The following is a 45,000-nucleotide window of genomic DNA, read 5'->3' on the forward strand; positions in this document are numbered from 1 at the left end:
CCGGCCGGATTGTCAGTCCCGGCCGGATTGTCAGTCCCGGCCGGATAGCCAGTCCCGGCCGGATAGCCAGGCCCCTGGGCAGAGGCTCATGCCGAAGGTGTAACCTCTGCTAATCGAGGGACAGGGCCTTGATGTACGCCTGCCAGGTTGTGGCTACCAATTCTTCTACGGAGCTGTGCTTGGCCTCCCATCCCAGGAGGGATTTCGCCCGGGCGCTGGTGGCGTAGAGCTTGGCTGGGTCGCCGGGTCGCCGGGGGACGGTCTTGGCGGGAATCTGCCGCTGGGTAATGCGGCGGGCGGTTTCCAGCATTTCGGTAACTGAAATGCCGGTTTCGCTTCCCAGGTTAACCAGCAGGCTTTCCTGGTGGTTGGTGATGTATTCCAGGGCCTTAACGTGCCCGGATGCCAGGTCGGTGACGTGGACATAGTCCCGGACGCCGGTTCCGTCGGGGGTGTCGTAATCGTTACCGAAGATCTGCAGTTCCTTTCGTAGGCCGGCGGCAACCTCCATAATGACAGGCAGCAGGTTTGCAGGGTTTCGTTCTAGTCCGCTGATACGGCCCTGGCTGTCGTATCCCGCGGCGTTAAAGTAGCGCAGGGCTGCGAACTTGATTCCCTTGAGTTTATCGTACCAGGCCAGAAAGCGCTCGATTTCCAGTTTCGTGAAGCCGTAGTAATTTTCCGGGTTGGCGGGATGGTCTTCATCCAGGGGAAGGTACTGGGGTTCGCCGAAGGTGGCTGCGCTGGAGCTGAAGACTATCCGGGAGATGCCGGTTTCGCACATGGCGTTCAGGATGTTCAGGGTGCCGGTGATGTTTGCTACCGAGTATTTCTCAGGCTTAATCATGCTCTCGCCGGCTGCCTTTAGGGCTGCAAGATGGATGACTGCATCAAAGGGTCCCTGCTCCCTCATGGTTTGAACCAGGTTCTGGTAATGGAGGATGTCTCCGTGGGTAAATCCTGTGTCCGGGGTAAGGTTTTCCCGTAGACCCGAGGAGAGGTTGTCAAAAATGTGAACCTGATGCCCTGCCTCGGTCATGGCCAGCCGGACGTGGCTTCCGATGTACCCTGCTCCTCCGATGATAAGTACCTTCATGGTGTTACTCCTTAGGCTGTTGTCTTGTGTTCCCTGGATGTATTAACTACAATGAGTGAGCTATTTTACCGGGAGAACCTATAGATGTCTTTGCAAAAATTTGATTTTACCGTTTCTAACCTCGGCGCGGCCAAGCTTAAGAGTCCGGTATTGTTGTCCCATGTGTACGGTGACACCATTGCGAACTACGTGGCCGACGATGATCATGTCCTGTATCATATCACACTCGGTGCCGGGGACAAAGATACCAAGCTTCAGGAGTACGGAACCCTTGAAAAGGCGGGCCCCCGGGAAAAGATCTACTTTAATCCTGATCATGTGAGGGCGGCGGTCCTGACCTGCGGCGGGTTGTGTCCCGGACTCAATGATGTGATCCGGTCGATTGTCCGTACACTCTGGCACCGCTACGGGGTGCGTACTATCTACGGGATCCGCTTCGGGTACAACGGATTTTTGGGAGAAATAAAGAATTCTATCATGGAGCTTGATCCGGATGTGGTGGATGACATCCACCGGATCGGCGGTTCGGTGCTGGGCTCTAGCCGGGGCGGCGGAGAACGGACCAGCGATATTGTTGATGCCATTGAGCGGTTGAATCTGAACCAGGTGTACATCATCGGTGGAGACGGAACCCAGAAGGGGGCGTTGAAGATAGCCCGGGAGATTGCCCAGCGGGGGTTGAAGATTTCCGTCATCGGTATTCCCAAAACCATTGATAACGACCTCAGTTTCATTGAGAAGAGCTTCGGGTTTGAAACCGCAGTAGTACGGGCGACCGAGGCGGTATATGCAGCTCACCAGGAAGCTCATTCGGCCATCAACGGGGTGGGTTTGGTTAAGGTCATGGGCCGGGAGAGCGGTTTTATTGCAGCCCATACAGCAATCGCCAGTCATGATGTGAATTTTGTATTGATTCCCGAGGTGCCCTTCGAGTTGGAGGGGCCGAACGGCTTTTTTGAGCACCTGCGCCGCAGACTGGAGAAACGAAACCATGCGGTGGTTCTGGTTTCCGAGGGGGCTGGGCAGAAGCTCATGGATCAGGCGTCCCAGGGCCACGGGACCGATGCCTCGGGGAATAAACGTCTGGGAGACATCGGAATCTACCTGAAAGAACGAATAAGCGAATATTTTAGAAGTATTAATATGCCCATGAACCTTAAATACATTGACCCCTCCTATATAATCCGGAGTTCCGAAGCCATCCCTACGGATTCAATGTACTGTTCACGCCTGGGGTCGAATGCGGTTCATGCGGGTATGACAGGGAAGACAGAGGTTCTGGTGAGTCTGGTGAATAATAACTTCGTCCACCTGCCGATTGAGGTGGCGGTGCGGACCAGGAACACCGTTGATCCCGAGAGCAGCCTGTGGCGGGATGTGATTGATGCCACGGGAATGCCGGTGAAGATGACCAACGAGTAAGGCTTTGGTAGTGCGCAAAAGATTGTAAACTACGCCAGATATAGTGGCACAGCCAGGGAACCAACCCAGGTATGGTGTCGCCAGGGTGAATAGTTACAACCTTTTGCGCACTACATAAGACTTGGGGTCGCCGGCGAACACCGGAGTGAGGTATGAAGGTATTTTTTAATGCCGCGGATCGTTTGGATCTGCGGGAGTTTGGGATAGATATTCCTGCCGGACGGGATAACGCCCTGCGGACCCTGGAGCTGTTGAAGCAGCGCTGGGAAGCCAAGGGTGGTGCCATGCCGCCTGAGTGGTTGTCGGGGAATACCGCAGAACCGCCCTCCATGGATGATATCCTGCGGGTGCATGATCCGGTATACGTGCAGTCCCTGTTCCGGGGCGGTGAGTCCCTGGAGGGAGAGATTATGCGGGCCTTCGAACTGGTCCGCCCCGACGGCAGCTACCACCGGTACCACCCCGGTCCGGAATCCAGGCCGTTAACCGAGCTTTTTTCCATCCTCCTGAGCAGGGGAGGGGGTACCAAGGCGGCGGGTCAATGGGCCTTGGGAATCCATCCTGACCAGAAGGAAGACCGAAAGAGCAACCAGGATCATTTCGGCCCAGAGACGGCGGAAGGTGAACCCCTTCCGACGGAGACTTCGGCCGAGATTAGGGGTGGGCAGACCCCGCCGAACGAGGCGTTCTACTGCGGGGGCGGGTTTCACCATGCCATGTATAGTTTTGGTGAGGGATTTTGTTTGTACAACGATGTCCTGACGGCCATCCGGTCCTTTCAGGACCAGGGTATTATTCGGAATGCCTGGATCATCGATGTGGATGCCCACAAGGGGGATGGAACCGCGGCCCTGACCCAGGACGATCCCACCCTGGCCACCTTGAGCGTCCATATGGCTCATGGCTGGCCCCTGGATATCACAGCCCAGGAGGCTGCGACCCGGCCTGATCGGAGCCCCCTATCGTTTCTACCCAGTACCGTGGACATTGGAATCACTCAAAACGAGGATTGCGACTACTGCATCCGTCTGGCCCAGGGGCTGGATCTGCTGTGGAACAGCCGGGGCGGGACGGTTACCGATGATGCGGGCAGGGCCCGGCCGGTGCCCCATCCGGACCTGGTGTACGTCCTCCTGGGTGCGGATCCCTTCGAGGAGGATGAGTTGCCATCGGCGAAGCTTTTGGCCTTGAGCCGGGACCAGATGTGTAACCGGGACCGGTTGATTCGGGAGTTTTTTGTGAAGCGGGGGGTGCCTGCGGCGTACCTGATGGCTGGAAACTACGGGGAATCGTCCTGGAAGGTGTACAGTGATTTTCTGTCCTGGAGTCTCGGGATGGAGGATGAGTCCGGGACTACCTAGGCATGCCCGGGGGCGATGCTGCACCTGCCCTATCCCTCCAGCCTTGCGAACCATGGCACTTGCAAGTACATGCACATGCACATGCACATGCACAATGAACGGATAAAAATTATAGTGCGCAAAAGGTTGTAACTTTTGGCCTCCGCGACACCATCCCTGAGTTAGCCTTCGGAACGCGCCGCTATATCTGGTGTAGTTTACAACCTTTTGCGCACTATGCAAAAAAAAGAGCCGGCTCTCTAAGCCGGCTTTAGGCACCCGGCCCGCACAGCGGATCATCGGGTGTCACTTGTAACGTACTATCCCGCTCTCTGGGAGCGGTGATAAAACCTTGTCTGCATTCGCCGGATCATCTCCGGCTATTCCTCTTAGGTGGTGCCATATGCGCCCTCCCATTCTACGCAGTTTCAAGGATGCTTCCATGGGAGCTTACGGGCTCCAGGAACCTCGGAATCAATTCTACCTAAATTCTAATACCGGTCTCTGGGGGAGTCAAGGGAAAGATGAAAGGTTTTTGCGCCCTGCCTGAGGTCTTCAATCCGGACTGCAGGGTGATTTGCATGCCCCTGGAAGCCTTCCAACTTCCGACAGGGCACACAAAAAAAGCGGGCCGTTTCGGACCCGCTTTTTTTCTATCTGACTTCCGGTTCATGGCTGGAGGCGGCCCCGGGGTAAAGACTAACCGCCCCCGGGTACCGATGCCTTCTTACCTTAGCCGTGTTTTTTAGCGAAGTCTGCCATGTATTGGGCCAGAGCCTTGGCGCCTTCCAGGGGCATGGCGTTGTACAGAGATGCTCTGAACCCGCCCACGGAACGGTGACCCTTGAGACCTAGCATACCGAGCTCGGCTGTTCCCGCCAGGAATTCCTTATCCAGCTGGGAGTCTGCCAGGGTAAAGACGATGTTCATGTCCGATCGGACAGCGGAATCTACGGGTGATTTGTAAAATCCCCCGGCAGCTTCAATCGCATTGTAAACGACTTGGGCCTTCTCCCGGTTCTTCTTCTCAATCCCGGCCAGGCCGCCCTGGGATTCTATCCAGGTTAGTACCTTGCCCAGGGCGTAGATACTGAACACCGGTGGGGTATTATAGAGACTGTCGCTGTCCGCGTGGGTAGCGTATTTGAGGTAAGCACCCAGGTTTTGGTTGGCTTTGGCAATCAAATCATCCCGCATGATAACCAGGGTTACCCCCGAGGGGCCCAGGTTTTTTTGGGCGCCGGCATAGATCATGCCGAAGTCTTCCACCGGAAGGGGGCGGCTCATGATGTCGGATGACATATCCGCAATGAGGGGTGCCTCGGTTTTCGGGAAGCTTTTCCACTGGATACCCCCGATGGTCTCGTTGGAGGTTATGTGCAGGTATTCAGCTGACGGGGTTGTTTTTACGCTGCTCGGATCGGGCAGGGTGGTGTAGTTGGTATCCTTGCCGTCATACAGCACCTCTACGTCTCCGTAGATCTTTGCATCTGCTATGGCCTTTTTTGCCCAGGCACCGCTGTTGATGAAGTTGCTAGTCTTCCCGGGTCCCAGCAGATTCATGGGGATCATAGAAAACTGCATGGTCGCTCCGCCCTGAATGAACATGACCTTGTAGTTGTCCGGAAGACCCAGCAGGCTCTTAACCTTGCTGATGGCTCCGTTATGAACCTCATCGTATTCTTTGCTTCGGTGACTGGTTTCCACCAGAGACAGCCCCATCCCTTTGTAGTCTACCAGTTCGGCCTGAAGTTCTTCCAATACAGGCAGGGGTAGGGTGGACGGGCCGGCGTAAAAATTAAATTTTCTAGCCACAGGTTCCTCCTATAGAACGTGTTCAAGGTACACGGCAAATATGCTCGTGAGTTCAAAGCTAATGGCAACCACGAAGGCCAGGAGGCCCCTGGTCAGCCACTTGTTTTTGCGTTTATTTATTCTGGCAATGGCGGTTACCTGCTGGGCGAACAGTAGGTAGGTGCCGTTGTCATCGGCCGTAACCTCCAGAAGATACCCGGCGTATTCCTGGGCTGTACTAAATTGGGTGATCCCTCCGAAGAAGGTGGGATTGGGCCCTTTGGGGTGCCGGGGACCGGGAGCTTCCTCCTCCAGAGTATGAAGTTCCAGGCTCTGATTCACAATTTTGGGTCGGATGACCATAAGTAGGCAGAGAATGCTTATCAGAGCAGCTCCGAAGTACAGAAACACGAGTATTACCGATGCCGGATTATACAGGATCTTATCAAAATGAACGATGAAAAACACCATAAAAACCCCCAGGGTGGAGAGCAGGGCGGTAGCCTTGCTGTCGTTACGTTGGAGGATCTGTTGTTCGGTATCTAAGATCCGAAGCAGTACATCAAGCTTTTCTCGAATGGTCTTCATACTCAGGCAACCTAATCAATAATTGTTTACCGATTTGACTCTACCGGGTTAACCGAGGGATTACAAGGGTGCGTCTGCCTTCCCGGTCAAAAAGTTTCAGATACTGCGCAAAAGCCTGTACCTTTTTCAGGCTCCCAGCACCCCCTCCTGCATACCACCCGCAGACCATAACGTTCTTCGGCACCTAGGACCGGAGGTTCATCCCGGCGGTAGGCTTTGATGCGGTAGGGCTCCAGAACTTTATGCTAGGCCCGGTAGATGGTCAGCCGGGTGATCATGGCCTTGGGGGGGATGAGGGGGACTTCGTCCCCCCGGTGGAGCGGTGCCCGGGATTACCGGGCGCCGAGCTTTTCTGCCAGGGCTTGGAGGGCCGGGTGGATTTCTCCGGCGCCGAGCACGGCTTTGGTCAGGACCTTGCCGAGCTGGACTCCTTCTTGGTCGAAGCTGTTGAGGTTCCAGAGAAAGCCCTGGAACATGATCTTATTTTCGAAATGAGCAAGGAGCGCGCCGAGAACCCGGGGGGTTAGTTTGTCTGCGTACAGCAGACTGGAGGGCCGTTCGCCGGGGAAGTGCTTATTGGCGTTATCATCGTCCTTGCCGAGGGCGAAGGCTGCTATTTGGGCCACGAGGTTGGCATTCAGTTTCTGCTGGCTGGTGGAACCTTCGAAGGTTGTATCCATGCCGGTTTGGTTTTTCAGAAAACCGATAAATTGCAGGGGTATAATGTCTGTACCCTGGTGGAGCAGCTGGTAAAAGCTATGCTGACCGTTTGTTCCCGGTTCTCCGAAAATGACCGGTCCTGTGACATAGCTAACAGGCTTGCCGAACCGGTTAACCTGTTTACCGTTGCTTTCCATATCAGCCTGCTGGAGGTGGGCGGGGAACCGGCTTAATGCTTGGCTGTACGGTAGGATGGCGGTACTAGGCAGGTTCATGAAGTTTCGCTCGAATACGCCGATGAGGGCGTCCAGCATGGCGGGGTTATTCTGAAGCGATGGATCCAGGGCTGCGAGATCGGCGCTATGTGCTCCGTCAAGAAGGTCGCGAAAAACCTCCGGTCCATAGGCAAGGCTGAGCACCGCTCCGCCTACCGCGCTGGTGCTGGAGAACCGGCCGCCGATGTAGTCGTCAATGAAGAAGCTGTCCAGGTATTCACTGTTTTTGGCCAGTGGGCTTGTCTCGCTGGTTACGCAGATCATCTGCTTTCTTGGTTGTTGGATTCCAGCTTTTTCGAGAACACCCAGAACCAGGGCCTCGTTGGTCAGGGTTTCCTGGGTGGTTCCGCTTTTAGAAACAAGGATAAAGAGGCTGCTTTGGGGATTGATATTCTGGAGAACCACAGCAGCATCGTCGGGATCGACATTGGAAATGAATCGTGCCTTCATTTTAGGGGTGGCATACCCCTCCAGGGCAAGGTAGAGAGCTCGGGGGCCGAGGTCCGAGCCGCCGATACCGATCTGGACAACGGTGTCAAACCGCGTACCCTCCGGGGTGGTGATGGTGCCGTCGTGCACCTTCTGGGTGAAGGTGGCAATCCGCTGTTGCTGGTTCCGGTAGAATGCTCCCAGATCTTTACCGTCTTCAGTTACCGGACCGGAAACCTCACCCCGGCTGAGGTGGTGCAGAACCTTCCGGTTCTCCCCGGTGTTCATCACCTCCCCTTGGGTAAGGGTCCGGTATTTTTCTGCCAGTTGGGCTTCATCTGCGAGACTCTGCAGTAGTTCCAGGACGTTTTCGTCCACCTTCTTGGCTGCGTAATTGTATGCCAGGTATTCTGTGCCAAGATCCGTTTTTACCTCGTAGCGTTCTACCCGTTTTGCGTCCAACATCGTCTCCAGGCTCCGGGGCTGTTTGCCCGCAGCAGCGAGATCGCGGTAGGATGAAAGGGTATCAAAATTCTTATACTCTAGGGACATTGTTTTCCTCCTTGGTGTAGGTGCGGCATAAGAGTACGGGATATCGGTATTTTTTTCTACGCTTCCCCTGAGAAAAAACCTGGGCTATACTGGCAGGCATGTCTAAAAATATTCGATTTAGAACCATTTTAATGGCTGCCTTTCTGGCATCGGTAATCATTCCGGTGCTGTTTTTTGGGTTGGTGGTCAGAATTCCGGTGAATGAGGGTATTACCCGTATTCTGGATAGCGAACTAGAGCAGATTGCCCGGCTCGCCAAGGGGATGGTTGAAACCTCCTTCGAGATTGGCCAGGGAAGGGTGAATGCCGACCTGAGGCTTGCGAAAGAGCTCTATACCCGGGATGCTGTATTCAATCTTGACCAGGGCAGCCGTAGAACGGCGGCAATTACTAATCAGTCAGGCAATAATATTACCACCCTGCAGATTCCTGCTCTTACCCGGAACGGTCAGGATGTGTACCGGGACACGGTTATTCCCGACCGCTTCAAGGTGCTCTCCGGTTCGGATATGACTGTTTTTACCCTGGTTGATCAGGGGCTGGTTCGAACCTCAACGACGGTAACCCGGGGTAACGGCGAGTTGGCCCTGAATACCTATATTGATTCCAACCAGGAGGTGTACCAGCGCGTGGCCGCCGGCCAAGCGTATTATGGTATCGGCAAGGTGCTGGATACCGAATACCTAACGGTTTACGATCCCCTGACCGGCCCGGGGGGGCAGGTGATTGGTGCGCTCTTTGTCGGTGTACCCCTATCAGCGGTAACAGACCGGTTGGTTCCTAAGCTTCAGGGCATCCGTATCGGCGAGAACGGATACATCTTTGTCCTGAACCGGGATGGCCGGATGGTGGCCTCCCAAAACGGCCGGGAGGACGGTCAGCTGGTGCTGGGGGAAAATGATCTGGACGGAAACCTGGTATATCAAAATCTGGTAGACACGGCCACCACAGAGAATGCCGGGACCCTGATACCCCTGGATTTTCGAAAGAATGATTCCGAGGGTGTGCCCCGGCGGTATGTGGGGCGGGCTGTCTATGATCCTATTCGGCAGTGGGTCATTGCCGCGGTGGCGGAGCAGGCTGAGTTTGCCCAACAGATGGATCAGATCCAACGGGTAACCCTGTTGGTACTCCTGGGATTCGCTGCCGTCGGCGGTGTGCTGGCCTTCGTGATCTCCCGGTTTCTTGCTAAGCCGATTCAACATATCGTTCTTTCCCTCCAGGGCTTGGCTCAGGGGGATTTTTCCCACGATATACCCGATACATCCCGGATTACCGAGATGAAACAGCTAATCCAATCCCTGAACGAGGGGCTCATTCCAAATTTACGGAGTGTTATGGGAGAGGTTCGGGAATCCTCTAAACAGGGCAGAACCTTGGGCAGCAAGGTGGATGATGTGGTGGATACCTCCAGCGCTACCATGGAGGAGCTTCAGGAATTTTTTGCTACCCTTCAGCGGGATATGGAACGGTTAACCGGCGAGGTGAGCACGGTTCAGGCGTCAGCCCGGGCCATTGCCCAGGCTGCGGATGCCCAGGATCACTCTATTACCGAACAGACCACAGCCATCAATCAAACCTCTGCAGCCGTGGAGGAGATGTCAGCTTCCATCTCGAATGTCAACCGGATTGCCAAGGAAAAGGGCAGTGCCAGCCGATCCCTCTCGGAGGCTACCGTCCAGGGAGAACGGACCGTTACCGAAATGAACGGGGTGGTGCAGAACATCAGCCAGGGAATCGGGCAGATTAGCAATGTTATTACCGTGATTAACGATATAGCCGAGCGGACTAATCTCCTGGCCATGAATGCAGCCATCGAGGCAGCCCATGCCGGGGACGCAGGACGGGGATTTGCCGTAGTGGCCCAGGAAATCCGTAAACTGGCGGCCAGTTCTTCGGAGAATGCCCGGATTATCTCGGATTTCCTGCGCAAGACCCTGGATCAGATTCTGGCCATGCAGGAAGCCGGAGATTCAACGACGAAGAGTTTTGGTGAGGTGAGCCAGCAGGTCCAGGTGTTCGTTCAAGCCTTTTCGGAAATTACCTCCAGCACCGATGAGCTCGCGGCCGGTACCCATGAGATTGTATCGAGCATGAACCTGCTGCAAAATCAGGGCCAGTCCATCAAGGATAAGAGCCGGGACGTAGCCGGTCGTTCGGAAAAGATCGTGAGTGCGGTGCAGGATGTCCAGGGTTTCCTTTCTAAGAATGTGGGTCAGCTGGAATATGCGGGTACCAGGGTTGGTCAGGTGGCCCAGGGCCAGCAGACGATTCAGGGGTTGAGTAAGGAAAACATGCGTACCATGGCTCAGCTGGAGAAGAAGGTCGATCTGTTTATCCTTGACCGGGCTGAAAAAAAGAGGTCCTGATGGCTGGCCCTTCCAATCCTTTCCGGTTTGCTCAGCGCCTGGGTGAGGGAAAAAGCGCGGTTACCTACCGGTTTGATCGGACGGGTACGACGGGTAAGACCGGCAAGACAGACACGACGGGTAAGACAGACACGACGGGCACGAGCAATAGCGCCCAGGGAGCTGATCAGGATGTCCCGGATGTTGCCGCTAATATTGGTCGGGTAATGGATGATCTCTTTCCTGAAGCAGGGATGCCGGATTCGGTGTCCGTGAAGGTCTTCAAGGATGATCCGGGGAACTATATAGATTTTGATCGGGCCCTGGCTACGGAGCTGGAGCACTACCGGGTGCTCCGGGAGCTGGGCGTTAGAATCCCCCTGCTGTATGGCTACGACGAAGATGCCTACTTGCTTGTGAAGGAGTATGTGGCGGGGGATTCTGTTGGAGATCTTGTAGCCCAGGACCGGGTGGACGAGGATCTTTGGCTGAAGATTATTGCCTTGGCTGGGCGGCTGCGTCGTGGGGGAAAGAATATTGATTATTTTCCTTCAAATTTCCTGGTGTCCGGCAGTGACCTGGTGTATGTGGATTATGAGATCCATGACTACCAGGAGGAGTGGAGTTTTCATGAATGGGGAATATTCTACTGGCTGAATGCTCGGGGCTTCGGTGAATTTTTACGAACCGGGGACGGGAATGCCATTAATAAGCCGGGAACCTATAAGCCCTACGACGGCCCTGAGCTGCGGGCGCGGCGGGATGCCCTGTTGCGCCGGGGTTACTGAGACCGAATCCCGTCGGCAGTGCCAACCTGGGTCCGGTTAGTATCGGTTTGATAGTGCGCAAAAGAATGTAAAAACCACCGGATATAGCGGCTCAATTCAAAGGACACACTAGGGGTAGGGTCGTCAGGGTCGAAAGTTACAACCTTTTGCGCACTAACGGAGGGCTCCCTTGGTTCGCCCTCGAAGAAAGCCTTCTAATGCCCCGCGGATGCTGGGGAAGGCAATCCGGTCCAGATCCAGTCGGCCGGGTTCTTCAAGAATCCAGCCGGATATCTCGCTTTCCTGGATTGCCCTGGGAGGATGGGGTAGTTCTCCGGTAAAAATGAGATCACAGGTGGGGTAGCGGACGCCCCGGTACTCGTAGAGGTTCGGGGCGGAGGAGAAGTACCGAAGGTTCCTGGCTTCTAATCCGATTTCTTCCATGATTTCCCGTTGCAGGGCTTCCTCGGCGCTTTCTCCCGGATCGATGAATCCTCCGGGCAGGTCGAGTTTTCCCAAGGCTGGCTGCTTTCCCCGTACCAACAGGAGGATGTTTCCGTGGTGGGTGAGTATGGCCCCGCAGGCTGCGGCGTTGTTCTGGTAAAAAACAAAGGTGCAGCTGGGGCAGTTGTAGCGGTTGGGTGCTTGGTAGGATAGCTCCGGTGCGCCGCAGTTTGGGCAGCAGCGGAAATTCTGGTGTGTGGTGAAATCCGGGGTGTTCATTGCCTTTCATCATGGGGGATTCTGGGAAAAAGGTCGAGTGCTTGGCCAGGGCCTTGGGGTTGTACCGGGGGTACCGGTCGATGCTCCAGAGGCCCCGGCACCAGGTGTGCCCCACCGCGTCTGTCCCGGGAACTCAGCCCCGGCCCATACCAAGGCCAGGTGAATGTGAACCAGACCACATCCACCTCGGGAGCTTAGTCCTGGTGCCAGCGCCGGAGTCTGGGCAAGGACGCCTTGACGGGTTCCTAAAACTACCATAGCGGTTTCGGCCCTTTATCGTATATACTCCTAGGTATGGCTCAGGGAAATTCCGCTCGTGATAAACTTCTGCAGCAAAATAAAAAACGATACATCAGGTTGAAGGTCGACAGGTTTTTAAGGGCTGCAGTTTTTATTGGTGCTAGCGTATTAGCGCTGAACGGCTGTACTCCCCGGCCAGAGGACCTGAGGGTCGGTTTTGTCTCCACCCTCTCGGGCAGGGATAGCCGTATGGGGATTGATGAGCGCCGGGGAATTACCCTGGCAGTGGAGGAGATGAATTCCCAGGGCGGGATGCAACTGGCCCCGGGATTGCGGCGGCCTGTGAACCTTCGGATACTCGATGACGGAGGGACTCCCGAGGGTGCACGTTCTGCAGTCAGCCGGCTCATTCAGGGGGGCGTGGATGTTGTTATCGGGTTGCAGACCAGCGGGTTAACTGCCGCAGGGTTGGAGGTCGCCCAGGAAAACCGGACGGTTATGATCTCTCCCTCAGCTACCTCTAAGCAGTTTAGTGCCCGGGATGATTACTTTTTCCGGGTTGTGAACAGCACCCAAGATGAGGCGCGCTCCCTGGCCCGGTATCTGGAGGCCAATGATCTGATTCCACGTCGGCGGATTGCTATGGTGGTGGATATTTCCAATGCGGTATACACCCTGGCATGGTCAGAGGATTTAGAGTACTTTCTCCGGGAACTTGCAGACACCGACACGGGGGACTCGGTCATCTTTGAACAAACCTTCTATAATGCCTTGGAAGGTTCGGGGGATGGCGCCGATGATGTTGATTACCCTGGGGTGCTTGCAGAGCTGGGAGATTTAGGGGACTACGATGCCCTGGTTATTGCTACCGGGGCAATAGATGCGGGCTTTTTCGCCCAGATAATCCGTCAGCAGGGTTTTACGGGAACCTTGGTGGGGTCTCGGTGGGCGAAAAGCATGGATCTTATTTATACCGGAGGGCCGGCGGTGGAGGGTATGATTTTCTCTGAGATGTACGATCCGTCCCTGGAAACCCCGGAATTTCTGGATTTTATTCAGCGCTTTCAAAGCCGATTCGGGGAAGACCCTAATTTTTCTTCCATGCATAGCTATGAGACCATGCTGTATCTCCAGGCGGGCCTGTCCACCATGGATTCTCGGGAACTTCGCGGGCACATTGAAGGCCCCGCCCTACGGCAGGCCTTGTCCGGGGTGCGCAGGTTCCCCGGGGTTACCGGGCCTGTGGAGGTGGATGAATTCGGCGATGCCCGGCGGCCTCAGGTGGTTCTCCGGATTGAGAACCGGGCATACCGGAGGATTGACTGATGAAGGGCCAATCACGAAAACCGGGTTTCAAAATCCGAATCTCCACCATGCTTATTCTCAGTTTTGTGTGCCTGTCCCTGCTTCCGATCCTGATTACCGGGACCATTCTGGCCCGGGATTTTACCACATCCCTCAGCAGCCTGATTCTGGAGAAGAATCAGGCTATCATCACCAGCTTGGTTCAGGATGTAGAATCATTCCAAGGGCAGCAGGTTTCTATGCTGACCCTGCTGCGTAATCTTGGGGAAGACAGCCCAGCGGATCGGCTGCGGATTATGGAGACCATCCTGAGCCAGAATCCCCAGATCAACCGTATTTACCATCTTTCGTGGGACGGCCGAGTACAACAAACCGTTCCGTCCCAGCAGGATCTCATTGGCCTAGACCTATCCTACCAACCGTACATCCGCCATGCCATGGCTGATCAGAGTAATTGGACCAGGGGCGGGGTGCAGTGGTCGAATACCTTTCTGTCTCCCGATGAGGGCACGCCGGCAGTGGCTGCGACCATCGGGGCTCCCAGTGGACTGTATTCCTTCACCTTGGATCTCTCGATTCTCAACAATTTTCTGTACTCCCAGTCCGATACATCCCGGGAATTCGCCTTTATCCTGGATGAACGGGGCACCTTCATAGCCCATCCTCAGCTGACACCGGTTTTGCAGAGGGAGGATTTCCGGGGAAATCCCGGGGTGCGGGAGCTGCTCCAGGATTCGGAATTGCGGATTGCACGTCACCAGGACGAGGGGTACACTGTTTTGCTGGAGCGGTTACCGGATATTGGCTGGATAGCGGGCTATAACCAGCCCCTGGATGTGGCCCGGGGATCGGCAGCGGATTTTCAACAGACAACCCTGCTGTTCGCCGCCCTTTTCCTGCTCATTACCCTGGCGTCAAACCTTATTCTGGTCAGTTCTTCCTTGAAGCCTATCAGCAATCTCGCCTATCTGAGCCAGCGGATCCGCCAGGGTGATTATGGGGTTGCGGTGCCGTCTTCCCGGTTGCGGGAGGTTTCGGTGGTGAGTGATAACTTTCGAATTATGGTGGATGCTATCAGGGAGCGGGAGCGGGATTTACGGGATTTCAATGCCACCTTGGAAGATCGGGTCGCCCTGCGTACCCGGGAATTGAATCAATCCCTGGAAGATCTTCGCCATGCCCAGAACCAGCTCATCGTGTCTGAAAAAATGGCTGCCCTGGGACAGCTCGTGGCCGGGGTTGCCCACGAGATGAATACCCCCCTGGGGGTAAGTGTGACCGCCCTCAGCTCCCTGATTCAGGAACTACACACCCTGCGTCAGGACTTTGACCAGGGCAGTATTCGGCGGAGCCAGATGGAGGAGTTCCTTGCTGTAGGCGGGGAGACGGCGGCGATTTTGGAATCCAATATTAACCGGGCTGTAGAGATTGTCACCAGTCTCAAGCTTCTGGCGGTGGATCAAAACCTGGATGAATGGCGGGAATTCAACCTTCGGGAATACCTGGACCGGATTGTCTTCAGCCTGAGTCCGGAGCTGAAAAAACAAGGTGCGGTCTGTGAGCTTCAGTGTCCCCAGGATGTGAAGATGCGAAGTTTTCCAGGAGCGCTCTCCCAGGTGGTGACCAACCTGGTAATGAACAGTCTTGTTCATGCCTTCGGCGATCGTATATCCGTGCCCCGGATCTGGATCATGTGCACTAGTGAGAATGGCAGGATCAATATTGAGTACCGGGATAACGGACTTGGCTTGGGGGCTGCGGATCCCGGCCGGATTTTTGACCCCTTCTATACCACCAAACGCGGAGGTGGCGGTACGGGTCTGGGACTGAACATTGTCTATAACCTGGTTACAAACCGACTTCGGGGGCAAGTACGCTACCTAGGACCGAATAATCCCGGCTTGACGACCCCCGAGGAAGAAGCGGGCCAGGTACCCGAAGGCCCCGGGGTGGTCTTTCTGGTATCCATAGAACGGGATGTTACCACCGGCCGCGAATAGACGGCATTACCGGCTAGGTGGGAGGGTGTTCAACGTCCCGGATGATCTCTTCGGGGGTAATAACACCCAGGGATAGGGCAGCCCGGATTATTCCACGCTGGTCGTAGATTCCAAGTTTCTGTTGGATGTGGAAGCGATGGACGGACGCAGTTTTCGCACTGATACCCAGCTGATAGGCGATCTCTTTATAGTTCATACCCCGGGTAAGCAGGGCAAATACGTCCTGCTCCCGGGAGGTAAGGGTGGCGAAGGCGGACATGAGTGGATCGCTCGGATCCACTTCTGCTACTTCTCGGGGCATTAGGGCGGGATGGGTAACAAAGCGGTCAATACTCGGCAGGCTTTGAAATATTTCTTCCAAGAGCTCCATGGGGGCGTCCTTAAGGATGTACCCCTTGGCCCCGCGTTGGTATGCTTGGCGGACGAATTGTTTTTCTTCGTGCATGCTGAGCACAATAGGGAGGGTGTCTGGAAAATCCTGGTGGATGAGGCTTACCAATTCAAGACCGTTTTCTGTTTTCAGGCTTATATCGATGAATGCCAGATCAATAGTGGTTTCTTTCAGGAGTTTCTCCGCTTGGGATAGTTCTGCTGCCTGATGAATTCGGGCTCCCGGTTCGGTTTTCCGGATGAGCCCGGCAAGGCCTTCTCGAAATAAGGGGTGGTCATCCACCAATAATACGGAGGGTGCCTGTTCCTTCATTTACAACTCCTTTATGGGAATAATAGCCTGGATGCGTACGCCCCCCTGGGAATTTGTGCCAAAAGACATGGTTCCGCGGATAATCTGGATCCGGTCGCGGATGTTCTTCATTCCTGAGCCCTGAGCGGCCGGATTCGACGTGTTCTCTGAATGATCGCCCAACCCCACTCCGTCATCGGAGTACTGGAATATGATTTCCTGACGGGTGCTCCGCAGGGATATGCTGACCTGCCGGGCCCGGCTATGTTTCTGGGCGTTTTGCAGGCATTCCTGAATAATCCGAATGAGTTGGGAGTTTATATGGGGATCTTGGTATGCCATGGGAGAGCCTGTGAGTCCAAGAAGTAGTTCAAAATCACCTGCATCCCGATAGGTTTCTACGAGGTGCTCAATCTGCTGGGTGAAGCCCTGACCGGTTACCCTGGGAAGACTGAGATCCCGGGAGAGGGCCCGAATCTTTTCTATGGCGGTGTGGATATGGGGCTTGGCATCGCTGTTGGATTTAAGTTTCGCCATAGCGAGGGTCTGGGCGACGTCATCATGCAAATCCCGGCTTAACCGGAAGCGGAGATCTTCTTCATAGTGCAGCAGCTGTTTGGTGGTTTCCGAATCCCAGAGGCGTTTTCGTTTTTCAGATTGCAGTTGGTCGAGAAGGGATAGGGATATGACCAGGGAGATCCCCAGAATAATAATCATGATTACCAGAATAACATCCACACTTCGTCCCTGGAGATCGCTCTCATCCTCTAACCGAAGGGACATGGCGTCAGCCAGCTGGGCCAGAATCTCGATTTCTTCGGTCGCAGTTGCTCGGTTTGCCAGGATGCGCGTCATTCTGATGAGAAGGGCATTGAAATCACCATCAATTTTAGCAGTATTGTGGAGAGTTTGGTTCCTCTCAAGGAACTCAGCCAGGTTCCTGACTACCTGGATACGGTCAGGAAGGGGGCTATTCGCTGTCTGCCGCAGGTCGGTCTGAATCCGGATAAGGGAGATGCTTGATGAGAGCAGAGCATCCCGGGATGTGATCAGGGTTTGGAGGATAATTGGAAACAGGACTAGGTATCCGATTCCCAAAAAAAGAAACAAGTTCTGAATGGTAATAGGCCCCCGGGCTTTCATCTCCAATTCCTCTTGTGCAGTAATGGTGTTCTCAGTGTAAGGGACATGAGAGGGGTCCTACAACTAAAAATTATCATAGTGCACAAAAGGTTGTAAACTACACCAGATATAGCGGCGCGCTCCGAAGGCTAACCCAGGGATGGTGTCGCGGAGGCCAAAAGTTACAACCTTTTGCGCACTACAAAAAATTATAAGCCCCGCCGAAGGGGTAGTGGACCTCCGGCGGGGCTTGGGTCGTATGACTGGGGTCCTCAACCGGGACCGAGGGTGATTATTTTTCCGAGAAACTAGCCATTTCTGCCATTTCGAGGGCGGGGCCGGCAAGCTGATTGCGTTTTTCGTGCACAATCGCCTGCACGCCGGTCGACAGGCCGTAGAGGTTAATGAACCCTGTGGCATCCCGGTGGTCGTAGGCGCTCTCGCCGAAGCTTGCAAGATCCTCCAGGTACAGGCTGTATGGGCTTTTACGGCCCACTACGGTAACCCCGCCCTTGTAGAGAACCAACCGCACGCTGCCGGTACAGTACCGGGTTGCCTGTTCCATGTAGGCGTCCATGCTTTCCCGGAAATGGGTAAACCACTTTCCGGCATATACAATGTCGGCGTATCGCAGGGCCATGGAGTTTTTAAGCCCCAGGGTATCGAAGTCCATGGTGATCATTTCAAGTTCACGAAGGGCCTTGTAGAGAACGGTTCCGGCCGGGGTCTCGTATACCCCCCGGCTCTTCATTCCCACCAGGCGGGTTTCCACTAAGTCGGTACGGCCGACGCCGTTTTCCCCCGCAATACGGTTTAATTCTTCCAGGAGCACCAGGGGAGCCTTCTTCTGGCCGTTTATTCCTACCGGGAAGCCCTTTTCGAATTCGATGGTGAGCTCCGTTTCCTGGTCGGGGGCATCCTTGGGACTCTTGGTTAACTGGAACATATCGTTCTCCGGCCGGTTCCAGGTATTCTCCAGAATTCCGCCCTCGTGGCTCATGTGCCAGATATTCCAATCCCGGCTGTAGATATTCTTCTTGCTGATGTTGCCGATGGGAATGTTATGCTTCTGGGCATAATCAATAGCCTGTTCACGGCTTCGGATATCCCAGAGTCTCCAGGGAGCTATGATCTGAAGCTGGGGCGCTAGGGCCTTGTAGGTCAGCTCAAAGCGCACCTGGTCGTTGCCCTTACCGGTACAACCGTGAGCAACCGCATCAGCGCCCTCCTTCAGGGCGACTTCTACCTGCTTTTTTGCCTGGAGGGGCCGGGCAATACTTGTCCCAAGGAGGTATTTCCCCTCGTAGATTGCCCCGGCACGCAGCATGGGCCACAGGTAGTCCCGGGCGAATTCCTCCCGGGCATCAATGATATACAGTTTGGACGCCCCGGATGCATGGGCCTTTTCTTCCATGGCATCCCAGTCTTCCTGCTGTCCGACATTCACACAGACCCCGACGATTTCGGGGTTTCCATAATGTTCCTTGAGCCAAGGAATAATGATGGATGTGTCCAAGCCGCCCGAATAGGCCAGGGCGATTTTCTTTATTGGGTTACTCATACTTCCTCCAGAACCTTCCGCAGTATTTCTATACCGTTGGTAATGTCTTCAGTTGTGATGGTCAGGGGCGGTGCCAGGCGGATAATATCGGTTCCGCTGCGTAAAATGAGGAGACCCGCATCCCGTGCACCGGATATGATTCCCGGCAGCATATCGGGATCCTTGACCTGGATGCCCCGGAGCATTCCCGCACCCTTGAGGCTTCCGAGGCGGCTGGGAAAAGCCTGTACCAGGGCTTCTAACTGGCTCTGCAAAAAGGCTGTCCGCTGGCCGACCCCGGATAAAAACCCCGGGGCAGTAATCTGGCGCCATACCTCCAGAGCTACCCGGGTGGTAACCGGACCACCCCCAAAGGTGGTTCCATGATCCCCCACCTGAACGAGTTCGTTAATCTTTTTCGGCAGGAGGGTGGCAGAGAGGGGCAGGCCCCCGGCAATGGGCTTTGAGAGGGTGATAATATCGGGTTCCAGGCCGACCCATTGGCTTGCGAAGAGGGTTCCGGTCCTTCCAATGCCCGTTTGAACCTCGTCAGCAATGAGAATCACGTCGAATTTCCGACAGAGGTTGTTCAAACTTCGGGCAAATTCCTGGGTCATGCATTCTAATCCCCCTTCACCCTGAACCGGTTCCACGATTACGGCGGTAAAATCAGTATTCAGGGTGGATTCCAATGCCTGGACATCGTTGAAATCGATGAACTCTACCCCGCCGATAAGGGGTTCATAGGGTTTTCTGTATTTCGGCGCATAGGTTACCGAGAGGGCCCCCAAGGTCCGGCCGTGAAAGCCGTTGGTACAGGCCAGTATTTTCGGGCCGTTGGGGGTCTGCTTCCGGCCTGCGTACATCTTGGCGTATTTCAAGGCAGCCTCGTTTGCCTCGGTACCGCTGTTTCCGAAGTGGACTGCTTCGAAGTAGCCCGGATGCTTGTCGGCCTGCCAGGGCTGGTCCTTGGCCAAGGGGCTTGAGGCGGTTACGGCCTGGGCAAATTCTACGGTGGGCCGGGTGGTGTAGAGGTTTGAAACATGGGTCAGTTTCGCTACCTGTTCAGTGGCGGCCTGGATTATTCCCTCGTTTCCGTATCCGAGGCTGTTAACCGCAATACCGCCGGCAAAGTCGAGGTAGCGTTTTCCTTGGATATCAACCAGGAAGCTCCCCTCTCCGCGATCAAAGCAGAGGAACTCCCGGGAATAGTTGTTCGGAAACGGCGGGTTTTTAACAAATGCGTTGGAATATTCTGTGTTCATATGGGTGTATCCTTTCGTTGACGATTGAGATTTTTTTCCGGTCTCTATTCCGGGGTTAGGGCTGTTACCTGGTAATCTTGGTTCCCTTGCTTCCCCGGATGAGCAGGTCCAGATCTCCTTGGTTGTGGTAGTCACCGATGGTGACAGCCTCAACTCCTTGGCTCAGGGCTCCGGCGGAGGCTCGTACCTTGGGGATCATACCCCCCTGGATAACCCCGGACTTGATCTCTTCTTCAATTCCCCGGGGTGTCAGGCTATGGATGACCTCATCGGCCTTCAGAACTCCGGGGATATCGGAGATAAAGATGAGGGATCGGGCCTGAAGGGCCTCAGCCAAGGCCAGAGCAGCATCATCGGCATTGATGTTCAGTCCCTCTCCTTGGTCGTCCACCGAGATGGAACTGAGAATGGGGGTGAATCCCCCGGCGAATTGGTGGGCCACCACCCGGGGATTCACCGATACCACCCGGCCGGTCCGGTTGATCCGGCCGTCCGGGGATTCGCCGATGGATTGGCACTGGAATAGACCTCCGTCGACCCCCGAGAGCCCCACAGCCTCCAGGCCGGCTAAGCAGGCCCGGCGCAGCAGCCGGGTATTCATGCTGCCTCCCAGGACCATGTCGACCAGCCGCATCTCTTCCTGGGTGGTCATCCGGATGCCGTCGATAAACTGGGGCTCCAAGCCGAAATGGCGGGTCAGCTCGCTTACCTCCGCGCCTCCTCCGTGAACCAGGGCAAAATGGTACTGGGCACCCAGCTCAGCCATATCCTTCATAAGACTGTCCAGGCGTTCCATACTGGCGGCCGGCCGGCCGCCGATTTTTACTACGATGATCGGTTTGCTGGTATTCTGACCCATCCCTACACCTCCCCGTGTTCGGGCAGCCCAGTGCGTTCATCGAATCCAAACCGGATGTTCATGTTCTGAACCGCTTGACCGCTGGCGCCCTTGTAAAGGTTGTCGATGACGGACATGAGGAAGATTCTGTCCCCGTCCCGATGCCAGTGGACATCGCAGCGGTTTGTACCCCGAACCTGGCTGGTATCGGGTATGGCTGGGACTATTCGGATCCAGGGGCTGTCCTGGTAGGCGGCTTTGTAGGCCTGGGCAATCTCGGCATCGGAAACCCCCGGGTTAAGCTGGCATGTGGTGGTTACTGCCATGCCCTGTTTTATGGGAACCAGGTGGGGGGTGAAGTAGACGGTGCTGTCTTGTTGCGCCTTCCCGGTTCTCAGACTCACCTCCTGCTGTATTTCCTGGCAGTGACGGTGGCTTGTTCCGGGACTGTAGGCGTTTACGGTTTCCGTCCGTTCACAGAATAACAGGTTCTCCTTGGCCTTCCGGCCTGCACCGGAAATGCCGCTCATAGCGTTAATGATTACATCTCCGGCCACGTACCCCTGACTAATGAGGGGGAGCAGCGGGGTGAGAGATGCAGTGGGGTAGCAGCCCGGGTTCGCAATGAGGGACGCCTTGGTAATCTGGTCGCGATTCCACTCCGCCAATCCGTATACAGCCTCGGCCAGAAGGTCGGGCCGGGGGGGCTCCTGCCCGTAGGCCTTGATAAAGGTGCTATGGTCCTTAATACGGAAATCGGCAGAGAGGTCGATAACCACCGACTGCCCAAAAAAGGGAGCGCAGACCTGGGCGGATTTCAGGTGGGGTAGGGCTGCAAATACAACATCACCCTGGGCTTCGACTGCCTGGTCCAGGGTACAGAAGGCGTTACCACAATCCTTCGTTTTTTCTAAGATAGCATTACCCAGCCCCGGATCAAACTCCAAGAGAGGGGTGCCTGCAATGCTGGATGAGACCGGATAAATCCGGGTAATCTTCGGGTGGTTGCTCAATAATCTGAGCAACACCTGCCCGGTGTATCCTGTAGTGCCTAAAATGACTGCTTTCATTAGTTTATTCCTCCAAGTCGGGGATTTTTCGCCGCAATTCCTGTAAAAAATCTACCTTCGTAAACCCTTCCCGGAGAATGATAAGAACCGTATCGTCCCCGGCGATGGTTCCGAGAATCTCCTCCAGCCCCAGATTATCCAGGGCAATAGCTACGCTGTTCGCGTGACCGGCTAAGGTTCGGATGACTCCGATGTTTGCAGAAAAATCTATTCCCACGTACCCCCGGTGGACATCCTGAAGATAGCTCCTCTCTGATTCCCGCCGTTCTTCTTCGCTGGGCAGGGTATAGTAATACCCGTCCAATCCTTCGCTGATCTTTCCGACCTTCAGGAGCTTTAGGTCTCTGGACAGGGTGGCCTGGGTTACCGAAAACCCCTCCCGCTGCAGGTGGTGCAGCAGATTTTCCTGGCTGTTTATTCGGGTACCTCGGATTATCCGTTTTATGGCCTTCAGGCGAAGGGTACGTTCTTTCACGGCGAACCTCGTATGTTTGTATAATAAATATACTGTAATTATGCAAAAATATACAACTTTTTGGGGTGATTTGCAAGGCTTTGGGGTGATTATTTCCGGGAAAACGGCCGATATATTGAACAGAAGGACGGAGGTAGATGTTCAACCCAGGCTATATACAGGTCTCACTTTCAGAGGATGAAATGACAGCCTCCATAACCCTGCGACGGGCCCCCGACGGTACCGGATTAGAAATGGAGCAGGTACAGGAGGTGCTCTCTATTGAGGGCGTTCAACACGGTGTTGATTGGACAGCCCTCCGGGACGCTCTGTACCGTAGTGCCCAGGGCGAAACCGTTAAGGATGTCGTCATAGCCCGGGGAACTCCGCCCCGTCAGGAGGTGCCCCCGGGCTACCTCTACGCTCCGCAATTCAGGCATCTGGATCCGGTATTCCGCCAGATTCTCCCCCACAATGCCCCGGATGCCGAGGAGCCGGAATTCCAGCCGCCCCCCGGTCAGGTGGATGATCACGGTAGGATCGATTATAAAGAACGCAATACCATTCCCCTGGTGCACGCCGGCCAGCTGTTGGCAATTATGCGGCCCCAGCGTTCGGGAAGGATGGGCACTACCGTCCGGGGCGAAATGGTGGCCTACGAAACAAAGCAGCTCACAGTCCTTGAGCCGGGGGAGAATACCCGTATAGAAGACAACAAGGTATACTCCGAGGCTGATGGCCGCTTTGTCTGGGATAGACAGAACTTCGGGGTCGACACCACCCTGGAACTCAGCGATGATATCGGATACAAAACCGGAAATATCCGATTCCCCGGAGATCTCGTGCTCCGGGGGGGCATTAAGGATCGCTTCAGCCTCTGGGTCGGGGGTGATTTGATCGCAGAAAAGACCCTTCAGGTTTACGATATCTTTGTTGGGAAAAACCTGGAAGCCCGGGAGGGGCTCATTGGGAGGGGGGGACGGTTACGTGTCCGGGGAGATGGAACGGTGAAGTTTATCGAGCATTGTACCGTGGATATCCTGGGATCTCTCTTCCTCCAGGGGGGGGCGCTTACCTCCCGGATCTCCGTTGCGGGATCGGTAATTGGCCCCGAGCATGCCAAAATCGTAGGGGGCGAGCTGATCGCCGGAGGGTCTATGGAGGTCCATGAGGTCGGGAACTCCATGGGAGTGCATACCCGAATTGAATTGGGTGTTAATTTCGTTATGAAACGGACCCTGGAGCACCACCAAGGCCAAATACAAAAATTAGCAATGGAGCGCCAGACGGTCAGCCGCCGGCTAAAGTCCCTGCGGTCCCGGAAGCTCCAGGCCTATTACCAATCTATAACCGAGCAGGAGCTTGCCTTGAATCAGAAGATTGCCGAGCTGCTTGAACAGATCCAACCGAATACCGAGGCGGTTCTCAAGGTTCACGGCACCCTCCATCCCGGCGTGGTGGTATCCATTGCCGGCCAGGACTACAGCGTGGAAACACCCCAAAGCCGCTGCCAGATTCATCTTGACCAGAGTCAGGGGGTAATTACCCTTGGCAGGCTCTAACCTTCCCGAAGAGCATACCGAAGATACCCCCTTCACCCGGGGCTTCCCCCAACTGGAGATGGTCTCCTTGGCTAATCCCTTCGGAGCGGGGTATCTCTGGTACGTGCCGACGGTTGGATCGACCATGGATCTGGCTCGGGAACTGGCAGGTGCCGGGGCGCCCCCGGGAACCGTGGTACTGGCCGGCGCCCAAACCCGGGGGCGTGGACGCCCTTCCTCAGGAAAATCGCCCTGGATCAGCCCCCCGGGACAGTCTCTCTCCATGACCCTGATTCTTGATGCCGATGTGACGCCAGCGCCGCTATCTCTTCGGGCGGGCCTGGGGGTTTGCCGGTACATTGAGGAGGTCTGGCATCTGCCCGCCCGGATCAAGTGGCCGAATGATATCTACCTGGCGGGCCGTAAGGTCGGTGGGATCCTCGTGGAATCCGAAAAGAACCGGATGTATCTTGGTATCGGCGTAAACCTGCTCGGCTCTGTCCGTCTTTCCAGCCCCGGACCGGGCCGTTCGGGAACCGATCCTGAGGCCATCTCCTTGGAAGAGGCCAGAGGTCTCTTCCCCCGTCCGGCGACCCGGACCTCTACCGAGATCCCCGGTGAGGCCTCCGAGGGGGGCTCGGATGAGACCCTTGATGAGACCTCGAGGAGAGGACCGGATACCGCCTCGGCACATCGGCTGTCGGTGCCGTACCTTACTGCCCAGGTTGTCCAACCGATTCTGACCTACCTCTTTGAAGCACAACATGATCGTAAGTGGCTGGCTGGGGTGGGATTCCGGCTTCTGTACAAGAACGAGGGGGTTACCATCGGGGTGCATACCGGGGTTTTCCGCGGACTCTCAGGGGATGGGGCGGCGCGACTCGAGGTCGGGCCGAACCGGGAGATCCTGGTACGCTCCGGTAGCCTCCGGCCGCGTTCTTAACTGCGGATGACCCAGGACTCGCGGAGGGCGGAAAACCGGGGTTCTCCTAGACGTTTAAGGATCGCCGGGCTGTCTCCGGGAGCGCAAACCACCACCGTCAGGTGCTCCAGGATTCCTTGGAGGTGTTTTGCCGGCAGATTACTGTAACACGAGAGCGGGGCGATGCCCGCCCTGGGACTGTCGCTTCCCTTTTCTTTGTACCAGAGCAGGGACCCCGGTAGTATGGAGTCCTGGCTGGCATGGCTGCCGTGCAGCAGGGATAGATCGCCCCGGGGGGTTGAGATCTGCCAGCTATGGGAGCTGCCCGAGGTAAGAAATCGGATGGCCTGATCTGTTTTCGCCAGGGGAAATCGGGGTTTAGGTGATTCGAACGCCCGGAGCACCTGATGACTGGCGGTGGTGAAGCCTTGCCGGCCGGCGAACCGGGTAATGCTAATCCCCGGATCATGCTCCCCCGAGGGATCAGACGCCCCGGCCTTCGGCGGCTCTGCGAACTCCAGAGACCAGGGTACATAGGAATCGAAGACTATCCCGCGGTCTACCCAGGGGTGCTGGATCCACAGCTCAATGAGTAAACCGGGCATACCGTCAATACAGAGGAAGTCGGCAATGGTTCGGCCGGGATGGGTGAAGCCGGAGTGCTGCAGGGTGGTGATCTGGCGCAGACCCCGGGCGGGGCAGCTGTAATCCTCAGTTTCAAAACTAAAGGCGCTTTCTACCTCCCACCGGGCTGATCGGCCGGAAAACTCCGCGCCCCATGCATCCTGGGTTGTCCAAAATGCCTGGTGATTCTCGAAGGTTATGGATTCCAGCCGGCCCTGGGAAAACCCTACGGCAAATCCATCACCCTGAAGCTCGGCACTGCCCAGCATGCTCGCCACCAATTCCCGCTGGGGCATCCTTCTTCCCGGCGACTCGGGAATTTCTTTAGTACCTGCATAGGGTGAAAAACGCCACAGTTCCTGGGTTTGGGAGGCCAGCCTGGCATGGTCGGGGGCGGCATCCCCCGGGGTTGATTCCCAGCCCGGGGGAAACTCGGGGTGAGGGAGATGGTCTGCCGGGATGGGGGGAAGCTCCCGTGCCATCCGGGAGATGAACTGCCACTGGATGCCCCGGCCCTTCTCTTGTTGGAGCCTGTCTGCTTCGAGGAGGGCCTGCAGGGTTTGGGTATCCTCCCGGGAACTCAGGGAAATACTGATAATGGGCGGGCGTTGTTCCATGGTCCTGGTGATGGTGCGGTATAGCCGCAGGGATCCCATCCACGAGAGGATGGCAATGCTACGGGCGGAAATCAGGGGCATCCACTGCCGGATTTCCGGGGTATCGGGGCTCGTAAGGATGAGGCCGGGTTGCCCGTTCTGGTAAACCAGGGCGCCGGAATGGTTCAGAGGGCCCGGGCGATGGGGATCTATCCGTGGCATCAGGGTGCAATGGGGAACCGGGGGGTGGGCCAGGAGGTCTTCCAGTCCGGTGCCCCGGGGGTTGGCAAATCCCCAGAGCTGTTCACGCTCCAAAAGAGATTCCTTCATGAGGGATTGATCGCCGCAGCTATAGCCGGGGTTGATGAGGGCTAGGGTTCCCTGATCACAGAGATCGAGGATTTCCTGGGTAAGCTCCGGAGAGAGACCGTGGTTGCCCGGGAGGTCCCCGGAAACCGTTGAGGTGCCCGGGGCGTTGGAATCACCTTGAAATAAAAAAGGGGGAATCCGCAGATTCAGCCGCGACTCGGGATAAGACCGGGTTAGATTGGTAACCTCGTACAGGAGGGAGTTCCGCTCATCCGGAGGGGTAAGAGCGCTGGGAGTGACCAACAATGCCGCGAGGGGTGGTTTCTTCGGTTTCATTTCACACTATTCTATAAGCAAGGGTGAAAATGAAAAAGAATTTTGTTGATACTTTCTGCGGGTTTTAGTAATTTATCAGCGAAAATCGTACACAACACCAAATCTCATAGAGAAAACCTATGTGAAAAGGAAGGGTTTAGGTATGGCTAAACAGCTGCAATTTAACGAAGAAGCGCGCCGGTCACTCCTGCGGGGAGTAGAAAAGCTATCCAGCGCGGTTAAGGTGACTCTCGGTCCCAAGGGACGGAACGTTCTTCTGGACAAGAAGTTCGGTGCTCCCACCGTGACAAAAGACGGTGTGTCAGTTGCTAAGGAAATCGAACTTGAAGATCCCTACGAGAACATGGGTGCACAGCTTCTGAAAGAAGTTGCAACCAAGACGAATGATGTGGCCGGAGACGGTACCACCACAGCTACGGTTCTCGCATACAGTATCGTAAAAGAGGGAATCAAGGCTGTCGCTGCGGGGATTAATCCCATGGGGATTAAGCGCGGTATTGATCTGGCGGTTGATCAGGCGGTGAGCGAAATCAAAAAGCTTGCCAAAGAGATCAAGGACAAGGAAGAGATCTCCCAAGTTGCGGCTATCTCTGCCAACAACGATAAAGAAATCGGGCAGGAAATCGCCAACGCTATGGAGAAGGTGGGTAAGGACGGTGTTATTACCGTAGAGGAAAGCAAGACCCTGGAGACTACCGTTGACTTCGTTGAGGGTATGCAGTTCGACCGCGGGTACCTGTCTCCCTACTTCGCAACCAACCGCGATACCATGACTACCCTGCTGGAGAACCCCTACATTCTTATTCATGATAAGAAGATTTCCAGCATGAAGGATCTTCTCCCTGTTCTTGAAAAGGTTGCCCAGGCTGGTAAGCCTCTTCTGATCATCGCCGAGGATGTGGACGGCGAAGCGCTGGCTACCCTGGTAGTGAACAATATCCGGGGAACCATCAGCGTTTGTGGTGTTAAGGCTCCCGGTTTCGGTGATCGGCGGAAGGCAATGCTCGAGGATATTGCTATCTTGACCGGCGGAACTGTTATCAGCGAAGAACTGGGTATGAAGCTGGAAAATGCTGACATCTCCATGCTCGGCCAGGCTAAGAGCGTGAAGGTCGATAAGGAAAACACCACCATCATCAATGGTGAGGGTAAGGCTTCAGATATCAAGGACCGTATTGCCCAGATTAAGGCCCAGATTGAGGATACTACCAGCGATTACGACCGCGAGAAGCTCCAGGAGCGTCTGGCTAAGCTCGCCGGCGGTGTAGCTGTAATCAATGTCGGTGCTGCCACCGAGGTTGAGTTGAAAGAAAAGAAACACCGGGTTGAGGATGCTCTGAGTGCTACCCGAGCTGCGATTGAAGAGGGAATTATTCCCGGGGGTGGTACCTCACTGGTACAGATCGTTCCGGCCCTGGTTAAGGTAGCCTTGGACAAGCTGACCGAGGAAGAAAAGGTTGGTTTCCGGATCGTTCTCCGGGCCCTGGAAGAGCCGGTTCGCCAGATTGCTGCGAATGCCGGTCTTGACGGTTCTATCATTGCCGACAAGGCAAAGAGCGAGAAGAAGGGGCTGGGTTACGATGCATACAACATGGAATGGACCGATATGATCAAGGCTGGAATTATTGATCCCGCCAAGGTTACCCGGAGTGCCCTGCAAAACGCGGCTTCCATTGCCGGATTGCTTCTGACCACCGAGTGTGCGGTAACGGATATTCCTGAAAAGGAAGAGCCCGCGGCGCCCGGCGGCGGCATGGGTGGCATGGGCGGCGGTATGCCCATGATGTAAGGTAGGTAGACCAAGGGCTGCTGAAACGCATTCGCTGAGGCTGTTCTTGGTCTGCTCTGCACATTTGCATTACGTGAAGATTGAAGAACCGCCTCGGCAGAGGCGGTTTTTTTCTGTATACTGGTGAATGCATTGTTCTGTATGAGTCTATCATGCAGGTAGTTCCGTAGAAGGAAGGGTTGTATGACCAGGGATGATTTTATATTCACCGTGGGTTACCAGGGTAACCGGGCGGTGATCGACAAGACACTGAAGCGGCGCTACTCGGGGAAGTCAGCTCAGGCGTTGCTTCAGGAGGGATTGTACCGCCAGGCGTTCTGTGCAGCCCTCTATGACAGCGGTAATCAACAGGGCGGAGAAGGTATGGCTCCGGTACTAGCGGAATTATCCCAGCAGTTCCACCGGGAGCTGGATGTGGAATCGGCTAAGCGCCTCTTCGGGGTGCATAGGATTCCCGAGGAGATCCAGAAGGTTCTGGTACTCTAGCCCGATTCTCCCGGTACACCCCAGGAGGCAGTCATCCTCCGGCACAGCAGACCTGTCCAACTATGGGGCTATGGGGTGGTTGGTGCGCCAAGGGCTGTATACTTTGGTTCTGACGACCCCAACTGCGGTGAGGTCCTCGGCTTGGCGGCCATATCCGGCGGTGTTTACAGTTTTTTGCTCGCTTATAATAGGGAGCGCAGGGACTTCTACCCCGGGAGTGGACCTCAAACCCTGACATTGTGCCATCCTGACTAAACTTGACGGATGGGAGAGTGTCGTGGTACCGTTTTGCAATCTCGTAAAAAAGGACGAATTTACCATGAATGAAATAAATCAAGCGTTTCAGCTCCTAATGGCTCCTCCGCCTAACGCGGCGGGTGGTGACGCTGCTTCACAGCTTTTACCCACCCTGTTAACCTTCGGGGCAGTCTTCCTCATTTTCTATTTTCTTATTATCCGGCCTCAGAATAAAAAGCAGAAAGAGCAGAAAAAGATGCTCGATCAGCTTAAGAAGGGCGATAAGGTTCAGACCATCGGCGGTATCCGGGGAGTTATCTTCTCAGTGAAGCAGGATACGGTGGTGCTGAAGGTTGATGATAACGCGAAGATTGAATTCTCCCGTGGCTCGATTTCCGGGGTACTGGATGCCAAGGAAGAAAAGAAGGATGAAAAGGACTCGGCCAAGGATGATACAAAGGCTGAGGGAAAGAAATCTTCAAAAAATGCTAAGAATAAGGACGAAGTTCAGGCAGAATCTGCTGAATAGTTCCAAAGCATACAACCCCCGAAGTCCATGGGGCTGCCGGGGGTTTCTTATTACGTTCCACAGGTGGAGAAACGCATGAGCAAACGATTACGTTTTGTCGTGCTGCTGTTAGTCCTCGCCGTCGGAGCGGTATTTTTATATCCCACGATTAACTGGTATTTCATGGTTGGTCAGGATATGAAGGATATTGCTTCCGGCTCGCGAGAGCAGATCAAGATCTATGCACAGCAGCAGGCTAAAGATGACGCTACAGCACTGGCTGGGTTAGCTTCGGATGAACCTGCATCAACGGTTCCCGAGGCTTATGACTACATTATTCCCGTGGCTGAGGAGAACCTTCGCCTTCTTGGGAGAGATGTTCCCGGTACCTGGACTGTTTCGGAGGTATTATCTGCCTTCCGAAACCGAGACGAGCTTGCCCGGTCCATGGAAGACCATTACCGCCAACAGGTGATGGATTTAAAGAATCTGAAGAAGCGGATTATTCAGCTGGGGTTAGACTTATCCGGCGGTATGAGGGTCGTTCTTGAAGCCGACCAGGAGAGTCTGGCAGAACGCCTGGGTAGCAACCCCTCGGAAGAGGAGTTGTCGGATGCTATTGATCTTGCCTTGGAGATTCTGACCAACCGGATCGACCAATTCGGCGTTACCGAGCCGGTGATTCGCAAAGAGGAAGGCAGCGGCAGGATCATTGTCGAACTTCCTGGTGACAACGATCCTGAACGGGTTAATGCCTTTTTGATGGGTAAGGGGAGTCTGAATCTCCAGCTCGTAGACGATGAGGCTACTTCCCAGTTCCTGGAATTCCAGCAGCAGTATAGAACCCAGAACGCCATCGACTGGAACCCTGAGTTCTCAGAGGCTCCGGAGTTCATTGCCGAGGGAACTGAAATAAGACCCTATGTACAGCGCGATCAATACGGTATCGACCAGGTTGTACGCTACATCGTTACCCGGGAGGGCAGCGAGGCGGTGGTTGACGGCTCCACCATTACCGAAGCCCAGGTGGGAAGGCATCCCATAACCGGACGCCCTACCGTGAACTTTGTATTGAACCAGGAGGGTGCGGATAAATTCCAGCCCCTTACCCGAGATAATGTAGGAACTTCCCTGGCAATCGTCATGGACGGGAAGGTTCGGGCCTATGCTCAGATTAGCGAGGAGATTCCTACCGGCCAGGTGATGATTCAGGGATTCGACCTGGAGGACGCCAACGATATTTCTCGGGTATTGCGTACTGCAGCGCTGCCGGTAGACCTGGAGATCATCAGTCTCCAGCAGGTTGGAGCTTCCCTGGGTGAGGATGCAATTCAGTCGGGTATACGGGCGATAGGACTGGGCTTTGCCCTGGTAATTGTGTTCATGATTCTGTACTACCTTGGTTCTGGTTTGGTTGCCACCCTGGGGCTGCTGGTGAATATGGTTATGGTTATTGCCTTCTTATCGGCCTTTAATCTGACTCTTACCCTGACCTCCATCGCCGGTCTCATTCTTACCGTCGGTATGGCGGTGGATGCCAATGTCATCATATTTGAGCGTATTAAAGAAGAGTTCAGACTTGGGAAAAGTGCAGGGGCCTCCATCCAGGCAGGGTACCAGAAGGCCTTCTGGACAATTATGGATGCAAACCTCACAACCTTTATTGCGGCATTGTTTTTGAGTTATCTCGGAACTGGACCTGTCCAGGGATTTGCCGTTACCCTAGCAGTCGGTATTGTGTTTTCCGTATTTTCTGCTCTGTTCGTAACCCGCCTCTTCTTTGACTTCGGTACGGATGTGCTGAAGGGCTCTAAGCTAAGTATTTCCTGGAGGCTGAAGCAATGAATACAGCAATAGATTTCAGCAAGACAAGGATGCTCTTCTTTGTGGTATCCCTGATTCTTATCGTCGGCGGCATTGCCGGTACCATAATTCAGGGCGGGTTTAACCTGGGAATCGATTTTCAGGCCGGATTGAGTATGCGGGTTCAGATAGATTCAAATGCTCAGAATCTGGAGATTGGTCAGGTCCGCCAAGCCCTGACTTCCCTGGATGGCAGCGAGGTTCAGAGTATCGGCCCCGACGGAGCCGGCCAGTTCACCGTCCGTGTTCGTGACGATGGTTCGGTGCCTGGGTTTGAGGATGTGGTGAGCAGCCAGGTTCTCGAGGCCCTGGGACAGGCCTTCGGCTCGGTAGAGGTACTGGAACAGTCCTATGTGGGGCCACGCTTCAGTGAGGATCTCACCAGCCAGGCGATTTGGTTAGTTACCCTGGCGGTTGGGTTGATACTTGTGTATCTCTGGTTCCGGTTCCGGATTGCCTACGCGGTGAGTTCGGTGATCGCCCTGGTTCACGACGTTATTATTATGATCGGTTTTTTCGGAACCTTTCAGGTTGAGCTTACCAGTGCGACTATCGCGGCAATTCTGACGATTGTTGGATACTCCTTGAACGATACCATCGTAATTTTTGACCGGATTCGGGAAAATGAGAAGCTCCTCTCTGGTCAGAAGATCGGTGTCATTACTAACGCTTCTATAAACCAGAGTTTGAGCCGGACTGTGATTACCAGTCTTACGACCCTGGTGGCGGTGGTAGCGATCTTCATATTTACCACCGGCCAGATAAAGGATTTCGCCCTGGCATTGATGGTGGGTATTTTGGTGGGAACCTATAGTTCGATCTACATTGCCTCACCTTTCTTTGAAATGTTCCACAAGACCCAGGTGAAGCGGGGTACTGCTCCCGCGGTACCGGCGAAAACAAACTAGGGTTGTGCATTTCCTCGGGCGTTCCCGGGGACTCTGCAAGGATAGAATGAACTATATGGGCTGTCGGAAGAAGTTCCGGCAGCCTTTTTGTTTCTCCGGTGGGCAGCGCTCTCTCAGGAGGGAGCCGGGTATGGCCGAGCTTTTTCCAGCCGGCCCTCGGTGGATGCGTTCGAGTAGATGGGTCTGCTGGTTTTCATTGTATGCTGTGTTTTTATTGCATAACCGGGGATATCTGCTCTATTCTAGGGTGGATGGAAAATAGAACCTACCTTGATGGCCCCAGCAAGATTGCCTACCGAACCTACGGCGTACCGGATGGATCCCCTGTGCTCATTCTTCACGGACTCTTTGGTATGGCTGATAACTGGCATACCATTGCCGGAAAATTAGTACAGGCGGCCCGGGACAATGGATCCGATATATATGTGGTGGTTATGGACCTCCCAGACCACGGGTTCAGCCCCTGGGTGGATGAGTTGAACTACCGGGTACTAGCCGATGCGGTGGTGCTCACCATTCGAGGTTTGGGGTTGGTGCGGCCGGTTTTGATGGGGCATTCCATGGGCGGGAAGACTGCCATGCTGACTGCGGCGCTGAATCCCCAACTGATTTCCGGCTTGATCGTGGTGGATATTGCTCCCCGTGCCTACCCTGACGGGCATTCAGGGATCATACAGGCCCTGGAGGAGCTTCCTGTATCACAATTAGAAACCAGGCAGGCTGCTGACGCCGCCCTGGCCAAGAGTCTACCCAGTGCGGTATTACGGTCATTCCTGTTGAAGAACCTTCGCCAGGAGGAAGCGGGGTATTCCTGGTTATTTAATATTCAAGGTATATCCCAGGGGTATTCGGAACTTCGGAGCTGGCATCACACTGATGCACGGTACGACGGGCCAATGGAGGTCATTGCCGGGGCTGAGTCCGATTACATCCAACCTGCCCGGGGGGATATTGAGCTTATTCAGCAGTATTGTTCCGATGCCGGCGTAACAATGATAAACGGTGCCGGCCATTGGGTGCATTCCCATAAGCGGGAAGAGTTTCTCCGGGTTCTAACGGAAATTTTATCCAAGTGGCATATACTCTAGCGGTGCATTCTTAGGGAGGGATTATGGCGGTAGAAGCCAATTGTAATTATTGCAGAGATCTACATGATGATGCAGGCAATACCATCACCGTGAGACCCGGTAAGGCCCTGCCCTTCGGTGCAACCCTTACACCCCACGGCGTCCAGTTCTCTCTCTTCTCCAGGCATGCCACCATGGTAAGCCTCTGTCTGTTCTCTGATAGCCAGGATGATACACCCACTATCGAGATCGATTTGATTCCCGAGATTAACCGGACTGGTGACTGCTGGCACGTTCTGGTTGAAGGGATTGCGCCCGGACAGTTATACCTGTACCGGGTTGATGGGCCATATGAACCCTCCGAGGGGCACCGGTTCAATGCAAATAAACTGCTCATCGATCCCTACGCCAAGGCCCTTACAGGTGATTTTCAATGGAATCTTGGAGAAGCCCTGGGGTACGACCCCGAAAGTCCGGAACAGGACCTGAGCTTCTCGACCACCTTTGACGCAGCGGTCATGCCCAAGTGCATTGTAATCGATGACGACCGCTTTGATTGGCAGGGAGACCGGCCCCTAAACTATCCCCTGTATAATACCGTCATCTATGAAGCCCATGTAAAGGGGTTGTCAAAACATCCGTCCTCCGGGGTGGAGCATCCCGGGACCTTTCGCGGTGTCATCGAAATGATTCCCTACCTTACCTCTTTGGGTATTACCAGCCTCGAACTGCTTCCCATTCAGGAATTCGATGAATACGAGTACAATCACCGGTCAAATCCCGAGACAGGACAACCTCTGACGAATTATTGGGGATACAGCAGTCTTGCCTTTTTTGCGCCCAAGGCGCGCTACTGCGCCGACGGGTACCGGGGCGAGCAGGTGGATGAGTTTAAGGAGATGGTTCGAGAGCTGCACAAGGCCGGAATTGAGGTGATTCTCGATATTGTATTCAACCACACCGGAGAGGGCGACCAGATGGGGCATACCTTGAGCTTCCGGGGTATTGATAATTCGATCTACTACATCCTCGATGAGAATAAGCGGTACTACAAAAATTTCTCGGGCTGCGGAAATACCCTGAACTGCAATCATCCGGTGGTTCGGGGGCTCATAATCGATTCTCTGCGGTACTGGGTGCAGGAAATGCACGTGGACGGGTTTCGCTTTGATCTAGGTTCCATCCTGGGGCGGGACCAGTTCGGCAATCTCATGGAAAACCCGCCGGTTATCAATAGAATCGCCGAGGACCCCGTGCTCCGTGGCACCAAGATCATTGCCGAGGCCTGGGATGCCGGGGGTGCCTACCAGGTGGGGAGTTTTCCCGGAGGCCGGTGGGCCGAGTGGAATGACCGATACCGCGACACCTTGCGCAGCTACTGGCGGAATGACCGCGGTGTGTTAAGTGATTTTGCGACCAGGTTCAGCGGCAGTTCAGATCTTTACAAGTGGAACGGCCGGAAACCCTACCACAGCATCAATTACGTAACAGCCCATGACGGGTTCACCCTCAATGACATTGTTACCTACAACGAGAAACATAACTTTGCAAACGGCGAGGAGAACCGAGACGGGCATAACCACAACATCACCTATAACTACGGATTTGAAGGAGAGACCAGCGACTGGAATATCAATGAAAATAGAAACCGCCAAGTGAAGAACTTCTTGGCCTCCCTACTCCTATCTACCGGAACCCCGATGATGTTGGCAGGAGACGAATTCAGGAGAACTCAGAAGGGAAACAACAATGCGTACTGCCACGACACCCCCCTGTCCTGGATGGATTACGGTGACATTGAAAAACACCGGGATATATTCCGGTTCCTAGTGCTGGTTATTCAGCTGCGCAAGGAGCATCCTGCACTGCAGCGCCAGGAGTTTTATCTTGGGAAGGATCTGAGCGATAATCAGGTTCTGGATATCGGGTGGTACAATGAGTACGGCTCGGCAGTGGACTGGAATAGAGCGGAAAACCTGCTGGCCCTGAGGATCGACGGAAGCAAAAAAGAGATACATGCCGATCAGGATGACTGGGATTTTTACATCATGATGAACCCCGGGTTGTATGATCAGTATTTTTCCATACCCAAACCGCCGGCCCAGCAGCACTGGGCGCGGATTATCGATACAGCCCAACCAAGTCCAGGGGACTTTCTGGAGCCCCGGGACGAGAAGCCCCTGAAGGGCCGGGTCTACCTGGTTGAAAGCCGGAGCATGGTGGTCCTTATCAGCCGTCGCGATTAAGATGATCAAGATATAGATCATGGATAGTGCATAAAAGCTTGTACACTACACCGGAAATAGCGGAGCTGCCGGGGTTCAGGCCCCAGGGATAGCGCAGCGGATGGGGAATGTTACAAGCTTTTGCGCACTATATACATCCTGCGCCAACCTTCGACCCCGCCGGTACCGTACCCAACCTTCGACCCCGCCGGTACCGGAGATTTGTAGTGCAGGGTGGTTCTCGAACGGGGCCGCGGCGCCTGGGTTTATTTCACTCTGTGGCGCACTCCCTAGGATGCAGCATCACCGGTGCGTTGTGGTAGATAACCCTTGCGCACGAGGAAGGCTTTTGTTGGAGCCTGGGGCCTAGTTCCGGTACGCCGGCGGGATTCGGGATTCATCCCCACGGACCCAGTATTCGCTCTGGGAGAAGATGAGCACCTTACCCTTGACCTCCAAGGTGAGGGCGTTGTTAACCGCCCTGCGGCTATTGGGTTGATGCAGGATGAGCTCACAGCCGTATCGTTTACCATCCCGGGGATCAATGATGTAGCCCCCAGCCCAATGCCCGGTGGATCTCCAATCCAGACCGTAGATCAGCGGAACCCTTCGGAGCTCCTGGGTGCGCAAATCACCCCTCAGGGGAATCCCGTCGTAGGTTCGATCCAGCTCGGTGGCGAGGATATCCTGCTCTTCATCAAAGAAATACACCGTTCGTCCGATAGCCTGACCCCGGGAATCCCGTCCGATATGCCAGGCAGCATTGGGCTGTCCGGTTTCTTCGTCCAGGCTGAACCAGTAGCCCAGAATCGGGTCCTGGGCGGCAGATTGGCCGAATACCGCCCCGGAACCCAGGACCAATACAGCCAACAGTACCATCACTGCCCCATCCCGCCGGTTGGATCGCAGTCCGACCCGACGCGCCCGGGGTGTCGAACCTATTGGCATTATAACAGTAGATTTCATGCATACCTCCAGGATAAGTATGAAATCTACTACCCGGTTTTGCCAGGATTTTTACTCGGTATGTACCGGTGAGGTTCCATTCATACCCGCAACACCGCTCTGGGAACGGTTCCGGTAGGGTGATACCAGTCCCCCTGCCCCGGGTTGGTTTGTAAGGAGTGATCGAGTTCCGTTCCGTGGTAGGTTTCCTGGTTTTTTGATAGTGCGCAAAAGAATGTAAACTACCCTAGTTGTAGCGTAATCCCCAGCCACACTCCATAGCTATGGTGTTGTATGGGGGAGTTTTTACAAGCTTTTACGCACTATAGGTGTTTTGCATGAAAATCCGGGGCAGGCCGAGGGGTATAGGGCCGTCAACCGAGGCCGGTTTAGTCCTCCGGGGTGATATTCAACTGGGAAACCAGGGCCCGCACCTCCTGGGCGTATTCCTCGGGAACCTCCAAATGCCCCCAGCCGAAGTGGGTGGTGAAGATCCCGTCGTAGGCTGCATCCTCGTACTCCTTCAGGAAATAGGGAATATCTTCCTGATTCAACACCTCGCTCACCAATCCCGCCTGGGCCCGATCCGCGATGGTACAGATACGTTTTATTGCCATAGTAGTCCTTTCCCTTGACCAGTCACCGGTCCTGTATTAATAATATCAATAATAGCGTAGAATGAGACGAGTACCCAGAGCAACCCGTCCCCAGAGAGGGCATTCATCGGCTGCAAGATGCCCGGCGGATTCTGGCGAAAACCCCTCAGGAGCTGCGGTTGTGAACAGGTTTTGGGTTTTTAGGGTGATTCCAATGCCCGGATAACCCTGAGCCCCAGTATCGACCGCCGGTACTCCCCGTTATCGGAGCGCTCCCGTTTCCCTGCCGGCCCGAGATAGAGCCGCTGCGGACAGTACGGGGTGGAGTGCCCGCGTTGGATACAAAGCCCGCGGGAAATAAGGTGGAACCGCGGAAGGAAGTGGAATTCCAGTGAACCCCGGAGGGAACAATCCGGGCGGATACCGGAGATAACCCCAGGCCTTTCGTCCTTATGCAGGTGTGTTGTCCTGCCCTCTCTCCGGAGGGGCGGAGACTGAGCAGCAGGCAGGGACGAGGTGCCCGGGGTTTTTTTGTTTGCCCGGGCATGTGAATCACCCTGAACATCCTGCAGGAACCAATGTGAAGGAGGCAAGAGATGCCACAGACAGGTGTAAAAGAACAGGATCCCAAGGCTGAAAAGCTCTACCGCATACGGCATACCACCGCCCATGTTATGGCTGAGGCGGTGCTGCGGTTGTTTCCCCAGGCCAAGATAGCCATTGGGCCGCCCATCGAGAATGGGTTTTACTATGATTTTGAGCTTCCTCGAAAGCTGAATGAGGAGGATCTGCCGGATATTGAAGAGCAGATGCGCGCCATTATTCAGGGAAAACACGACCTGACCCGGGAGGTTATAACCAGAGCTGAGGCAGCGGAGCGGTTTGCAGACCAGCCCTACAAGCTTGAGCTCCTGGAGGCCATTCCCGAGGATGAGGAGGTGTCCCTGTACACCCTGGACAGCTTTACCGATCTCTGCCGCGGGCCCCATGTGGAGAATACCCGGGAGCTCAATTGGAAGGCCTTCAAGCTCATGTCCATTGCCGGGGCATACTGGCGGGGAGATGAAAAAAACAAGATGCTCACCCGGATTTACGGAACCGCCTGGGAGGATCCCAAACAGCTTCGGGAGTACCTGGACTACCTGGCGGAGATCGAAAAGCGGGATCACCGGCGTATCGGCCGAGAACTTGATCTTTTCAGTCTCCACGAGGAGGCCGGTCCGGGGCTGGTGTACTGGCATCCCAAGGGTGCCCGGATCCGTCACGAGATTGAGACCTTCTGGAAGGAAGAGCATTACAAGAACGGATACGAGATGGTGGCTACCCCCCATGTGGGCAAGAGCTGGCTTTGGGAGACCTCAGGCCATCTGGATTTTTATAAGGACTCCATGTTCAACTCCATGGAAATGGATGCCAGCGAATATTTCGCCAAGCCCATGAACTGTCCCTTCCATATCATGATCTATAACTCAGGAAAGCATAGCTACCGGGAGCTGCCCTTCCGCTGGGCGGAGCTGGGGACGGTGTACCGGTACGAGAAATCAGGGGTGCTTCACGGGCTGATGCGGGTTCGGGGGTTTACCCAGGATGATGCCCATATTATCTGTACCCCCGATCAGGTGTTTGATGAGATATCCGAGGCGCTCCGGTTCAGCCTCTTCATGATCCGGAGTTTTGGGTTTACCCAGTTTAAGGCCTACCTGTCTACCAAGCCCGCGGAGAAGTCCGTAGGCGACCAACAGGATTGGGATGTAGCTACCGAAGCCCTTCGCAAGGCTATTGAGGCTGCAGAACTGGATTATGAGGTGGACGAGGGCGGCGGAGCCTTTTACGGTCCCAAGATCGACCTTAAAATAAAGGATGCGGTTGGCCGGGAGTGGCAGCTTTCCACCGTGCAGTTCGACTTCAATCTGCCTCCCCGGTTCAATATGACCTTTGTGGATTCCGACGGCAAGGAGAAGCGCCCCTATATGGTGCATCGTGCGTTATTGGGTTCCATTGAGCGGTTTTTCGGTGTCCTTACGGAGCATTATGCCGGAGCCTTTCCCGTATGGTTAAGCCCCGAGCAGGTGGTGGTTATTCCTGTAGCCCCTGCCTTCGAGGATGGGGCGGCCGCCTTGGCTAAGGAGCTCAAGGATATGGGATTCCGGGCCCAGGCCGATCTTTCGGATGACCGAATGAATGCCAAGATCCGCAAACACCAGGCTCAAAAGGTGCCCTACATGCTGGTGGTCGGAGAGAAGGAGCTGGAAAACCGCACCGTCTCCATCCGCACCCGGAAAAACGACCGTATGGAGATGCCCCTGGATGAGTTTAAGGCCTTCTTGGCGGGAAAGATCGCCGAAAAGGCGGAGCTTTAGAGAGGCCTCGGAGCGCATTAAGAAACCGTATGCCCACTAACCGGGCATGAGAGAAGGAAGAAAACCATGACAGAAGTACAAAAAAAGGCCTTAGAAAGTCTAAAAAGCATAGACCGGGAGGTATACCTTCTGAGTCATATCGGCGCCGCCCTGGGCTGGGATCAAGAAACCTACATGCCCGAGGAGGCGGTGGATGAGCGGTCCGAACAGGGGGCCCTTCTGAGCTCCCTGGGGCATTCCAGGGTTGCTAGCGATGGTCTTGCCGAGGCTCTGGAAGCCCTGGGGGCCGGGGATTTCCTGTTGACCGAGCAGGGGTGGGCGCAGGCGGAGAATTCCCTCGCTCCGGGGCTTACGGAAACGGATCGTGCCCTGATCCGGCACGTGTACCGGGCTCATAAGCGAGCAACCTGCCTGCCCGACAGCCTTGTCCGGGAACTGTCTCAGACCACCAGTAAGGCGCAGACCGTCTGGGCTAAGGCTCGAAAGCAGGACGACTTTGAGTCCTTCCGGCCCTATCTGGAAAAAATAATCGATCTAAAGCGTCAAGAAGCCGAGGCGGTGGGGTACGGCGATCATCCCTACGATGCATTGCTGGATACCTACGAGCCCGGGATGAAGACCGCAGAGGTTCAGCAGGTTTTCGACGCCCTGGGGGCGGAACTGGTTCCCCTGGTACAGGCAATCAAGGATGCGCCCCAGGTGGATGACAGCTTTCTGGAGAAACACTACCCCGTGGCTGGACAGGAGGCCTTCGGATACGAGGTTCTCAACGCCATGGGTTACGACTTGACCAGGGGACGGATGGATGTCACAGCGCATCCCTTTACCACCACCCTGGGCACCAAGGATGTACGGATTACAACCCGGTATGCGGAAAACTTCTTCAAAACCGGAATATTCTCTATTATCCATGAGGGTGGGCATGCCCTCTATGAGCAGGGGTTTTCTCCGGAGATCGCCGGAACCAGCCTGGCTGACGGAACCAGTCTGGGGATTCATGAAAGCCAATCCCGAACCTGGGAGAATATGATCGGCCGATCCCGCCCCTTCTGGGATCACTTTCTGCCCAGGCTGGCATCGCGGTTCCCCGAGAATCTGAAGGATGTTTCCTCAGAGGCCTTCTACCGGGGTATCAATAAGGTGGAGCCCAGCCTGATCCGGGTTGAAGCCGACGAGGTGACCTACAGTCTGCACGTTATGCTCCGCTTTAACCTGGAAACCCGGTTGATTACCGGGGAGATAGCCGTCAAGGATCTTCCTGAACTCTGGCGTCAGGAAAGCCGCAGGCTTCTGGGTATTGAACCTGCCAAGGATGCGGACGGGGTACTGCAGGACGTGCATTGGAGCTTCGGGCTCTTCGGGTACTTTCCTACCTATGCCTTGGGAAACATCATAGGTGCCCAGTTCTTCCAGGTTATGGAGCAGCAGCTTCCGGATCTCCAGAATATGATTTCCCGGGGTGATTTTGCGCCCATTCTCCAATGGTTAAGGGATGCGATCCACCAGTACGGCAGCGCCAAAACCGCCGGCGAACTGATCCGCCGGATCACCGGCGGCGGCCTGGACTCCCGGCCGTTCATGGAGTATCTGCGTACTAAATACCGGGATGTCTACCGCCTTTCCCTCTAGGCGGGGTACTGTGTATGCCCTGGCTGGTCGAATCCTTCCTGTTGCAGCCAACCCTCTGGTTTGCCGGCGCCGTTTTTTGTCTCGGCGCCGGGTTCGGGATGCTGCTCCGGGGCTGGGTCCGACGGCTGGGGGTTGCGCGACAACTGGGGCAGGTGTACGCTCCAGGACTGCCCTGGGTCGGGATATTGATTGTCCTGTTATGCAGTCTGCTGTGTGTATTCGCCGGGATCTGGATGTGGCATAGCAGACTCATTTCTACTACCGGCGCTTCCCTGCCTGGCTATCTCCTGGAACTATTCAGTTTTTCTGCTGCAGGTTACGCGATAGCCTTTTGGCTGCTCTTCGGTATTGTATGGGGGAGCGGGGCGTTGGTTCTGCGGCTGCTTTTGACTGCGGGTTGGGTTGGGGTGATTCTAACGGCATTGATACATTTTGGGCCTGTGCTGTCCAGTCAAGCCGGGGTTGTCCAGTCCCAGATCACCGAGCAAGGGGCAGTCAGGTACCGCCTTTTCCCGGCTAGGCAGCCCGGTCCGGCGGTACAAGATTCCGCCGGGGAGACTGATCCGGGGGAACGTGAGAACGATTTCGGGACGGCTCATCTAAATTGGGTGCGGTTTACTGTCTCGGGAGCGGAGTATAATCCCTGGTTAACCGGGTTTGGGGTTCCGGGATTCACCTTCGATACATTCAGAATCGAGCCGGCAATCATGCAGTTTAGCCAGGGACGGTACCGGCTTCTGCCTTCTCCGGAGGCTGCTCCGGTATCGGTAGTTGATGTTGTGCCTAGAGCCGAAGGGGTCCTTTCTTTCCTGATTGCCTTTGGCGTTGCCGATCCCTTTGCCGTCCAGACCGAATATGAATATGCCCCCCTATCGCAAAGCCGCCAACTTGTGATATACAGGGGAAAAATCACTGTCCTTTCAGGCAACATTGGACGATACTAGGACTGTTATGTTAATCACCCTGTATAAATATGACCGCCGAGGGCGGATCTGGTACTACACCCTGGATGACCGCCAGCAGAGTCTCTTCGGTCAGCACACCATTACCGTTTCCTGGGGGATGGATCTGTTTTCTGGGACCCAGAAGCAATACAGCTTTGATACCCTGGAAGAACGGGATAAAAAGATTAGGGAAATTATCAAACAGAAGAGCAGAACCTATAAAGTTCTATACTCGTACTTCAAGGACAAGTCGAAAAACAAGACAGGTACCCAGGGGGCCGGGAATTCTCGGTATGGAATAGCCGGGGCGGGATCCTCTGCCCAGATGGCCTGATCCCCGCTGATCCTTATACATATACGCTACCCAAGAATTATGGGCCCGGATTTCCCCGGGCCTTTTTTGCGTCCTGGATGTCGTGGAATAGAAAGGCAAGCTTTTCCAAGAGGGATATGATAAGAACCACAGCAACAAAGGCTTCCGCGTAGGGGAACCAGGTCTCAATGGCGATCCTCTCGGCGCGGGGAATCAGCTTTAATAATGCAACTCCATAGAGGCTCATGGTGGCAAAGACCGAAGCCTTGCCTAAGAAACTGGAGCGGTGGTCCGCCCACTTACGGTTTATTAGGGTTACTATTCCCATGCCAATCCATTGAACCAAAAAACGAACCATTACCAACAGAAAGAATGCAAAGGTAACCAGGTCGAAGTACAGGAACGCTACCGAAACCGCAATGAGGACGCCGTAATCGCTCATGCTATCCAGGTAGGCGCCGATTTTTGTTACCTGTTTTGTCCGTCTTGAAACATTACCATCCAGAAGATCACTAATAAATGCCACCACAGTGTATATAATGAGGGGGCGAATGACCGGATACTGCATATTAAGAAAGAGCAGAAATAGTATTGCCGGGGTTGAGCTTATACGGACCATGGTGATGGCGTTCGGTAGGTTGATGTAATCCACCCGTTCACCGGTCTGTACGTTGTAAAAAGCGAATCGGAACAGCAGCAGAGTTACCGCCAGTAGTACGTGGGTGATGGAGCTGACTATCAGGTAATCACCTAAGACCCTGCCAGGGATTCCGTAATACTTCATAAGCTGGCGGAAGATAAGAGATTGGAGGGCAAAGAGGACGGCAGTTACCGTGATGATGCTTAGAGTTAAGCGTTTTTTATGCTCCATACCTGCATGGTACGGTTGTTATAAAAGCCCTGTCAACACCTTGACATCTCAGGGGTGTCGCCGTAGCATTCCGCTATGAATTTACCAAACTCCCTTACAGTTCTTAGGATTATATTCGCTCCGGTGTTTTTTCTTCTTTATTGGATCCCCTTCTGGGCCGGTTTTTCCAGTCCCGTTTTGTATGTGCTGATTTGGGTTGTGTTTCTTTTTATTGAGGTTACCGATGTTATCGACGGGTATCTGGCCCGGAAGCTGGACATGGTTACAGACCTCGGCAAGCTTCTGGACCCCTTTTCCGATGTAATAAGTAGAATAACCTATTTTATATCCTTTGCGGTGGTAGGAATAATGCATCCTGTTTTCTGTCTGATTATACTGTACCGGGAGTTCGGGATCGTATTTATACGAATGATCCTTGCCCAAAAAGGGATTGCCCTGGCCGCAGGGGCCGGAGGGAAACTCAAGTCTGTCTTTTATTCCCTCGGCGCCGCAGCCGGCTTGGGCATGACCGGGCTGGGGTGGTTCTCTGATAACGCCGCTACCCAGGAATTGTTCCAGCTCGTTACCCATGGAATTTTTGGAATTGCAACGGTATTAGCTCTGGTTAGTTTCGTTCAGTATCTGGTGATTTTTCGCAAGGCGGTGCGCCAACAATAGATCTGATGCGCAGAAGAAATCCCCCGGCAACGGTTCGAAAGTGCGCAGATGTGTGCAATCGTCGGTCCTGACAGGTTCACCCATGGCGTAGTCCTTGGATGAGACCCGTATTTATCCGGAGTTTTACACTATTTTACTGAAGGCTGTTGACCTTCACGGTGCAACCTGATACCTTCACCACCGTTGCCCAGGGGTTTTACCCGGACAGCGGATCAGGAAATCGAATCGACTCGGGGTTACCCGGGCCGCACATCACTCCGAGATTCTCGGAAACGATACTGTGGAAAATATTCGAACAACTCTTGACAAAATAAAGAGGATGCTATAGCTTACATCCTCACCGGCGCAGGGCTATGTAGCTTTGAGTCGGGTACGCTTACCGGGGTTAGCGCCTCGGGATGTGATGGTCTTTCAAAGGAAATAGAGAAGGGAAAGAAGTCAAGAACGAGTGGTAGGAACTGCTCGTGCGAAGCGACCAGTCAATTGGTTTAGCGAGAAGGATTGCAAACATACTTTAATGAAACAAGACTGTCTCTTTATGAGACAGAATTATATCATGGAGAGTTTGATCCTGGCTCAGAACGAACGCTGGCGGCGCGTTTTAAGCATGCAAGTCGGACGGTAACAGGCCTTCGGGCGCTGACGAGTGGCGAACGGGTGAGTAACACGTAGGTGATCTGCCCAGAGGTTGGGGATAGCCTGTGGAAACACAGGGTAATACCGAATGAGCTTATTTTACTGTGGTGAAATAAGGAAAGGGGCTT

General features: G+C 54.8%; 36 protein-coding genes and 1 rRNA gene (1 of these 37 only partly in view). 21 read left to right on the forward strand and 16 right to left on the reverse strand.

The genetic code is table 11. The annotated features are described in order from the left end of the window. Positions 1–109 precede the first annotated feature (109 nt). Complete coding sequence (gene galE, locus DC28_RS03330; RefSeq protein WP_037545922.1) at positions 110–1,096, reverse strand: UDP-glucose 4-epimerase GalE; 987 nt, start codon at positions 1,094–1,096, stop codon at positions 110–112. Positions 1,097–1,180: 84 nt separating this feature from the next. On the opposite strand from galE, the gene DC28_RS03335 reads away from it, so the two are divergent. Continuing rightward, positions 1,181–2,518: an ATP-dependent 6-phosphofructokinase gene (locus tag DC28_RS03335; RefSeq protein WP_037545925.1), complete on the forward strand. Its 1,338-nt coding sequence runs from the start codon at positions 1,181–1,183 to the stop codon at positions 2,516–2,518. Positions 2,519–2,670: 152 nt separating this feature from the next. After that, positions 2,671–3,879, forward strand: coding sequence for an arginase family protein (locus tag DC28_RS03340; protein WP_052078401.1), 1,209 nt, complete (start codon positions 2,671–2,673; stop codon positions 3,877–3,879). 711 nt (positions 3,880–4,590) lie between these two features. Here DC28_RS03340 and serC read toward each other — a convergent pair. The 3 genes from serC to DC28_RS03355 all read right to left on the reverse strand — a co-directional run bounded on the left by serC (position 4,591) and on the right by DC28_RS03355 (position 8,156). Then, positions 4,591–5,673: a 3-phosphoserine/phosphohydroxythreonine transaminase gene (serC, locus tag DC28_RS03345; RefSeq protein WP_037545926.1), complete on the reverse strand. Its 1,083-nt coding sequence runs from the start codon at positions 5,671–5,673 to the stop codon at positions 4,591–4,593. Positions 5,674–5,682: 9 nt separating this feature from the next. Further along, positions 5,683–6,240 (reverse strand): Pycsar system effector family protein, encoded by a 558-nt coding sequence (locus DC28_RS03350; RefSeq protein WP_037545931.1) that lies wholly within the window; start codon positions 6,238–6,240, stop codon positions 5,683–5,685. Between the two features lie 332 nt (positions 6,241–6,572). Then, on the reverse strand, positions 6,573–8,156 hold the full coding sequence (locus DC28_RS03355) for a glucose-6-phosphate isomerase (RefSeq protein ID WP_037545933.1): 1,584 nt from the start codon (positions 8,154–8,156) through the stop codon (positions 6,573–6,575). 98 nt (positions 8,157–8,254) lie between these two features. Here DC28_RS03355 and DC28_RS03360 point away from each other — a divergent pair, with 98 nt between their 5' ends. Both DC28_RS03360 and DC28_RS15155 read left to right on the forward strand, forming a co-directional pair. After that, positions 8,255–10,525: a methyl-accepting chemotaxis protein gene (locus DC28_RS03360; protein WP_037545936.1), complete on the forward strand. Its 2,271-nt coding sequence runs from the start codon at positions 8,255–8,257 to the stop codon at positions 10,523–10,525. After that, positions 10,525–11,292, forward strand: coding sequence for a BUD32 family EKC/KEOPS complex subunit (locus DC28_RS15155; protein WP_052078402.1), 768 nt, complete (start codon positions 10,525–10,527; stop codon positions 11,290–11,292). The genes DC28_RS03360 and DC28_RS15155 overlap by 1 nt, the downstream gene beginning before the upstream one ends. 153 nt (positions 11,293–11,445) lie before the next feature. Here DC28_RS15155 and DC28_RS03370 read toward each other — a convergent pair whose 3' ends face one another. After that, positions 11,446–11,994: an NUDIX hydrolase gene (locus DC28_RS03370; RefSeq protein WP_037545939.1), complete on the reverse strand. Its 549-nt coding sequence runs from the start codon at positions 11,992–11,994 to the stop codon at positions 11,446–11,448. Between the two features lie 294 nt (positions 11,995–12,288). On the opposite strand from DC28_RS03370, the gene DC28_RS03375 reads away from it, so the two are divergent. Both DC28_RS03375 and DC28_RS15160 read left to right on the forward strand, forming a co-directional pair. Further along, positions 12,289–13,560 (forward strand): ABC transporter substrate-binding protein, encoded by a 1,272-nt coding sequence (locus DC28_RS03375; protein WP_081941878.1) that lies wholly within the window; start codon positions 12,289–12,291, stop codon positions 13,558–13,560. After that, the gene (locus DC28_RS15160) at positions 13,560–15,539 is read left to right on the forward strand and encodes a sensor histidine kinase (RefSeq protein ID WP_052078403.1); all 1,980 of its coding nucleotides are present in this window, start codon (positions 13,560–13,562) and stop codon (positions 15,537–15,539) included. Before DC28_RS03375 ends, DC28_RS15160 begins: the two co-directional genes overlap by 1 nt. A 13-nt stretch (positions 15,540–15,552) precedes the next feature. On the opposite strand, the gene DC28_RS03385 is transcribed toward DC28_RS15160, so the two are convergent. From DC28_RS03385 to DC28_RS03415, 7 genes are all read right to left on the reverse strand, one after another. Further along, positions 15,553–16,242: a response regulator transcription factor gene (locus DC28_RS03385; RefSeq protein WP_037545944.1), complete on the reverse strand. Its 690-nt coding sequence runs from the start codon at positions 16,240–16,242 to the stop codon at positions 15,553–15,555. After that, entirely contained in the window at positions 16,243–17,364 is a 1,122-nt protein-coding gene (locus DC28_RS03390; RefSeq protein ID WP_037545948.1) for a sensor histidine kinase, read from the reverse strand. A gap of 271 nt (positions 17,365–17,635) precedes the next feature. Continuing rightward, the gene (locus DC28_RS03395; protein WP_037545950.1) at positions 17,636–18,904 is read right to left on the reverse strand and encodes an argininosuccinate synthase; all 1,269 of its coding nucleotides are present in this window, start codon (positions 18,902–18,904) and stop codon (positions 17,636–17,638) included. Further along, positions 18,901–20,148, reverse strand: coding sequence for an aspartate aminotransferase family protein (locus tag DC28_RS03400; protein WP_037545955.1), 1,248 nt, complete (start codon positions 20,146–20,148; stop codon positions 18,901–18,903). Before DC28_RS03400 ends, DC28_RS03395 begins: the two co-directional genes overlap by 4 nt. Before the next feature lie 64 nt (positions 20,149–20,212). Further along, positions 20,213–21,007 (reverse strand): acetylglutamate kinase, encoded by a 795-nt coding sequence (argB, locus tag DC28_RS03405; RefSeq protein ID WP_037545956.1) that lies wholly within the window; start codon positions 21,005–21,007, stop codon positions 20,213–20,215. Positions 21,008–21,009: 2 nt separating this feature from the next. Next, positions 21,010–22,056, reverse strand: coding sequence for an N-acetyl-gamma-glutamyl-phosphate reductase (gene argC / locus DC28_RS03410; protein ID WP_037545957.1), 1,047 nt, complete (start codon positions 22,054–22,056; stop codon positions 21,010–21,012). 4 nt (positions 22,057–22,060) lie between these two features. Continuing rightward, positions 22,061–22,531, reverse strand: a complete 471-nt coding sequence (locus DC28_RS03415; protein WP_037545959.1) for an arginine repressor — start codon at positions 22,529–22,531, stop codon at positions 22,061–22,063. A 137-nt stretch (positions 22,532–22,668) separates the two neighbouring features. Here DC28_RS03415 and DC28_RS03420 point away from each other — a divergent pair, with 137 nt between their 5' ends. Further along, entirely contained in the window at positions 22,669–24,072 is a 1,404-nt protein-coding gene (locus DC28_RS03420; protein WP_037545961.1) for a DUF342 domain-containing protein, read from the forward strand. After that, positions 24,059–24,994 carry a biotin--[acetyl-CoA-carboxylase] ligase gene (locus DC28_RS15165; RefSeq protein ID WP_052078404.1) on the forward strand — a complete coding sequence of 312 codons (936 nt, stop codon included), beginning with the start codon at positions 24,059–24,061 and terminating at the stop codon, positions 24,992–24,994. The genes DC28_RS03420 and DC28_RS15165 overlap by 14 nt, the downstream gene beginning before the upstream one ends. Here the strand turns inward: DC28_RS15165 and DC28_RS03430 are convergent. Then, a complete protein-coding gene (locus tag DC28_RS03430) occupies positions 24,991–26,838 on the reverse strand; it encodes a hypothetical protein (RefSeq protein ID WP_037545963.1) in 1,848 nt (615 codons plus the stop codon). The genes DC28_RS15165 and DC28_RS03430 overlap by 4 nt on opposite strands. Positions 26,839–26,980: 142 nt before the next feature. Here DC28_RS03430 and groL point away from each other — a divergent pair, with 142 nt between their 5' ends. The 7 genes from groL to glgX all read left to right on the forward strand — a co-directional run bounded on the left by groL (position 26,981) and on the right by glgX (position 35,942). Next, positions 26,981–28,627 carry a chaperonin GroEL gene (gene groL, locus DC28_RS03435; RefSeq protein ID WP_037545965.1) on the forward strand — a complete coding sequence of 549 codons (1,647 nt, stop codon included), beginning with the start codon at positions 26,981–26,983 and terminating at the stop codon, positions 28,625–28,627. Positions 28,628–28,810: 183 nt separating this feature from the next. Continuing rightward, a complete protein-coding gene (locus DC28_RS03440) occupies positions 28,811–29,113 on the forward strand; it encodes a hypothetical protein (protein WP_037545967.1) in 303 nt (100 codons plus the stop codon). A 319-nt stretch (positions 29,114–29,432) separates the two neighbouring features. After that, entirely contained in the window at positions 29,433–29,879 is a 447-nt protein-coding gene (gene yajC, locus DC28_RS03445) for a preprotein translocase subunit YajC (RefSeq protein ID WP_052078408.1), read from the forward strand. Between the two features lie 75 nt (positions 29,880–29,954). Continuing rightward, on the forward strand, positions 29,955–31,703 hold the full coding sequence (gene secD / locus DC28_RS03450) for a protein translocase subunit SecD (protein ID WP_037545968.1): 1,749 nt from the start codon (positions 29,955–29,957) through the stop codon (positions 31,701–31,703). Continuing rightward, the gene (gene secF / locus DC28_RS03455; protein WP_052078405.1) at positions 31,700–32,629 is read left to right on the forward strand and encodes a protein translocase subunit SecF; all 930 of its coding nucleotides are present in this window, start codon (positions 31,700–31,702) and stop codon (positions 32,627–32,629) included. Before secD ends, secF begins: the two co-directional genes overlap by 4 nt. A gap of 251 nt (positions 32,630–32,880) precedes the next feature. After that, positions 32,881–33,717: an alpha/beta fold hydrolase gene (locus DC28_RS03460; RefSeq protein WP_037545969.1), complete on the forward strand. Its 837-nt coding sequence runs from the start codon at positions 32,881–32,883 to the stop codon at positions 33,715–33,717. A gap of 23 nt (positions 33,718–33,740) precedes the next feature. Next, entirely contained in the window at positions 33,741–35,942 is a 2,202-nt protein-coding gene (gene glgX, locus DC28_RS03465; RefSeq protein WP_081941883.1) for a glycogen debranching protein GlgX, read from the forward strand. 345 nt (positions 35,943–36,287) lie between these two features. Here glgX and DC28_RS03470 read toward each other — a convergent pair whose 3' ends face one another. Beyond that, a complete protein-coding gene (locus tag DC28_RS03470; RefSeq protein WP_081941884.1) occupies positions 36,288–36,887 on the reverse strand; it encodes a DUF2147 domain-containing protein in 600 nt (199 codons plus the stop codon). 368 nt (positions 36,888–37,255) lie between these two features. Then, entirely contained in the window at positions 37,256–37,483 is a 228-nt protein-coding gene (locus tag DC28_RS03475; RefSeq protein WP_037545976.1) for a hypothetical protein, read from the reverse strand. 575 nt (positions 37,484–38,058) lie between these two features. Here DC28_RS03475 and thrS point away from each other — a divergent pair. From thrS to DC28_RS03500, 4 genes are all read left to right on the forward strand, one after another. Then, on the forward strand, positions 38,059–39,822 hold the full coding sequence (thrS, locus tag DC28_RS03485) for a threonine--tRNA ligase (protein WP_037545980.1): 1,764 nt from the start codon (positions 38,059–38,061) through the stop codon (positions 39,820–39,822). 66 nt (positions 39,823–39,888) lie between these two features. Beyond that, positions 39,889–41,451, forward strand: coding sequence for a carboxypeptidase M32 (locus tag DC28_RS03490; RefSeq protein ID WP_037545982.1), 1,563 nt, complete (start codon positions 39,889–39,891; stop codon positions 41,449–41,451). Between the two features lie 14 nt (positions 41,452–41,465). After that, positions 41,466–42,395 carry a hypothetical protein gene (locus tag DC28_RS03495; RefSeq protein ID WP_037545985.1) on the forward strand — a complete coding sequence of 310 codons (930 nt, stop codon included), beginning with the start codon at positions 41,466–41,468 and terminating at the stop codon, positions 42,393–42,395. A 7-nt stretch (positions 42,396–42,402) separates the two neighbouring features. Further along, on the forward strand, positions 42,403–42,729 hold the full coding sequence (locus DC28_RS03500) for a hypothetical protein (protein ID WP_052078406.1): 327 nt from the start codon (positions 42,403–42,405) through the stop codon (positions 42,727–42,729). Between the two features lie 37 nt (positions 42,730–42,766). Here the strand turns inward: DC28_RS03500 and DC28_RS03505 are convergent, their stop codons facing one another. Beyond that, the gene (locus DC28_RS03505) at positions 42,767–43,579 is read right to left on the reverse strand and encodes a CDP-alcohol phosphatidyltransferase family protein (RefSeq protein ID WP_052078407.1); all 813 of its coding nucleotides are present in this window, start codon (positions 43,577–43,579) and stop codon (positions 42,767–42,769) included. Positions 43,580–43,654: 75 nt separating this feature from the next. Here DC28_RS03505 and pgsA point away from each other — a divergent pair, with 75 nt between their 5' ends. Both pgsA and DC28_RS03515 read left to right on the forward strand, forming a co-directional pair. Further along, positions 43,655–44,236 (forward strand): CDP-diacylglycerol--glycerol-3-phosphate 3-phosphatidyltransferase, encoded by a 582-nt coding sequence (pgsA, locus tag DC28_RS03510; protein ID WP_037545987.1) that lies wholly within the window; start codon positions 43,655–43,657, stop codon positions 44,234–44,236. Between the two features lie 553 nt (positions 44,237–44,789). Further along, positions 44,790–45,000: ribosomal RNA gene (locus tag DC28_RS03515) — 16S ribosomal RNA — on the forward strand (it continues 1,326 nt past the right edge of the window).

It is taken from the genome of Spirochaeta lutea (assembly GCF_000758165.1).
Taxonomy (GTDB): domain Bacteria; phylum Spirochaetota; class Spirochaetia; order DSM-27196; family Salinispiraceae; genus Spirochaeta_D; species Spirochaeta_D lutea.

What these genes read in the sequence shown, in the direction of transcription:
- galE (WP_037545922.1), bottom strand. Translation starts at nt 1,096, where the DNA reads ATGAAGGTACTTATCATCGGAGGAGCAGGGTACATCGGAAGCCACGTC.
- DC28_RS03335 (WP_037545925.1), top strand. Translation starts at nt 1,181, where the DNA reads ATGTCTTTGCAAAAATTTGATTTTACCGTTTCTAACCTCGGCGCGGCC.
- DC28_RS03340 (WP_052078401.1), top strand. Translation starts at nt 2,671, where the DNA reads ATGAAGGTATTTTTTAATGCCGCGGATCGTTTGGATCTGCGGGAGTTT.
- DC28_RS03350 (WP_037545931.1), bottom strand. Translation starts at nt 6,240, where the DNA reads ATGAAGACCATTCGAGAAAAGCTTGATGTACTGCTTCGGATCTTAGAT.
- DC28_RS03355 (WP_037545933.1), bottom strand. Translation starts at nt 8,156, where the DNA reads ATGTCCCTAGAGTATAAGAATTTTGATACCCTTTCATCCTACCGCGAT.
- DC28_RS03360 (WP_037545936.1), top strand. Translation starts at nt 8,255, where the DNA reads ATGTCTAAAAATATTCGATTTAGAACCATTTTAATGGCTGCCTTTCTG.
- DC28_RS15155 (WP_052078402.1), top strand. Translation starts at nt 10,525, where the DNA reads ATGGCTGGCCCTTCCAATCCTTTCCGGTTTGCTCAGCGCCTGGGTGAG.
- DC28_RS03370 (WP_037545939.1), bottom strand. Translation starts at nt 11,994, where the DNA reads ATGAACACCCCGGATTTCACCACACACCAGAATTTCCGCTGCTGCCCA.
- DC28_RS03375 (WP_081941878.1), top strand. Translation starts at nt 12,289, where the DNA reads ATGGCTCAGGGAAATTCCGCTCGTGATAAACTTCTGCAGCAAAATAAA.
- DC28_RS15160 (WP_052078403.1), top strand. Translation starts at nt 13,560, where the DNA reads ATGAAGGGCCAATCACGAAAACCGGGTTTCAAAATCCGAATCTCCACC.
- DC28_RS03385 (WP_037545944.1), bottom strand. Translation starts at nt 16,242, where the DNA reads ATGAAGGAACAGGCACCCTCCGTATTATTGGTGGATGACCACCCCTTA.
- DC28_RS03390 (WP_037545948.1), bottom strand. Translation starts at nt 17,364, where the DNA reads ATGAAAGCCCGGGGGCCTATTACCATTCAGAACTTGTTTCTTTTTTTG.
- DC28_RS03395 (WP_037545950.1), bottom strand. Translation starts at nt 18,904, where the DNA reads ATGAGTAACCCAATAAAGAAAATCGCCCTGGCCTATTCGGGCGGCTTG.
- DC28_RS03400 (WP_037545955.1), bottom strand. Translation starts at nt 20,148, where the DNA reads ATGAACACAGAATATTCCAACGCATTTGTTAAAAACCCGCCGTTTCCG.
- argB (WP_037545956.1), bottom strand. Translation starts at nt 21,007, where the DNA reads ATGGGTCAGAATACCAGCAAACCGATCATCGTAGTAAAAATCGGCGGC.
- argC (WP_037545957.1), bottom strand. Translation starts at nt 22,056, where the DNA reads ATGAAAGCAGTCATTTTAGGCACTACAGGATACACCGGGCAGGTGTTG.
- DC28_RS03420 (WP_037545961.1), top strand. Translation starts at nt 22,669, where the DNA reads ATGTTCAACCCAGGCTATATACAGGTCTCACTTTCAGAGGATGAAATG.
- DC28_RS03430 (WP_037545963.1), bottom strand. Translation starts at nt 26,838, where the DNA reads ATGAAACCGAAGAAACCACCCCTCGCGGCATTGTTGGTCACTCCCAGC.
- groL (WP_037545965.1), top strand. Translation starts at nt 26,981, where the DNA reads ATGGCTAAACAGCTGCAATTTAACGAAGAAGCGCGCCGGTCACTCCTG.
- DC28_RS03440 (WP_037545967.1), top strand. Translation starts at nt 28,811, where the DNA reads ATGACCAGGGATGATTTTATATTCACCGTGGGTTACCAGGGTAACCGG.
- yajC (WP_052078408.1), top strand. Translation starts at nt 29,433, where the DNA reads ATGAATGAAATAAATCAAGCGTTTCAGCTCCTAATGGCTCCTCCGCCT.
- secD (WP_037545968.1), top strand. Translation starts at nt 29,955, where the DNA reads ATGAGCAAACGATTACGTTTTGTCGTGCTGCTGTTAGTCCTCGCCGTC.
- secF (WP_052078405.1), top strand. Translation starts at nt 31,700, where the DNA reads ATGAATACAGCAATAGATTTCAGCAAGACAAGGATGCTCTTCTTTGTG.
- DC28_RS03460 (WP_037545969.1), top strand. Translation starts at nt 32,881, where the DNA reads ATGGAAAATAGAACCTACCTTGATGGCCCCAGCAAGATTGCCTACCGA.
- glgX (WP_081941883.1), top strand. Translation starts at nt 33,741, where the DNA reads ATGGCGGTAGAAGCCAATTGTAATTATTGCAGAGATCTACATGATGAT.
- DC28_RS03470 (WP_081941884.1), bottom strand. Translation starts at nt 36,887, where the DNA reads ATGAAATCTACTGTTATAATGCCAATAGGTTCGACACCCCGGGCGCGT.
- DC28_RS03475 (WP_037545976.1), bottom strand. Translation starts at nt 37,483, where the DNA reads ATGGCAATAAAACGTATCTGTACCATCGCGGATCGGGCCCAGGCGGGA.
- thrS (WP_037545980.1), top strand. Translation starts at nt 38,059, where the DNA reads ATGCCACAGACAGGTGTAAAAGAACAGGATCCCAAGGCTGAAAAGCTC.
- DC28_RS03490 (WP_037545982.1), top strand. Translation starts at nt 39,889, where the DNA reads ATGACAGAAGTACAAAAAAAGGCCTTAGAAAGTCTAAAAAGCATAGAC.
- DC28_RS03495 (WP_037545985.1), top strand. Translation starts at nt 41,466, where the DNA reads ATGCCCTGGCTGGTCGAATCCTTCCTGTTGCAGCCAACCCTCTGGTTT.
- DC28_RS03500 (WP_052078406.1), top strand. Translation starts at nt 42,403, where the DNA reads ATGTTAATCACCCTGTATAAATATGACCGCCGAGGGCGGATCTGGTAC.
- DC28_RS03505 (WP_052078407.1), bottom strand. Translation starts at nt 43,579, where the DNA reads ATGGAGCATAAAAAACGCTTAACTCTAAGCATCATCACGGTAACTGCC.
- pgsA (WP_037545987.1), top strand. Translation starts at nt 43,655, where the DNA reads ATGAATTTACCAAACTCCCTTACAGTTCTTAGGATTATATTCGCTCCG.